Source organism: Aeromonas sp. 602658 (assembly GCF_049173005.1).
GTDB lineage: Bacteria > Pseudomonadota > Gammaproteobacteria > Enterobacterales > Aeromonadaceae > Aeromonas > Aeromonas veronii_A.
In genome coordinates, this window is the sequence record NZ_JAAKRF010000023.1 from 1 (window position 1) to 56,223 (window position 56,223).

Here is a 56,223-nt window from a genome sequence, read left to right on the forward strand (position 1 = left end):
CCCGATGCGGTACATAGGGGGTTCTGAGTAGAGAAATGCTAGTTGAAAATGTGTAAACCTATTTCAGGACTAGACAAACCCCCCAGGATGGCAAAAGGGTGGCTGGTGAAAAATTGAGGGGCATTTCTGTCGTCTGCTTGCCCGCAGACTCGCCGCTGCGGTTGCTCTGCTCCGGTGAGCTTGTTAGCCTGTGCGGCTCTGACAGAGGAGTGAACGATGAGCAAGGTACTTGATGAGCTGCTGGCGTTGCTGGCGCTGGAAAAAATCGAGGAGGGCCTGTTTCGGGGCCAGAGCCAGGATCTCGGTCTGCGGGCCGTGTTTGGCGGACAGGTAATGGGGCAGGCCTTGTCAGCCGCCAAGCAGACGGTCGAGACCGGCCGTCAGGTTCACAGTTTTCACTCCTACTTCCTGCGTCCGGGGGATGTGACCCGTCCTATCGTCTATGACGTGGAGAATATCCGTGACGGCCAGACCGTCTCCACCCGCCGGGTCAAGGCGATTCAGGGCGGCAAGCCCATCTTCTATCTCAATGCCTCGTTTCAGGTGCCCGCCGATGGTTTCGAGCATCAGGCGCAGATGCCGACCGGCATCACCCCGCCGGAGGAGCTCAAGAGCGAGCTGGAGCTGGTGCGCCCCTACGAGAACCTGATCCCGGCCTCCCTGCGGGACAAGATCCTCTGCGAGCAGCCCATCGAGATGCGCCCTGTGACCCTGGTCGACCCTATTCGCCCGACGGTGCAGGATCCGGTGCGCCACGTCTGGTTCAAGGCCAACGGCCAGATGCCGGACGATCTGCGGGTGCACAAATACCTGCTGGCCTACGCCTCCGACTTCAACTTCCTGCTCACCTCGCTGCAGCCCCACGGGGTGTCGTACTGGGAGCCGGATATGCAGGTGGCGACCATCGATCACTCCATGTGGTTCCACCGGGATTTCCGCTTCGACGACTGGTTGCTCTACGTGGTAGACAGCCCGAGCGCCAGCAGCGGTCGTGGTCTGGTGCGTGGTCAGTTCTTTACCCGTGACGGCATGCTGGTGGCGAGTACCATGCAGGAAGGAGTGATCCGCCGTCGCGGCAGTTAAGGCGCAAAGCGGATAGCAAAACGGGGTGGCTTTGGCCACCCCGTTTTCGTTGCTGCGATGTGCGCGGGCGCTGCGGGATCAGCCGCCGCGCTGGTACTTGAAGCGTTTCTTGCGCCGGTAGGGATAGACATCCTCGAACACCCCCACCTTGATGTTGCTCTGCAGCATCTTCCAGTAGTTGGCGTCGAACATCTCCTTGTGCAGCTGCAGCATGATCTCCCGCACCTGCGGCTTTTGCAGCAGGAAGGTGGCGAACTCCTCGGGGAAGATGTCGTTGGGGGCTACCGAATACCAGGGTTCGGCGCTCCACTCATCCTCGGGGTAGCGAGGCGGCGGGATCTGGCGGAAGTTGCACTCCGTCATGTAGCAGATCTCGTCGTAGTCGTAGAAGACCACCCGGCCGTGGCGGGTGACGCCAAAGTTCTTGAACAGCATGTCCCCCGGGAAGATGTTGGCCGCCGCCAGCTGCTTGATGGCGTTGCCGTACTCCTCCAGCGCGAGCCGGGTCTGCTGCTCGTCCGCCTTATCCAGATAGAGGTTGAGGGGGATCATCTTGCGCTCGGTATAGAGGTGCTTGATCACCAGCTTGTCGTCGCTGATGGTGAGGGCCGAGGGGGCCACCGTTTTGAGCTCGGCAAGCAGTTCCGGCGAGATGCGATCCAGCGGAAACTCGAAGTTGGTGAACTCCTGGGTATCGGCCATGCGGCCAACCCGATCGTGCTGTTTAACCAGCCGATACTTCGCCTTCACCTGCTCGTGGCTCACATCCTTCGGGGGAGTGAACTCGTCTTTTATCACCTTGAACACCACATCGTAGGAGGGGAGGGTAAACACGCTCATCACCATCCCTTTGATGCCCGGCGCGATGATGAACTGATCCCGACTCTGGGCCAGATGGTGGCGGTAGTGGCGATAGAGCTCGGTCTTGCCATGCTTCTGGCAGCCAATGGCGTTGTAGATCTCGTAATCGGGCTTGTGGGGCATGATCTGGCGCAGGAAGGCGACAAACAGCGCCGGTTCGCGGGCATAGACCATAAAGTAGGCGCGGGCAAAGCCAAAGACGATGGAGGCGAGATCCGGCTCGAAGATGACGGTATCCACATAGATGCTATGGCCTGTGCTGAGCAGGGGCAGGATAAAGGGGAACACCTGATCCCGGGCCCGGATCAGTCCCACCAGATAGGCCCCCTTGTTGCGGTAGAACACCTCTTTGAGCAGCTCGATGGCAAACGGCTCATCATGGAGGATTTGCGGGCCGTTCTCCGCAAGATGGCGGTGGATGTCGACAATATCCCGCTGCTTGTCTTCGTAGGGGAGGGTGAAGCTGTAATCGCCGAGTAGCTGGCTCAAGGTCTGCGGCAAGTGGGCGAGATCGGTGCGATAGATCCGCAGCAGGGCGCTCAGGTCCGGTTTTTCGCCACGGCTGACAAAGGGGTGGATATAGAGGTTCTCGTCGCGGATGTTGCGATGGCGAAAGATCCGCCGATAGACGGAGTTGAAGAAGGACTCCGCCACCTCGAAGTTGTCACAACGGGGCAGCAGATCGCTGAAGGCACTTTTGACCCGTTTGAGCAGCTCCTGAGTGGCGTGGTGCTCCCCCATCATCTGGCGGATGGAGCTGGCGGTGGCCCCCACATGGTGGTCATAGAGGCGAATACGCTCGCGCCCGGCGAGCTGCACCCCCAGCCAGTCACTGTTCTCGAAGCGGCTCTTGCTGCCCTGGGTTATCTCGAGAAACCGGCTGTAAAACGACTCGAAGCGTTGCAAGATAGTCTCGGCGACGGCCTGTTCCAATGGCTGCTGCATCTCTCTCTCTTCCTTGTGATCTGTCGGGCCGATAGCGCGAAGGATTGGGTGTAATTTGTTCACACGTCTGGCCACTATCGCAACATTCAAACGTCTGTTCAAGTGGCAATTTTCGGGGATAAACGGTAGATTGCGCCCCTGTTTTGGTGATGGTTTAGCGACTGTTTGCTGTCTGTTTGAGAGGCCGTCCGGCCTGTGAGGAAACCCGATGAAGCTCTATTTTGTCCTGGTGGCACCTGCCCGACCTGCGAATGTGGGGGCGGCTGCCCGCGCCATGAAAACCATGGGATTCGATGCCATGCGACTGGTGGCGAGCCGGGTACACGAAGAGGAGGAGGCGAGCTGGGTGGCTCACGGCGCCCAGGAGATCCTGACTCAGGCCGAAGCGTTCGATACACTGACCGAGGCGCTGGCGGACATGGATCTGGTGATCGCCACCACCGCCCGTGAGCGCGGTCGCTACCAGCACTACCTCACCCCGGGGGAGATCCGCGAGCAGATCCGCAGCAAGCCTTCACTCAACAAGGTCGCCATCGTTTTTGGCTGCGAGGAGTCGGGGCTCTCCAACGAGCAGCTGGCCGAGGTCGATCTCATCAGCTATCTGCCCCTCAAGGTGAGCTACCCGTCCCTCAATCTGGGGCAGGCGATCATGCTCTACGCCTACGAGATGAGTCAGCTGATGGATGAGCTGAACGCCGACGGCGCCGCTGCGGTAGCAGAAAATTTTGATAATGCCGGGCAGGTTCGGGTGCTGAAAAGCAAAACAGCAGAATTGCTTGGTGAACTCGGAGTTTCGCAGGATGAAAAACTGCATCAATGGGTGATGGACCGGGTACCCATGCTGCCGCAGCGGGATTTGAACATGCTCCACCTGCTCTGCAAAGACCTTGCGCGCCGATTTGGGCGTGAGTAGCGAAGAGGTTTAAGTTGACAGCCCATCGCCCGCCGCGGTATTGCTAAAAGCCAGCTTCGTCAACGAGTGTTCGTCATGCAGTTATTCACCAACGTCATCACCACCACCATTATTACCGGTACCACCACAGGTGGCACTGGGGCCGGTTGATGCGCTGACGAACAAGCACAGAAATCAAAAAAGGCCCGTACCCACCCAGTACGGGCCTTTTTGTTGGATTGGTTTTTAGATTGAATTTCATAGATTTACAGGGAGAGAAAGCGATGAGAGTGTTGAAATTTGGCGGGTCTTCACTGGCCGATGCAGAACGTTTTTTACGGGTGGCCGATATCGCGGTCAACACCCACGGCCAATCTCAGGTAGCCCTGGTGCTGTCTGCACCTGCCAAGGTGACCAATCATCTGGTGGCGCTGGTGGAACAGACCAGTCGCGGCATGGATGCCAGTTCCACCCTGTTTGAAGTCAACGGCATCTTCTCCCGCCTGCTGGCCGGGTTGAAGGCGGCCTATCCGGCGCTCGATGACAAGGCGCTGCTGGCCCGTCTCACCGCCGAGCTGGATCAGGTGGAGCGGCTGATGCAGGGCATCCGTCTGCTGGGCCTCTGCCCGGACAACGTGCAGGCGCGCATTCTGAGCCGTGGCGAGAACCTCTCCATCGCCTTTATGCACGAGCTGCTGCGGGTGCGCGGTCTGGATCTGGAGCTGATCGTACCGGAAGAGCTGCTGGTCACCGACGGCGGCTATCTGGAAGCCCATGTCGACATCGAAGCCTCCCGCCTGCGCTTTGCCGCCAAGGGGCTGCGTAGCGACTGTCTTTACCTGATGCCGGGCTTTACCGGTGGCAGCGACAAGGGTGAGACCGTGCTGCTGGGCCGCAACGGCTCCGACTACTCCGCCGCCGTATTGGCCGCCTGTGTCGATGCCGAGTGCTGCGAGATCTGGACTGACGTCGAGGGCTGCTACAGCTGCGACCCCCGTCTGGTGCCGGATGCCTACCTGCTGAAAACCCTCTCCTACAAGGAGGCGATGGAGCTCTCCTACTTCGGCGCCAAGGTGCTGCACCCGAAAACCATTGCGCCGGTGGCCCAGTTCCACATTCCCTGCCTCATCAAGAACAGCTTCAACCCGCAAGGGCCGGGCACCCTGATCGGCCCCGAGAGCGGCGACGATGACCTGAAAGTGAAGGCCATCTCCGACTTGTCCGGCATGTGCATGTTCAACGTCTCCGGCCCCGGCATGAAGGGGATGGTCGGCATGGCCGGTCGCATCTTCTCCGCCGTCTCCCGCGCCGGGGTCAGTATCGTGCTGATCACCCAGTCATCTTCCGAGTACAGCGTCAGCTTCTGTATCCACAGCTACGACAGCGACAAGACCCGCAAGGTGCTGGAGCGCGAGTTCGAGCTGGAATTCAAAAACCAGCTGCTGGAGCCGCTGGATATCATCAGCGATCTGGCGATCATCTCCCTGATCGGTGACGGCATGCGCACCAGCAAAGGGATGGCGGCCCGCTTCTTCACCTCGCTGGCGCAAGCCTCCATCAATATCGTCGCCATTGCGCAGGGGTCGAGCGAGCGCTCCATCTCGGCGGTGGTGCGGGATCGCAAGGTGGCGGAAGCCATCAAGGCGTGCCACCAGAACTTCTTTGGCAGCCAGCAGTTTATCGATCTCTTTGTGGTCGGGGTCGGCGGCGTCGGTGCCGCGCTGGTGGATCAGATTGCCCGCCAGCAACCGGTACTGGCCGAGCAGGGCACCGGCCTGCGGGTAGTGGGCATCGCCAACAGCCGTCAGATGGCGGTCAACAAGGATGGCCTGAACCTCGCCAACTGGCGCGAACAGCTGGCGGAAGCCCGCGACAGCTTCTCGCTGGAAGGGGTGAAAAAGCTGGTGGAAGATAGCCACATCATCAACCCGGTGATCGTTGACTGCACCTCCTCCGAGGCAGTTGCCGTCCAGTATGCCGACTTCCTCGCCGCCGGTTTCCACGTGGTGACTCCGAACAAGAAGGCCAACACCGGCTCGCTCGATTACTACAAGGCGCTGCGTCGCACTGCCCGCCAGACTCGCCGCAAGTTCCTGTACGAGACCAACGTGGGCGCCGGTCTGCCGGTTATCGAGAACCTGCAGAACCTTATCAAGGCCGGTGACAAGCTGCGTGCCTTCGACGGCATCCTCTCCGGTTCACTCTCCTTTATCTTCGGCAAGCTGGATGAGGGGATGGCCTTCTCTGAAGCCACCAAGATCGCTCGCAGCAACGGCTTTACCGAGCCGGATCCCCGCGACGATCTCAACGGCATGGATGTGGCGCGCAAGCTGCTCATTCTGGCCCGCGAGGCGGGCATGGCGCTGGAGCTCTCCGATGTGGAAGTAGAGCAGGCACTGCCGCCCGGATTTGATGTGAGCGGCGACGTGGAAGCCTTTATGGCCCGCCTGCCGGAGGCTGACGGCTGGTTCCGCGACCAGTTCGCTGCCGCCCAGCGTGAAGGCAAGGTGCTGCGCTATGTGGGCTCCATCGAGGGTGGCAAGTGCAAGGTCGCCATCAAGGCGGTCGGTGGCGATGAGCCGCTGTTCAAGGTCAAAGACGGGGAGAACGCGCTCGCCTTCTTCTCTACCTACTACCAGCCAATCCCGCTGGTGCTGCGTGGCTATGGCGCCGGTACCGAAGTGACTGCGGCGGGCGTCTTTGCCGACGTGCTGCGCACCCAGAACTGGAAGCAGGAGCTATAAGCATGAGTTCAGACATGTACCCCTCTTATATGACGGAAGGCGGCAGTGTCGTTGCCTACGCCCCCGCCTCCAGCGCCAACCTGAGCGTGGGATTCGATGTACTGGGGGCGGCGCTCGCCCCCGTGGATGGCTCTCTGCTCGGCGATCGGGTGCAGGTGAAAGCCGCTAACGTGCCTTTTGTGCTGTCCTCTGTGGGCCGCTACGCCCACAAGCTGCCGGACGACCCGAAAAAGAATATCCTCTACGACTGCTGGGTGGCCTATGGCGAGGCGCTGGAGAAGCGCGGCCTTGGTCTCAAGCCGCTCGAGATGGTGCTGGAGAAGAACCTGCCGGTCGGCTCGGGTCTGGGTTCCAGCGCCTGCAGCGTGGTGGCGGCGCTGGAGGGGCTCAACGCCTTTCACGGCGAGCCGCTCGACGAGCACGCCCTGCTGCTGCTGATGGGTGAGATGGAGGGGCGCATCTCCGGCTCCGTCCACTACGACAACGTGGCCCCCTGCTATCTGGGTGGCATGCAGTTGGTGGTGGAGGAGGCGGGCGTTATCAGCCAAGGCATTCCGGTGTTTGACGAGTGGTACTGGGTGGTCTGCTACCCGGGCACTGTGGTCTCCACCGCCGCCGCCCGCGCCATTTTGCCGGCCCAATATCGCCGTCAGGATTGCCTCACCTATGGTCGCCGCCTGGCTGCCTTTGTCCACGCCAGCTACACCGGGCAGGAGCCGCTGGCTGCGAGCGTATTGAAAGACGTGATTGCCGAGCCCTACCGCGCGGCGCTGATCGAAGGCTTTGCCGAGGTGCGGGCGCAGGCGGCCCAGAACGGGGCGCTCGCCACCGGCATCTCCGGCTCCGGCCCCACCGTGTTTGTGGTGATGAAGGAGCTGGCGCAGGCCGAGCGGATGAAGGATTGGATGGAAGCACATTTCGTGCAGAACGAAGATGGATTTGCCCGGGTCTGCAAACTGGACATGGCCGGGGCACGGGTAACAGGAAGCGAGCTATGAATCTCTACAACATCAAGGACAACAGCGAACAGGTGAGCTTCGCGCAGGCGGTACGTCAGGGCTTGGGTCGCGAACAGGGGCTCTTCTTCCCCGAACAACTCGAACCGCTCGCCGATGTGGATGCCCTGCTCGATCTGCCACTGGCCGAACGCTCTGCCCGCATCCTGAGCCACCTGCTGGGGGACGAAGTGCCCGCCGCCAAGGTCAGCGAGCTGATCAATGCCGCCTTCACCTTCCCGGCGCCGCTGGTGAAACTCAAAGATGGCACTTATGCCCTTGAGCTGTTCCACGGCCCGACCCTGGCGTTCAAGGATTTCGGCGGCCGCTTTATGGCCCAGTGCCTCGCGGCGTTTCGCACCAACGACAAAATTACTATCCTCACCGCCACCTCCGGCGACACCGGCGCCGCCGTGGCCCACGCCTTCTACGGGCTGGAGGGGATCGAGGTGGTGATCCTCTATCCCAAGGGCAAGATCAGCCCCTTGCAGGAGAAGCTCTTCTGCACCCTCGGCGGCAATATCCGCACCATCGCCATCGACGGCGACTTCGATGCCTGTCAGGCGCTGGTGAAACAGGCCTTTGACGACGAGGCGCTGAAAAAGGCCATTGGCCTCAACTCCGCCAACTCCATCAATATCAGCCGTCTGCTGGCGCAGGTTTGCTACTACTTTGAAGCCGTGGCCCAGTTGCCCAAAGCCGATCGCGCCAAGGCGGTCATCAGCGTGCCGTCCGGCAACTTTGGCAACCTCACCGCAGGGCTTATCGCCAAGGCGCTGGGGCTGCCGGTGAAGCGCTTTATCGCCGCCACCAACGCCAACGATACCGTGCCGCGCTACCTGAAAACCGGTCAGTGGGAGCCGTACCAGACAGTGGCAACCCTGTCGAATGCCATGGATGTGAGCCGTCCCAACAACTGGCCGCGAGTCGAAGAGCTCTGCCGCCGCAAGGGCTGGGCGCTGGAGACCCTGGGTTCTGGCATGCGTGACGATGCCCAGACCCGCGATGCCCTGAAACGGCTGCACCAGCTGGATTACCTCTGCGAACCCCACGGCGCCATTGCCTGGGATCTGCTGGGCGAACAGCTGGCCGAGGACGAGGTAGGGGTGTTCCTTTGCACCGCTCATCCGGCCAAGTTCAAGGAGTCGGTGGACGAGATCCTGAGTCTGGATGTACCGCTGCCCGGCCCGCTGGCCAAGCATGCCGAGCTGCCGCTGCTCTCTGTTAATTTGCCTGCGGAGTTTGCCCGGTTAAGGGCGTTTTTGGTGGGCTAACTGCTGTGTCGAGATAACCGATAGAAATAAAAATCCCCCGGTAACGGGGGATTTTTTATGGGATTATATTTTCGCTAGCTCACGCATTACTTTGTCTCGCATCTTCATAAAGCGACCTAGCGTTTGGTCAAATCCACGATCACCATAGAAAGCATAACTGTCAACGCCATATTCAGCTGTAAGCTTTAATTTCTTCCTTAGCTTAGATATATACTGTTTGTCATAATCTTCCTTTCCTTTGCTTCCTTTCTGCAGAATTGTTGTTACCACACGACCATTTTTTATTACATCATGAGTTCTTCCCATGCAGTCAGAAACTTCAAAATCAAATCCAAGCAATATTTCTTTTAGGTCTGAAAACTTGAGTTGGATTTCACCATTTTTACGGCGTCTTGAGTTACACATAAGCCAGTGTGAGATTATGCCCAACTCATGGGCTCGATCTTCTGATAGTTCATGTGCAGCAGCTTGTCTAGTAAACTCAAATAAATCATCATCAGAGGCGGAGTTAAGTAAGTAACCATTTTCACTTAGATATACAAGAGTAGACAGTAGAGCTACACGCTTGTTTCCATTGTGAAAACAATGATTGTTTATTAGTGAATGAAATAATGCAGCAGCTTTGTCAAATATACTATCGTAAGCGTCCACCCCTCCCGCGCTCATAAATGGTCTATTTACTGCAGAGTCCAATAAAGTTTCATTCTTTATTCCAGGTGGTGAGACTGGATCATCACTATCGCAGAAATACTTTGTTAGGTAATCGTGAATAAAAATAACTTGCTTTGTATTCATAATGTCCTCATTTATCTGTCTAGTTATCTAGTAGGTTGGCGCTGAGCGAAGTGAAGCCCAACGTTTACCGAGAAAGCTAAATTCGGTTTTTGATTTTATATGGTCAAAATTCATCTTGTTTGGAAAGTCATATATCCCGTTTGTTGGGCTTCGCTGCGCTCAGCGCCAACCTACAACATATCCCTGCCGATTATTCCCGACCCGAGTCACAATCAATGGCCCAATCTGGCCCTATCCATCCTGCGGCGATATGGTGATGAATGGAGGAGTAAGGCCAATCGACAGGTTTGACACAATAACCATGTTTGACCGGATTGAAGTGGATGTAATCGACATGGGCTTGCAGATCCTTGTCATCCCGGATCAGATGTTCCCAATAACGGCGTTGCCAGATACCGCGTTCCCGTTTTCTGAGTCGGCTCTCCCGTATCCGCTCTGTTTTGGCGAGATTTCGTGAAAAGCCAGCCTTGATCAGAGACCAGCGCATGGGATAGTCACTGTCATCTGGTGGTAGTTGCCAGATGGCATGGAGATGATCCGGCATCACCACCATGGCGATGATCTCGAAGGGGTGTTGCTGTTTGACGTGGCGGAGCACTTCGCGCAGCAGGTCGATATGACGTACCAGCAGACCCTGTTTTCGGTCAGCCAGGTTGACGGTGAAGAACCAACATGCCCCACTGGTTGTTGCTCGGCGATAGCGCATGGTTCTCCTTTCCGGTATCGGGGTGAAATATTCGGTCTGTTCGGTTACACGAAATGGGAACCAACTAACCGGAGGCATACGTGTTGGGCTTCGCTACGCTCAGCGCCAACCTACGCAATGCATCAATCACTGTGCAAAACCCACGCTACCGCCCGTGGATTACAGCTTCCAATATGCTCCATTAACCAGCGAGGGTAGCAACCCATCACTGATGAATAGGCACCGGATGGCTATGTTAAGCCAATCGAATCTGGCCACACCAGTCAAAAAATGACGTAAGTATCAGTAATGACTGATTTTTTGCGCTGGCTCAATAAAAGGGTGTGGGCGGAGGCAGGATTCCCATGGCCCTTGATTTTATTGGGGTTGGTAGGCGTGGTGGGGAAGAGGGTGGTTGGCTTGCCGCTGAGGAGGGGGTTGTTGGGGGCAATCCCGCTCTGCCAATCGGCGCTATAGTGCGGGCGCTGGTTGCCCTCTGCTCCGCTCCCAAGCTGGCGAGGCGGGGGATCTGCGGCAACAATCAGCTGTTGCAATCACAGCCATTTGCAACACATCGTCATGCAAATATGACCATGCAAACACATCACCAGATAGAGAGGAGATCACCCATGAAGCGTACCATCCTGTTCGGCCTGCTCTGCGGCAGCGTGCTGTTGGCCAACCCGGTCTTTGCCAACGACGCAGCCCAGTTACAGTGCGAGGCGCAGGCCGCGGCCAAAAAGCTTAACGGCGCCGCCAAGACCAGCTTTGTCGGCAAGTGCGTGAAAGATGCCGCTGGCGCCGCAACCGGCGAGTGCGAGAAGGCGGCAGCCGACAAGAAACTGGCCGGTGCAGCCAAGAACAGCTTTATCCAGAAGTGCGTGAAGACGGGCGCGGCGGTGGATCCGGCGGCCAAGTGCGAGAAGGCGGCGGCCGACAAGAAGCTGGCTGGCGCGGCCAAGAACAGCTTTGTCCAGAAGTGCGTGAAGGATAGCGCCGCCAAGTAAGGCATTTTCTCATCCGGTGTGTTTGCGGGGGCCATCAGGCCCCCGTGCTTTTTATGCGTAGTGAACGCCGTGAAGCCCAAGCGTTGTCGGGAACATTAAATTCGGTTGCTGATCTTCTATGACCGGGCTCCCTATCTGGTTTTGGACATATTATCTCCCGCTTGCTGGGCTTTGCCTTGTTCAGCGTCAACCCATGAATGGTATCCATCACGGTTCACCGCCCACGCGATCGCCGATGGATTACCACTTCCGATTTGAGCCATTAACCCGCGAGGGGGCCACCCATCACTGATAAATAGGCATCGGATGGCTGGCGATAAGCCCCTCTTCAGCGGGAAGAGGGGCCGCAATAGTGCTCCCTGGCGGGCCGAGTTAGCCGAGGCTGGCCCAGGCCAACCGCAGTTTCAGTCCCGGGCCCGAGCTCCAGCCAGTGGTGGAGCTCACCACTTTACCCTGCTTGATGATGAGGAAGCTGGGGGTGACGCTCACCTGCCAGCGGGCGGCAAGGTCGCCATGCTCATCATTGTGGGTCGGGAAGGTCAGCCCCTTCCTGGCCATCCCCTGCTGCAACCTGGCTTGGTCGCCGGAGCGCAGCGCCACTGTCAGCACGTTTTCGCCGTCTCGCCATAGCTGCTCCACTGTCGGTGTGGTAACACGGCAGACTGCGCACCAGCTGGCCCAGTAATAGATCAGCAGTGGTCTGTCCCGACTCATTGTCTGCAGGTCGGCCAGAGTGCCATCTTGCAGCAGCAGTTGAGGCAGCGGGCTTTCCTCTGGCAGCGCCGGACTGCGCCAGAGGTCCAGCGCTGTCGAGATAATCACCGCCAACAGCAGCAGCCAGAGGGCCTCCTTGCTCCAGCGGCGCAGACGGAGGATCCGGGATGATGTTGCTGTCATGACTCCCCCTTGATGACCAGTGCGTTTTTGACGTTGCCCCCGAGCGCTATATGAGGGAGATCAGCCGATTGCCGATAATTTCCCCCTTGCGCTGCGGGTATGCCCCGCTCTCCCGGCAGGGTCTGTATGAGCAGGATATATCTCATCTTGTTTCTCCTTGAACAGGGGCGTTCGCAGCGTGCTCCAGAGTGGTCAGCAGAGTTGCACGATCCAGCAGGGGAGAGAGGATCTCGCCACCCGGTAGCCCGGGGCCATAGATTTGGTTGAAAGGAATGGCCACACTGCCGCGTTGGCGCAAGAAGCCGGCGATGCTGTCTGAGGGGCGGCTCCAATCCCCGCGCAAGGCCACCACATCGGGGGCACTCAGGGCTCGTTGCACATCATCGCGCAGCAGCACGTTGAATTTGTTGGCTTTGCAGGTGATGCACCAGTCGGCGGTCACATCGACGAAGACCCGCTTGTGTTGTGCCAGGGCGTCCTGGATGGCCTGCTCCGAGAGTGGCTGCCAGTGGACGGTATCCTGTTGTGGTTTGTCCTCCATGGTGAAGGCGCCGCCGAGCAGCAGGGCGGCGACCAGCAAGCAGCCCAGCGCCAGCCCCAGGGTTACACCGCGAATACCGTGGCGCCATACGACCGCCAGCAGCAGGGCTGCCAGTATCAGTGCCATCAGGATCACCACCCCGTTATGGCCGATATGGTTGCCAAGCAGGCTGAGCAGCCAGAGGCTGGAGCCCAGCATCATCAGGCCGAGCAGGATGCGCAGGCGCCCCATCCAGCGTCCCGGTTTTGGCAGCCAAAGCGCGAGACGGGGCAGGGCGGCGATGAGCAGCCATGGCAGGCTCATGCCAATCCCCAGTGCGGTAAAGACAAGCCAGAGTTGACCGGATGGTGCCCCGAGCGCAAAGGCGACTGCGGTGCCAAGGAAAGGGGCGGAGCAGGGTGTTGCCAGCAGAGTGGCAAAGCAGCCCTGCAGAAAGTGACCGGCCATGCCGTTGCCACCCGCGGTTGCCAGGCGGGTGTTGACATTGCTCGATAACCTGATCTCGAACAGCCCCAGCAGGTTGGCACAGAACAGCAAGGTCACCACGACCATGAAGCCGATAAACCAGACGCTCTGGAACTGGATACCCCAGCCGACGGCCCCCTGGGTGGCGCGCAGCAGGGTGCTCATCAGTGCCAGCGCCCAAAAGGAGACCAGGATACCAGCGCTTGCCGCCAGGAACTGCAAGCGAACCGGGCGACGCTCACGGGTCTCCAGCTGCAGTACTGATCCCAGCTTGAGGGCCAGCACCGGCAACACACAGGGCATCAGGTTGAGAATAAGCCCCCCAAGCAGTGCAGCCCCCAAGGTCCAGCGCAGCGAGTGGCCACCAGCGGGTAGTGGCAGGGGATCACCTATGGTGACCTGGCTCTGCCAAGCTTCGTCACCGTTGACCAGTACCACGCCCAGTTGCTGATGACGGATATCCGGTGCATCCCCTTGCCAGCCATCGCTGACCGGAATGCGGGCAATCAGGGTATTGCCCTGCACCTCCAGGCTGGGCTCGCCAAACTCGACCCCCTCCAGCTGCTGGAGGAAAATCTGCGGAGCCCGCCACCCCTCTTGCTGCTTAGCGCTCAGCTGTAGCCGGTTTTGCTGGTAGCCGGCCTGGAGGTTGACGCTCTTGGGCATGGCTTGAGGCAGCTTGCTCATCGCCTGTGCATAGGCAAGGTCGAATCCGTCCGGTGCCGTACCATCCAGAGCAAGGGCAAAAGGGTAGTCGGTCAGGATGCAGACGTTACTGCAGGTTGAAAGGCGTAACGTGCCGGTCAGCGCCTTGCGGTTGCCATGGCCAAGGCTTATGGGAAAGGTTACGGCCTGCTGATACCCCTGGGTCGACATGCCGCTGACCGCGAATCGCTCTGGCACTGGCCAGTGCCATTGTTGAGTGAGTTTGGGGTCATCCCAGAGAATTTCAGGGGCAATTCCCCCTTCACCCGGGTTTTGCCAATAGGTTTTCCAGCCGGACTCGAGTGTCAGACTGAGCAGCACCCGGGGCTGTGCCGGATCCCGGCTATCTGCTTGCAGCCGGATTTGTGCGTGATCGTTGCGGGGGCTGGTGAGCCAGCCGGTATCGCTGGCCAATCCGATGGATTGCCACAGCAGGCTGCCCAGCAAGAGGGCAGTCTTGAAGATGTTTGACATGGTGTTGTCTCTTGAAAATGAAAGTCAGGGTGGTTTAAGCCGCGACTGACTCATTCTCGCCAGACACAAAGGGTGAGATGAAGCCGCCGTTCTGGCGGAGAGATATTTCTGGGTGGGGGGAGGGGGGGCGAGCAACGGGACAGTGGTGCCAGCAGGGCGATCAGGAATGCGATGGCAAAGAAGAGCTGTTCGGCGCATTGCACGCTGGCGGCACTGAGCCACTTGCCGTTGAGCTGGCAACTGCCGGGTTGCGGCGTTGCGGCGCGGCCATCCTCATCGACATCGATGGCGGAGGATGGGGCGGTCAGCATATGGCAGCCAGCGGCTATCTCCAGCTGAGCCAGCCTGGTCAGCGGCTGGAGTGCACAATTGAGCAGCAGAATGCAGACCAGCAGCAGGAGTCTTGTCGCCACGCGTTGTCGCAAAATCATGTTGCTCCTGCCCTCTTGGAATGGGGCACATCCTATCGATCAATGACAGCCCGGGCAAGCCGGTCGGATGGAACCCTGTTTCTTGCAACCGGTGAGTTGCCACGCAGCCCTCGTAACTTGCCGAGAACCGAGCGTGCTGGCCAGATCAGTCTGCCAATGCTCCGGACAAGGGCAATCGCTCAGCTACCAACAGTCAGTGATGTTCCGCGCATGCAGTCAGTGTAAAGAGAACCCGTCGAGTACTGAATGGACATTGGGATATGGGGATCCATGCCGAGACGAGAGAAAGGCCAGGCTGAAGATGGTTCATTTGGCGCAAAATCATCTCTTTTGGTCGTCAAATATTGAAAGCGTTTTCAGAAATCCTTTTCAATTGTGATCCGCTTCAAAGCTTTTTAATACGTCAACCTCTAGCATTGGCTCCACGAATTAGGGGCTAGCGCTCCCGATTTTCCCGCTGTGGGAGGTAACCGGATGATCCGGCTATTTCCTTCGTTACTTTCGACGGTCATCACGGATGGCCGTTTTTTTTTGAGTTATTTCACGGTAAAGGGTCGAGTGGGCGGCGCTTTACCGTTAAAATTCCGCTTTTGCATCTGCCCGTGAGTTTTGATGTCTGCCTCCACCCTCTCTTCGGATAGTTATCTCCTGCTCAGTGCCTTGCAACTGCAGCGTGTCGCCAGTACCCGTCTGTTACAAGATACGCTGGGGGCGGGCCATGAGCTCGCCAGCCACCTGACCCGGCTCCATGACGCCGGCCTTGTCAGATTGCGCGGGGAGCAGCAGTGGAGCCTGACTGCAGAGGGGACGCTGGCGCTGATCCTGGGGGTGCGGGCTGGGCTTTGTGCTGCCCCTGACTGGAGCCGGGTCTCCTCGGTGACCGGCCAGGATCTGGTGCACGGGCTGGTGCGCGAGCTTTGCAGGGGCAAGGCGGGCGAGATCCCGGCTTTCTTCTCTCCCGGTGATCTGCTCACACTGCTCGATACCGCAGATGCCCATCTGCTGCTGGCGGGTTCCAGCCCCGCCTGGCAGCAAATGTTGCTGGAGCACTTCTCGCTGCAACTCTTGCTCGATGCCCCCTATGAAGAGCGCTGGCCGCTGGCCAATGCGCTGGTGCGCTGTGCCCCCGAGGTGCAGGCACGGGCCAAAGCGTTCGAGGCGGAGTGGCGTTGGCTCTGCGGGGATGGCGAGAGCACATCGCCAACCGGCGAGGACAAGGATGCCGCCCCCGGCTGGCCAGCCCTGCAGGCGCTGGCCCAACAGAGCCAGAGCGGCCCGCTTGGCGAGCGACTGCTCACCGCGCTGGGCCAGTGGCAGGCAACCGATGAGGGTGAGGCGGGCCAGTGGCCCCGTTCATTCAGCGCTCTGCTCTGGCTTGGCTGGTTGCAACAGGCCGATCCCGTCATCGCCAGCGAACAGCGCAAGAAGTGGCAGCGCAGCCTGACTGGCCAGTTCCCCCTGCTTGCCGACCTGCTCAGCCAGTGGGCGGGCGATCGCCACGGTCAGGCGGTCGGCCTGTTCGATACCCTGCAACTGCCGGTGGAGGAGCTCCACTGGGGCTATCTCTGGCTCGATCTCTGCGCGCTGGCCCGTCACGGTGCCCAAAGCCCGCAGGTGGCCATGTTGCACAAGTGGGATCTCTCCCATCTGCTCGATGCCGAGCCCCATCATCGCCTGATGGCCTTTTGTCAGGATCTGCTGCGTATCTTGTTGGGCGAGGCGGCCAAAGGGGCGCCCTTGTGCCAACTGCGCGGCAGTGAGGAGAGTGCGCAAGAGGGCAGTGACGAGCAGGATGATGACGGGGACGAGGATAAAACCGCGGCCTCTGCCAGCTGGCTCAACTGGTTGCAGGGGCTGGGACGCTCCAGTGGCGTGCGCAAGCCGCAGGAGCGGCTGGTGTGGCTGCTCCATGCCGAGGGCCCCGAGCTGGAGTGCAAGATCCAGAAGCTGAGTACCAAGGGGGAGTGGACCGCCGGTCGCCGGGTCGATCCGGCCCTGCTCTCTACCCAGTATGCCGCCATGCTCGATGAGCACGACTGGGCACTGGTTCGCACCCTGCCACGGGTGATGGGACGGCTGCCGCGGGATGTCTGGGCGCCGCTGGCCGATCACCCCCGCTTGTTCAACGCCAAGGGGCAGAAGCTGCAACTGGCCATCAGCGCCCCCCTGCTGCAGGTGGTGGCCACCGAACAGGGGATGAGCGCGCAGCTCTGCCCCGATGCGGCCGCCCGCGGGGCCCATATCATGCCGCTGGCGCAGGATCTGTGGCAGCTGATCCTCACCCCGCAGCCGCTGCTCGACCGCTTGCCAGCGCTCGAATCCATCCCGCTGCTGCCTGCCGAGGGGCTGGCTGAGCTGCAACGCACGCTCGATGCCATTCCCGAGTTGCCTTGGCACAGTCAGGTTGCGGGGCTTAGCGGCAACGCCGAATTGGCTCCCTGGCCGGGCATTCCTTCGGTGCAACTGGATTGGCAGGATGGTCAGCTGTCGGTCAAGCTGGTGACCCGTTTTGAGGATCTGCCGCCCCAGCCCCTTGGCAAGGGGGAGGCGATCGTGCGGCAGGGGATCAAGGCGTACCACTACTGGCAGCGGGATCTCGGGGCCGAGAAGCTGCAGGCCCAGTTGCTGCGCAATCAATTGCCCATCGGCCTGCCCGGCAGCGAGTGGCTACTGCAGGGGGAGCAGGCGCTGGCGCTGGTCAATGCCCTGCCCGAGCTGGTGGATGCCGGTGTGGTCATTCACTGGCATCAGGACAGCGCCCGTCTCAAGAGCCTTGATGAAGCGGCTCTGAGCCTGCGCATCGAGCGGCGGCAGGACTGGTTCCAGGTCGAAGGGGCACTGGCCCTCGATGAGCACCAGATCCTCGACCTGCGCCTTATTCTGCGCCAGATGACCCCGGGGCAGCGCACCGTTCAGCTCGACGAGAAGACCAGCCTGATGCTGAGCGACAAGCTGGTGGAGCGGCTCACCATGCTGGGGGCCATGCTCGATGAAGAGCAGCGGATCAACAACAAGCTGGCCTATCCGCTCACTCGTCTGCTCTCGGTCATTACCACCGAAGGGGATGCGGCGTGGCAATCCCTGCAGCAGGAGTGGCAGCAGGAGGTCGAGTGCCCGGACGAGCTGCTTACCTCCCTGCGGGACTATCAGAAAGAGGGGGTGCGCTGGATGGCGACCCTGGCCCATCACGGTTTTGGTGCCTGTCTGGCCGATGACATGGGTCTGGGCAAGACGCTGCAGGCGCTTATCGTGCTGCGGATGCGCCAGCACCTTGGCCCTGCGCTGGTAGTGGTGCCCAAGTCAGTGGTCACCAACTGGCAGGAGGAGGTGACTCGTTTTGCCCCCGAGCTGGATGTGGTGGTGTTCGAGAACCCGGCCGAGCGGGAGGGGATGATTCGCGAGGCCAAGGCCGGTCAGGTGATCCTCATCAACTACGGCATGCTCGGCAGCCTGGCGGAGGCGCTCAAGTCCCGCCGATGGTCCAGTATGGTGCTCGATGAGGCGCAGCAGATCAAAAACGCCGGTACCCAGCGCGCCAAGCTGCTGTTCCAGCTCGACGGCGATTTTCGCCTCGCCCTCTCCGGCACCCCCATCGAGAACCACCTAGGGGAGCTGTGGAGCCTCTTTACCTTTATCAACCCGGGGCTGCTCGGCAGCCTTGGCGAGTTCAAGCGTCGCTTTGGCAAGGCGGTCAAGGATCCCCAGCACATGGCGCTGCTGCGGGCGGTGATCAGCCCCTTTATCCTGCGTCGTCTCAAGCAGCAGGTGCTGACCGAGCTGCCGGACAAGACCGAGATCATCCACCACATCAGCCTCTCCCCCGAGGAGCGCCAGCTCTACGAGGCGACCCGGCGGGAAGTGGTGCAGCAGGTGCAGAGCGCCGATGGGCGCGCCCTGATGCATGTGCTGAGTGGCCTGACCCGGCTGCGCCGTCTCTGCTGCTCACCGGAGCTGGTGATGCCCGAGTGGTCACAAACCAGCAGCAAGCTGGACGAGGCGATGGCCCTGCTGGAAGAGGCGATCGACGGCGGTCATCGGGTGCTGGTGTTCAGCCAGTTCGTCGATCTGCTGAGTCTGTTGCGGGCCCGCATCGAGCAGAAGTCCTGGGACTACTGCTATCTGGATGGGGGCTGCTCCGCCAAGTCCCGTCAGGACTCCATCCTGCGTTTTCGCCACGAGGAGGTGCCGCTGTTCCTCATCAGCCTCAAGGCAGGGGGGACCGGCCTCAACCTCACCCAGGCCGATACCGTGCTGCACCTCGATCCCTGGTGGAACCCGGCGGTGGAAGATCAGGCGAGCGATCGGGCGCACCGGATGGGTCAGACCCAGCCGGTGACCGTGTACCGGCTGGTGTGCGAGCAGACGGTGGAGGAGAAGATTGTCGCCCTGCACGACGAGAAGCGGGCGCTGGCCGATGGCCTGCTGAGCGGCCAGTCCGAGGTGCGCGGGCTGGATGTGGAGAGTCTGCGGGCCCTGCTGATGGGCTGATTGGCGACGCCGCCTTTCATATCGGCTATCGATACAGAAAAGGGGAGAACATCCAGAGATGTTCTCCCCTTTCTTATTTGGGATGCAGATGCGGAATTCGTTGTTTATCGCGGCAAGGCGGCCCGGTTATCCCTTATCCAGCTATCCCTGATAGAGATAGAGGTGCAGCCGCTCGATGATGGGCTCGCCGCCAATCTTGCGATCTCGCCGCGCCTGCCGGCTCTTGGGGGGATAGTTGCCCAGATGGGTGACTGCAGGCGGGGTATCCGAACAGAGCAAAAGTGGCAGGCTCGCCTTGATCTGCTGCTTGCGCGGGGTGCGCTCCAGCCAGAGCAGGTTGATCATCGGGTGGGTCTTGACCGGGCGGCGGATCCGCAGCTCGGCATCGGCGGGCAGACGGCGAATGTCGTAGACCTCCTGATCCACCATCTTGCTCCACTCCTCGTTGTTGGAGAGGGCCGGTATATAGCGGCGGCTGCGCTCCAGCATCTCAAGCACCTGCTCGCGACTGAGGCGATTGATGGTCTGCTTGTCGGCCCAGGTAAAGCCGAGGGATTGCAGCTCTCCCGCCAGCAGGGTCAGTTTGCGGTAGACCTGCAAGGTGATCACCCCTGGCAGAGCGGTATGTACCAGCTCGAACTTCTCGTCCCGTCCCCCCGCCTGCTGCACCAGCGCCTTGAAATCGAGCTTCTGCTGGTTGGTTTGGTCGATCAGCGGTTGCAGCAAGGAGGCTGCGGCGGCAGGAAAGCGCAACCAGCCGGGCAGCCGGTGAGTCGCCTTGGTGGAGCAGCCGGGGCGGGCGCAGTGATCCCGATAGGCGGCGAGGGTGGCCGCCAACGCGGTTTCACCGTTGAGATAGCCCACCTCAATTTGCTCGATCGGGTCGTGCTCTTCCCCCTGTGCAACCGGGGGGAGTGGATATACATGGGCCTCCTGCAGCTCGAGCTGGCCGAGCAGGGTGGCCAGCTGATCCAGAGAGGCTTCAATGGCGGCCATCTGTTGACGCAGGGCGGCGGTCGGGGTAAAGGTATCCATCGATGATCCTGTGGTCTGACCCGCTGTTGACGACATCAGGTATGACATTGCTGCGGGTAGCAAAACTACTGTATAAATAAACATACCAGCATGCGGTTGGAGTGCCAAGAGGCACTTTGAGGAGGGGGCAATGTGCGCCTCTGAATGGGGATGTGGTAATGGTTTTATTTATGTTTCAGGGTGTTAAATAAAGATCACTGTAAGATCATTAAATTAACAATCACGTGTAGCTCCGCTGTTGCCAGCTGTTCACACCTTGTCCATCCCTGCATATGTAAAGCAGTAAAATGCATATATAGATGGGTGCCATGCAGCACAATATGCTGTGCGACTCTGCTGGCCAACTGTTAAAATAATTATTTGTTTAAAATCAAAGCGTTAAAATTAAATCCTGCCGTTTTTAGACATTAGATTTACTAATGTAACGTATCAAAATTCGTCAATTGAGTCGGCCCTGCTCCCTGACTAAGCTTTGCGCATCAAATAAAGCCCAGTGCGTAAACAAATATTCAGAGGAGCCACATCATGGCCAACATGGCTTATACCGAAACCGGTTACCAGCATTCCAGCCAATTGAATCTGGTTGCTCGCGTTAAAATGACCGTTCTGACCTGGCTGGAACGCAGCCGCAGCCGTCGCCAGCTCTCCGAGCTGCCCGAGTACCTGCTCAAAGACATCGGCCTGAACGAAGCTGACCGTTATCAAGAGACCACCAAGCCGTTCTGGCGTGGTTGATCTACCGGGCATGGATGCCTTGTTTTTCTGCTGAGTCGTTTGCTGTTCTTCCCCTGTGGGGACCAACTGCCAGGTCTGTTATTGTCTGTTTTATCTCCCCCCGTTTTCCCCCTGTTATTTGTTGATCCTTTTTCCTCTCCTCTTTATTCCACATCGCTACTGTCATTGCTGTCATCGTTCGATTGTTATCACACTTGTATCGTTAATGTTTGAATTTGTTTAAAAATGATTTTAAGCCACGATGCCTTGCGTATAATCCGGCCATAGTATTACAGAGCGAGAGGGTGAGACGGATGATTCCCCAGCACGATTTTTTGGCCTTGACCCGCAGCCATGAGTGGCAGCTTGAGCCCTTTGAATTTGCCCTGCCCGATGGTGCGCGGGTCTGCGTCTGGGATACGGGCGTGCTTTGTCTGGAGCCTGCCCGTGGCGCGGGCGATCAGCCGGGAGGACGCAAGGATATCGTCCTCTCCTGCGGTATCCACGGCAACGAGACTGCCCCCATCGAGATCTGCAACCAGCTGCTGAGCCGTCTGCTCTCAGGCGAGCTGAGCGCCCGCCATCGGGTGCTGTTCCTGTTTGGCAATCCGGCGGCGATGAATCTGGGGCTGCGAGAAGTGGAGGAGAACATGAACCGGCTCTTCTCTGGCGCCCACAGCAAGGGGGAGGGGCTCTGCAATCGGGAGCGGATCCGCGCCATGCGCCTCGAGCAGTATGTTAGCCGCTTCTTTGCCGATCCGGCTCGTCCCCGTTACCACTACGATCTGCACACCGCCATTCGCGGTTCGCGCCACGAGAAGTTCGCCGTCTACCCCTTTCCCCACGAGCGGCCCCACTGCCGCGAGCAGGTGCAGTTCCTCGGCGCCTGCGGGGTGCGCACCATTCTGCTCTCCGCCAGCCCGACCACGACCTTCAGCTACTACAGCTCCCGCCAGCATGGGGCCCATGCCTTTACGGTGGAGCTGGGCAAGGTACGGCCATTTGGTGAGAACGATATGACCCGCTTTATCGAAACCCGGCAGGCACTGCAGGAGCTGGTCACTCAGGATGAAGTGGCACTGGAGCCGTGGCGGGCGGACGATTTCACCCTGTTTGCCATCGATCGGGTGATCACCAAAAAATCGGAGCAGTTTCGCTTTCTATTCGCCAGCGATGTGGACAACTTCACCGAATTTCCGCAAGGGTTCGTGTTGGCCGAGGATGGTGAGCTGCGCTACACGGTCGAGAAGCCGCGTGAGGCGGTGGTCTTCCCCAATGCCAACGTGGCGATCGGTCAACGCACCGTGCTGATGGTGGTGCCGACAAGGCTCTGGGAATAGCGGTGATAGCTTAGCCTGCAGAGCGGTGAGACATCCGCAGGTGGCGCCAAGCCATTGTTTTAGTCGGCGGCTCAGACACAGCGGTTAGCCGCAGTAATAAAAAACGGGGCCAGTCAGATGACTAGCCCCGTTTTTTATCGGGTTCAAGCGGTGAGGCTTAGGTGTTGTTCTTCACAAACAGAGTCAGCTCCTGACCGGGCTTGAGGTAATCCCCTTTATCCAGCTGGTTCCAGCGCATCACATCGTTGATGGCCACCTGGAAGCGAGCCGCGATGGAGGAGATGGAGTCGCCACGACGAACCTGATACACCATCGATTTGTCGCTCTTCTTCCCTTGCTTGGGATAGACCACCAGCTTCATGCCTGGCTTGAGCGCCGACTTGGCATTCAGACCATTCCACTTGGCGAGCTCTTCGTGGGAGACACCGTGCGCCTGGCTGATGCTCCACAGGTTGTCACCCGAGCGCACCTTGTAACTGACCTTGGCCTTCTGGCTGCTGCCACGGCTTGCCAGCTGCTGCGGTTTGCTGGCGGAGCTGGCCTTGCTGCTGACCTGACCATGGGTCGGGATCACCAGTTGTTGACCGCGACGCAGGTTGTTGCTGCGCAGATTGTTGGCCAGTTTCAGCTCGCTCACGCTGACGCCGTGATTCTGGGCGATGCGCGACAGAGTATCGCCACTGGTGACCTGATAGGAGCGGGTACGAATACGCTCGCTCTTGGGCAGATCAGCTAGTGCCAGCTCCAGGGTATCGGCATACTCCACCGGTACCAGCAGGCGGTAAGGGCCACGGGGCGACATCACGCCACGGCTCAGGGCTGGATTGACCTCCTTGAGCTGTGACGTGCGCAGACCTGCCAGTTGGGCGGCCACGTTCAGATCAATCTGACTGCCAGTCTCAACCACACGCAGCTTAGGCTCGTTGGCGAGCACCGGCAACTGGATATTGTACTTGTCCGCATTGCTGATCATGTCAGCCATGGCGAGGATCTTAGGCACATACATCCGGGTTTCGCGCGGCAGATCGAGCGACCAGTAGTCGGTCGGCTTGCCTGCGCGCTGATTACGCTGGATGGCGTTGCGCACCCGGCCTTCACCGGCATTGTAGGCGGCCAGCGTTTGCAGCCAGTCACCGTCAAAGAAGCGGTTCAGGTATTCCAGATAGTCGAGCGCCGCATTGGTGGAGGCCAGCACATCGCGCCGTCCATCATACCAGTTGTCGTGGCGCAGACCGAAGTTTCTGCCTGTCGCTGGCACAAACTGCCAGAGTCCGACGGCATTGCTGCGGGATCGGGCATGAGGATCAAACATGCTCTCGATCATCGGGACAGTAATAAGCTCCATTGGCAGCTCACGCCGTTCAATCTCCTCTACCATCAGATAGAGGTAGGGTTCAGCCCGGCTGGCAATGGTCGCCAGATGCTTATCATTGCGCAACAGCCACTCACGTTGCTGGCGGATGCGCGGGTTGTCCGGAGTTTCCAGTTGCATATCATCGCTGATACGCACCCACAGATTGTCCGTCTCTTCCATTTCATCCAGTTGTTCATCGCCAAACAGGAAATGGGAAGAGTGTTTTTTATGCGCTTTTTTCTTGACCTGGGGGGACTTGATCGGCTCGATTGCCGTTAGCGCCCGGTCATCCTGATGGCTCAGGTTTTGGCAGCCGCTGAGCAACAGCGCTGCCAATAAGGCCGTTCGTACCTTCATCTCGTTCCGGTCATTTTTGGGAAAAACAGCCCGCATCATAAGGGGCAATGGCCCCCTGATCAAGGTTTGTTCAAAAAACGTCCTTCCACTGACGCAAGATGGTGAAGGTATCTACCGGATTTTCCACGCATTTTAGCCCCTTCTTTTCAGCAGAAAATTTTACCGAATCGAGCTCGCATCGCAGAAAAACATTAAACTTGCGTTCATCCTCCAGCCGGGTGGGCAGGCTTGGCAGCCCTTGTTGCCGCAGTTTGCTGATCAGTCCGATCTGATCACGGATCGCCGGATTGTCCGGTTCAACTGCATAGGCAAAGCGCAGGTTGGAGAGTGTGTACTCATGGGCGCAGTAGATCAGGGTCTCGTCGGGCAGGGCGGCAAGGCGCTGTAACGAGTGGTACATCTGTTCCGGCGTCCCTTCAAACAGGCGGCCACAACCGGCCGAGAAGAGGGTATCGCCACAAAAGAGCATGCCGTTACCATAATAAGCGATATGGCCACGGGTGTGCCCGGGCACATGGATTACCTCGAGGGCGAGGCCGTGCCAGTTGATCTGATCACCATCTTCGAGCCACTGGCCATGATGATCCGGCATGGGGTCAAGTTTGGGGCCATACAGTCTCGCGTGGGGGAAGTGCTCGAGCAATGTGCTGACGCCTCCCACATGGTCATGATGGTGGTGGGTGAGCAAGATGGCATCAAGCACGAGATCCAGTGCCGAGAGCCGCTCCAGCACGGGGGCGGCATCGCCCGGATCGACAACCAGACAGTGATTTTCGTGTCTAATCAACCAGATGTAATTGTCATTAAAGGCTGGAACTGTGATCACTGGATACATGAGTCTGCTTCTCTTTAGGGAGGGTATCTTATATAACAGGATGGCGTTCGAAACCGCGAGTTGAACCCTATTATGCAGGTGGCACGTACCGAACAACAAATCGAGATCCCGACTAGCTGGTCAGCGCTGCCTATGGGTGACTGGGTGGCGGCCGAGATCCAGGAGCGGCTCGACAGCTGGTGCCCCAACTTGTTCGGGTATCACTTGCTCAAGGTCGGAGCCCTGAGCGCCGAGCTCTCCTGCAAATGTTCATCCATTCGTCATCAGGTGGGCGTCGCGCCTGAGGGACGACTGCTGGACATCTATGGCGATCCCCTCGAGCTGCCAGTGCGAACCGGCAGCGTCGATGCCTGTCTGCTGGCTCACTGCCTCGATTTCTCCGCCGATCCCCATCAGGTATTGCGTGAAGCCGAAAGGGTGCTGACCGATGATGGCTGGCTCATCATCAGTGGTTACAATCCGGTGAGTCTGGTGGGAGTTGGCCACTGTATCCCTTTTTTACGGCGCAAGTTGCCCTGGTCTGCTCGGATGTTTACCCCTGGGCGGGTGACGGACTGGCTGCATCTATTGGGGTGTGAAGTGATGTTTGACGAGCGTTTCGGTTACTCGTTTATGGGTAAACAGAGCTGGCACAGCTGGTGGCGGGAGAGTATCGGGCGGGATTATTGCAAGGCGTTTGCGTCGGTATACGTGATTGCTGCCCGTAAACGGCGTTTTCCACTGATCCCGGTGCGGCGGCGCTGGCAACTGCCAAAGTCCCTCGCTACACCGGGCATGGCTCGTCAGGGCTGGTAACCGGTATCCTCGGCCAGATCCTTGCCGCAGGCGGCATCTCTGGCCAACTCGTCGCACCGTTCGTTCTCCGGATGGCCGGAGTGGCCCTTTACCCAGAGCCACTCAATCTGGTGGCGACCCACTTCTGCATCCAACTCCTTCCAGAGATCGACGTTCTTGACCGGTTGACGATTGGCGGTCATCCACCCCTTCTTTTTCCAGCCGATGATCCACTGGGTGATCCCCTGGCGCACATATTGGCTATCGGTGGTGAGGCGCACCTTGCAGGGCTCGTTGAGGGTTCGAAGCCCCATGATGGCTGCCATCAGCTCCATCCTGTTATTGGTGGTCAGCTTGAAGCCGGCTGAAATTTCCTTGCGGTGTTTGCCATAAACCATGACTGCGCCATAGCCACCCGGGCCCGGGTTGCCTAGGCAGGAGCCATCTGTGAATAAATCAATCTGTTTTAACATGAGCAATCAATCTGTTTTAGCCAGAGGCTTGGGGTAAACTAGCGAGTAAAGCCGAAGTTTGACATAGATTGGATCATGAACACACCCCAACTGAATCGCCAGATCATTCTGGATACCGAAACCACAGGTATGAATACCGGTGGTGGCCCCGTTTACCTTGGCCATCGCATCATCGAAATCGGCTGTGTGGAGGTGATCAACCGCAAGCTGACCGGTAACCACTATCACGTCTATATCAAACCTGATCGTCCGGTCGACCCGGAAGCGGTACAGGTACATGGTATTACCGACGAGTTTCTGCGTGACAAGCCGTCGTTTAGCCAGATTGCCGACGAGTTCCTCGAGTTTATCCGGGGCGCCGAGCTGATCGCCCACAACGCGCCGTTTGACGTGAGCTTCATGGACTATGAGTTCAGCAAGCTCGGACTCAACTTCAAGACGACGGATATCTGTACCATCACAGATACCCTGGCGATGGCGCGGGATCTCTTCCCCGGCAAGCGCAACAACCTGGATGTGCTGTGCGATCGTTACGGTATCGACAACTCCCACCGTACCCTGCACGGGGCTCTGCTCGATGCGGAGATCCTGGCGGACGTCTACCTGCTGATGACCGGCGGCCAGACCAAACTCAATCTGGCTACCGAGAGCAACGAAAACGAAAGCAATCAGGACACCAGCATTCGCCGGTTGGAGAGCAACCGACCCGCCCTCAAGGTGGTGCGTGCCAGTGCCGAGGTTCAGGCCCTGCACGAAGCGAGACTGGATCTGGTACAGAAGAAGGGAGGGAGTTGTTTGTGGCGGCAATGAGCAAGTGGTGTGCCGGTCTGCTGTTGTTGCTCTCGCTGGGGGCGACGGCGACCGAGGTATTTGCCCCTTCCGATATTCCGCTGCTGGATAACCGCTTTCGCATCGATTACGGGGTGAAGGAGATCACCTTCATTATCAAGCGCAAGCCGGGCACTCCGTCCGTGATCCTGGTTCGCCCCGATGGCAGCAAGCTTTACGTGGGCAAGGCCAAACCTGCCGATGTGGGTTGGCTGGCATTGCCGGAGCATGATCTTATTACTCTGCGCAATCCGATGCCGGGCCCCTGGCAGGCGATCGGCGAGGTAGATCCCGACAATCGGGTTCGTATCCTCTCCGATATCCGGCTTGATATTGCCGCCTTGCCGATGCAGCTCTATCAGGGAGAGGTGGTCAAGCTCAAGGCGTGGTTGCTGATCAATGGCCAGCCGCCGCAAGATAAATACTACCTCTCTGATCTGGGGATGACGGTCAAGCTGCAATCTTTTAGTGACGCAGATAAGAAAGAAGTCGTCCTGGATCAGGTGCTTGGCCACTATCGCGATGATGGCAAGGGGCTGGACGAAGTGCCGGGTGACGGCATCATGACGGCGGAAGTGACACTACAGGATATTCCCGCCGGCAAATACCGCGCCATGTTCAGCACAGGTAATCAGGTGTTTGTCCGAGCCCGCTATCAGGATGTGCTGCTCTATCCTTATCCGTTCAGCTATAACCTGACACCCCCTTCGGAAGAGCTGGGCGCCAAATTGTCGCTGCTGATCGATCGTGATGAACTGGATCCGGCCTCTGTCGCGATCAAGGGGAGTGTGACTAGCAATGTGGGTGGCCTCTACGAGTTTAGCGAGACGGCCAGTGAGCCCAAGCTTGATATCGATCTCTCAGCCATCAAGGAGGTCGGTCAGCATGAGGTGAAGGCGACCCTTTATGGCACCACTCGCCTGGGGCGCGAGCTGAAGATCGAGTTGCCGGTGAAAACCTTCAATATCTTTCCGCCCCCTCCGTCCCCTCAGCCTCCCGCAGAGGTGGCATCGGCAGCCGCTCCGGCCTCCAGCGCCGAGTCTACCGAAGAGCTGCCTGAAGAGGGAATGGGGTGGCTACTTTGGGTTCTGGTTGGGGGTGGGGTACTACTGGTGTTGCTGGGAGGCGCAGGTTTTGTGGTGATGCAAAAACGGCGTGCTTTTAAACGTGCGCTGGCAGCAGCTCAGGCTGAAAATCAACAAAACGGCCAACCGGCAGCCAAGCTGGATCTCAACTTGCCAGAGCAGTAGCCCAGACTCGGGAAAAACGATACACCAGAGAGAAGAAACCGCCCTCGATAAGCAGGGCGGTTTTTTAGCTCGAACCCTTAGGATAAGGGATTGGCAGCAATCAGTGATCGCCAATATAGACATCCTTGTTCTGCTCGCGGATTTCGAGGAACTTGTCCAGATTGGCCATCATCAGCTCGACCAGCTGGGGGTCGAAATGCTGCCCCTTCTCCTCTTCAATCAGGGCCAGCACCTTGTCCAGCGGCCACGCTTTCTTGTAGCAGCGATCCGAACCCAGGGCATCGAACACATCGGCCAGTGCCACGATCCGTCCTTCCAGTGGGATATCGGCCCCCTTCAAACCGCGGGGATAACCGCTGCCATTCCACTTCTCATGGTGATTGCCTGCTATGGTGGCGCCAATCTGGAACAACGCCAGATCGCTGCCGGAGAGCATATCCTGACCGAGTTGGGCATGAGTTTTCATGATCTCCCACTCTTCCGGGGTCAGCTTGCCCGGTTTGTGCAAAATGGCATCGGGAATACCCACCTTGCCAATGTCATGCAGTGGTGAGGCCCGTTTAACCAGCTCGCTCTGCTCTTCGCTCATCCCCAGCAGATGGCAGAAAAGCTCGGTGTAGAGCGCGACCCGTTTGACGTGTAACCCTGACTCCTTGGAGCGGGTTTCGACCAGTTCGCCGATGCGATAGATGATCTCCCGCTGGTTGTCGGCGATCACCTCGTTGAGCCGGATATTTTCCAGTGCCACTATGATGTTTTCGGTAAACAAGGTCAGCAGGCTGGTATCGATCTGACTGAGCTGGCGAGTGGTCTCGATATGAAACAACAGGTGGTGGCGCGGGTTTTGGCAGTAGAGCACCATCTGGTTGGTGTTGTAGATATTGCAGCCCCGGGTCATGGCCTGACGCAGTATCTCGGGTGCCTCTGTCAACCGCACCGGGGGATGACCTGGCAGCAGGGGCTCCAGCAGTTGATCCTTCACTTCGTAGGCATATTGTTTTACATCGTAAATCTGGGTCTCTCCCAGATGGAGCAGGGCGCTCAGCTGCTCTTGGGCGCCTTCGACAAACTGACGCAGCGCCCGTTTCTCAAAGATCCCCTTGGAGGCTTCGATGACTTTTTCCAGCCCTTGCCGGTTGCTTTCCAGGGTGCGGATATCCCGATAGGAGCGCAGGCTGGCACGCAGCAGGGTGCGCAGCTTCTGGGAGGTGAGCTCGGTTTTATCCTTGTAGTCGTTGATGTCGTAGTTGGTCACCACGTCATCTTCCGGCGCTTGGCCGGGTTGGCCGGTACGCAGCACGATGCGTACCATCTTGTTTTGCAGCTCTTCACGGACATATTTGACAACATCAAGACCGGCGTGATCGACCTCCATCACCACGTCCAGCAGCAGCAGTGCAACATCCGGGGTGGTGGCCAGCAATTTTTTTGCCTCTGCAGCCGAATAGGCATGCAGAAACTCGATGGGACGATTGTCAAACTCGAATTTGTTTAAAGTGATCTTGGTGATGCGATGCACTTCCGGTTCATCGTCAACAATCATCACCCTCCAGCCTGCTTGCTGCGCGTCGGGGAGGGAGAGCTCGTCATCATCAATAATCAGGATCTGGTCATCCATCATACAATCCTGTTTGGCATCCTGTGCTTACATTAACTGCTTCACTAAGGATAGGAAACTTATTGAGAAATAAAATTTGATCTCGAAAAACTATGGTCGAAATAGGCAAATGGAACCCTGCGTGACAGTGTTGTTGTCCGGCTGCTTTCTTCGTTCAATCATGGGACTAGCGTGCATAAGCCCGTTTCTCTGTTCGGGGGCTGATGGTAGTGATTAGTGATGTTTGAGCCGGATAGACGAGAAATAATCGCATTTGATAGTGATTCCCATTTGTGTGTAGCATAGGCAACACACTCAACGAGGAGCCTCATTGTGTCCCCATCTCTGCCTCCCAATCGTCCCCGTCTGCTGACTGTCAAAGCCATTACCCAGATCACCCCCCATTTGCGTCGTATCACCTTTGGTGGCAGCGAACTGGCTGACTATCCCTTCACCTGCGGTGGTGCCCATATCAAGGTGATGCTGGCCCAGCCCCATCAGGTAGAGCCGGTGCTGCCTGCAATGACCCCGAGCGGCCCGCGCTGGAGTGACCCGGCTGACAAGCCGGTGATCCGCACCTACACCATCCGCGCGTTTCGCCGTGATGAGCAGGAAATTGATATCGACTTCGTGCTGCACGGTGACGGCGGGCCCGCCAGCGCCTTTGCTACCCATGCCAAGCCGGGAGAGAAGGTAATCCTCTCCGGGCCGGGTGGTCCCAACCCTATGCTGCAACCGGCCGATCACTACTGTCTGGTAGGGGATCTCACCGCCTTGCCCGCCATCATGGCGATGTGCGAGGTGATGCCTGCCGATGCCAGAGGGGAAATTGCGATTCTGGTGCCGGATCAGGCCGATGCTCAGCCGTTGACGCTGCCGGTCGGGGTGCGCTGTCACTGGTTTGTCGGCGAGCCCGAGTCCAGTGGCCTGCTGGAGCATGTGATTGCTCTGCCGCTGGTGCGCGATGGTGGCTTCTTCTGGCTGGGTGGGGAAGAGGCGCTGGTGCTGCCGCTGCGCCGCCATTTTCGCTCTGTGCTCGAGGTGGATCGCCAGTCGCTCTACGCCGTGCCGTACTGGCGCCGGGGCAAGAGTGAAGAGGCCTATCACCAGACCCGTCATGATGTGATGGATAATTAAGCGGATGCGAAAGAATACCTGATTCACCCTTGCAAATAAAAATGATTTGCATTTAGTATTGCGCCGTCCCGATGTCAGTCGGTACGGCGCTTTTGTTTTTGATGGCTGTGAGTGGCAAAGCACAAAGCAGGGCCTGCCGTAATGCACTGATGTTCGGGGTGATGGGGCATGGACGACTATTCATGCCAATGAACTCCATCACTTTGCACCGGGTCTGGCGAGGTCAGACAGGGATGTCGGTGGGGTTGGCCCTGGTTGTTTTATGTGGAGTATTGATGATGCGTACATCATCCCGACGATTTGCAGTGCATCCGCTGGTGTTGTCCCTTTTTACCCTGCCAGTTCTGGCCCAAGGGACTGCGCCTGTTACCGCTCATGAAACCATGGTGGTGACGGCGACCAAAACCCGGCACAGTGAGCTGACCGCCCCGGCCAGCGTCTCTGTGGTCACTCGGGCCGAGCTCGACAAGCTCAATGTCAATGACCTCACCGGCGCTCTGAAACAGTTGCCGGGGGTCAATATCAGCCCTGCTACCAGCTACGGCCGCAGCGAGATCAAGTTGCGCGGGCTGGAGGGGGATTACACCCTGTTGCTGGTCAATGGGCGGCGTATCAGCTCCCGCGATGCTCTTACCTCCGGTTATGGCAATGATTTCGATCTCTCCGCCATCCCCATGGCGGCCATCGAGCGTATCGAAGTGATCCGTGGCCCCATCTCCTCCCTCTACGGTGCCGATGCGCTGGGTGGGGTGGTCAATGTCATCTTGCGCCAACCCGGGGAGAAGACCGAAGCGGCGGCCACCTATACCTTCAGCGACCCCACCGATGGTCACGGCGGGGATATCAACAAGGCGAGTGCCTATGTGGGCGGGGCACTGATCGACAACAAACTGCTGGCCAACCTGGTGGTGGAAGGGAACCACAGAGATGCCTGGCAGAGCGAGCAGAGCATCAACCCCAAGGCCGATGCCATCGAGCAGCGTGAAAAGCTGGGGATCCTCTCCAACGTCAAATGGCTGATCGACGATCGTCAGGATCTGGATGTGGGGATGAACTATGCCAAAGACGATCGCGAGGCCCACTGGAACAACTACGGCCAGACGCCGCGCAATATCCAGCAGATGGAGCGACTGGGGCTCAATGCCACTCACGTCGGCCGTTGGGATCAGTTCGACAGCCGGGTCGGCTATGCGTACGAGCAGGTTGACCTGTTTGACGACTCCGAGCTGATGACGGCGCTGAGCAAGAGCAGCGGCGATGTGAGCCAGACCAACCACACCTTCGATGGCCAGCTGAGCGGCAACCTGGGTAGTCACTTGCTGACCAGCGGTGCTGAGTACCGCATCACCGAACTCAAGCATAACGTCAACCTCAAGGGGGGGGATGTCAGCGTCAACCAGAGCGCGCTCTATCTGCAGGATGAGTTTGGCTTTGGCGATCTGGCGTTGACCCTGAGTGGCCGGGTCGATCACCACGAGACCTATGGCACCGAGTTCAGCCCCCGCGGTTATGCCCTCTACAGCCTGACGGACAACTGGGTGGTCAAGGGCGGCATTGGCAAGGCGTTCAAGGCGCCGACCATTGCCCAGTCCAACCCGGATTATGCGGTAGCCGCCTGTCGCGGTCGCTGCGCCGTAGTGGGCAACCCGGATCTGAAACCGGAAACCGCCGTCAGCTACGAGCTGGGCACCGCCTATGATGGTTCGTTCTGGGGCGCCGGGGTTACGGCCTTCCACAATGATATCAAGGACAAGATCCAGAGCGAGGCATGGACCTCCACCTGGCGTCCGGCGGTGATGACCTATCAGAACGTCAGCAAGGCCCGCATCAAGGGGGTGGAGCTGAGCGGCTGGTTTGATCTCACCGATACCCTGACCCTCTCCAGCAACGTCACCCTGATCGACGGGGAAGACAAGACCAGCGGCAAGGATCTCTATCGGACGCCGGAGCATACCGCCAACGCCAAGCTGGAGTGGCAGGTCATCGAGAGCCTGAGTACCCAGCTCGGCTGGAACTACACCGGCAGCCAGATCCTGCCGGTTCCGCGCATGAGCGGCACCACCTATGAGACCACCGCCGGATTCCACACCCTGGATATCGGGGCAGTCTGGAACGCCACCCGGGCACTGGATCTGAAGTTCGGGCTCAACAACCTGACCAATACCAAGCGTGACTGGGTTGCCACCGAGGCCGATCAGATCCTCGACGGGCGCACTATCTATGCCGGTGTGGCCTACAAGCTGTAATGGCTGAGCGGAGCCCGCACTGGCGGGCTTCCGTTGTTGTCAGGGGATCACCTCGGGTGACGACTTTTATTAAAACCACATGTATTTCAACAAGATGGCATTGCAATCATAAGGAGTTAAAGGGTGTTTAGAGACCAGACCTCGCTGTTCTGGCTGGGATTGTTCCTCCTGTTCGTACTGCTTTCTCTTTCGCTCGCCACCGGTGCGGGTGTCTATGGTGCTCGCGAGGTGCTCGGCTACCTGATGGGGGATGCCCGCTGGGCTGGCGACGAGAAGCTCGCCATGGTGCTCAATACCTTGCGACTGCCGCGCACCCTCTGCGCCATGGTGGTCGGCGCCTCTTTATCTCTGGCGGCCTCCTTGTTGCAGAGCGCGACCCGCAATCCGCTGGCGGAGCCCGGTCTGCTCGGGGTCAACGCCGGGGCCGTCTTTGCGCTGGTGGTGGGGCTCACCTGGTTCGGGGTGGAGTCCGCCTACGGCTATCTGCTCTGGGCCGGACTCGGTGCGCTGCTCGGCAACGTGATTGTGCTGGGGCTCGGCATGATGATTGGCCGCTCCAACCCCCTCAAGCTTATTCTGGTCGGGGTGGCGCTTTCCGCCACCTTCGGCGGTCTCTCCAGCTTTCTGCTGCTCTCCAACAAGATGGTGCTGGAGCAGTACCGCTTCTGGAACCTCGGCTCCCTGTCGGCGGCCAATCTCGATGCCATCATCGCCGTGCTGCCCTTCGTGCTGGCGGCGTTTGTCATCACCCTGCTGCTCTGTCGCCAGCTGACCCTGATGCAGATGGGGGACAGTCAGGCCCAGGCGCTGGGGATCCGCCCCAACCGGGTGCGAATTGGCGTGCTGCTGGCCGCCACCCTGTTTACCGCCAGTGCCATCGCCATCGCCGGTCCCATCGGCTTTGTCGGCTTTCTGGCCGCCTACTGTGGCCGATTGGTGGAGCCGGTGAAGCTGTCGGTGCAGGTCTGTTTCTCCGCTCTGTTCGGCATGCTGTTTCTGCTGTTGGCCGACATTCTGGCGCGCTGGCTGATCCAGCCGTTCGAGCTGCCAAACGGGGTCATTCTGGCCCTGATCGGTGCACCTGTGCTGATCGCCATCGTCAACCGCGGGGGCTTTCGTACCCTGCTGACCGTCAAGTGAGGGGCTGATGCGCACACCTACCGATATGCTCTGCCTGCGGGCCGGCAACCGCTCTTTGCTGCTCCATCTGCCCAGCTGGCGCTGGCTGGTACTGCTTGCCGTGGCGCTGCTGGCGCTTGCTCTGCTGGCCTTGAGTGTTGGCGGCGGCAAACTCGGCTTTGCCGGAGTGGTCAACACCCTGCTGGGGGAGGGGACCCGCCTTGAGCAGCTCACCCTGTTCAAGATCCGGCTGCCGCGCATCCTTGGGGTCGTGGTGGCGGGGGCGGCCATGGGGCTCTCGGGCTGTCTGGTGCAAACATTGGTTCGCAACCGGCTGGCCACACCCGACATGGTGGGGGTCAACAACGGCGCCTCTCTGGCCATCATCGTCTTCTCCCTCTACTTGACGGTAGGCAGCTGGCCCTGGTGGGCCGCGCCCATCGGCGCCATCTTCGCGGCGCTGGTGCTCTATACCCTCTGCCGCAAACCGGGTGAACAGGGCTATCTGTTCGTGGTGATCGGTATCGGCCTCTCCGAGCTGTTCGAGGCGCTCGGCCAGTTTGTGATGTCCACCCAGGCCCTGCTGCACCTGAGTTCCCTCTATCTGTGGAACATGGGCAGCTTTATTGCCGTGGGTTACAGCACCATCACCCCGATTGCCATCCTGTTGCTGCTGCTCTGCCCGTGGATTGTCTATCTCTCCCGCTCGCTGGCGGTGCTGCGCTTTGGCCCCGAGATGGCCAGAGGGCTTGGCGTCAACGGCGATCGGGTGCAACTGGGTATTCTGGCCCAGGCCATTCTGGTGGCGGCGCTCGGCACCGCCATCGGCGGCCCCGTGGTCTTTATCGCCATGGCGGCCCCCATTCTAGCCTCCTGGCTGGTGAAAGACCGGGTGGTGCCGCTCTGGCTGGCGGCACTCAGCGGCGCCCTGCTGCTGCTTGCCAGCGATACCTTGGTCCGGGTGCTGGCCAGCCCCCACGAGGTGGCGACCGGTATCATGACCCGCATTCTCGGCGGCCTGTTGCTGCTTTTTCTTCTTGTTAACGATCGCCAGAGGGCTGACTGATGACGCTCACCGTAAATCGCCTCCACTTCGCCTATCAGCAGACCCCCATTTTGCGGGACATCTCTTTCAGCGTGCCGAGGGGCAAGCTGGTGGGGATCGTCGGCCCCAACGGCTGCGGCAAATCGACCCTGCTCAAGCTGCTATCCGGCCAGATGAAAGCCCAACGCGGCGAGATCCTGCTCAAAGGCAAGCCGCTTGCCAGCTACCCCATGAAGGGGCTGGCGCGGGAGCTCGCCTATCTGCCCCAGCGGCCGACCCTGCCTGCCGGCATTCTGGTGGAGCAGCTGGTGCAGTATGGCCGCCACCCTCATCAGGGCTGGTTCAATCAGTGGGGTGAGGAGGATGCCCGCATGGTGCGTATTGCCTGCGAGCGAATGCAGCTTGAGGGGATCTGGCAGCAGAGCGCCGCGTCCCTCTCCGGCGGGCAGGCACAGCGGGCGTGGCTGGCGATGATCCTGGCGCAGGACAGCGACATGGTGCTGCTCGACGAGCCCACCAGTGCCCTCGATATCGGTCACCAGACCGAGGTGATGGAGGCGATCCATCGCATCACCGCCGAGGGCAAAACCGTGCTGCTGGTGATCCACGATCTGGCGATGGCGGCCCGTTACTGTGACGAGTTGATCGCCATCGGCGAGGGGACCATTGCCGCCATGGGCCCGGCCCGGGAGGTGGTGACCAAGGATCTAATCGACCGGCTCTACCAGACCAGTGTCGACATTCTGCATGCCCCCGGCGACGGGGCGCCCATTATCGTGCCCCGTCGCCACGAACATGGCTGCGCCCTGCGTTCGGCGAGTTGAGCCATATGGGCCTGCTCTGTGGGCCCACCGAGTGTATTCACGCGGCCGATTATCCGGGCCGTGCAACGAGAAGGAGTGAGATGATGAAGCGTTTTGCCGCCCTGGCAGCAGCCATCCTGATGCTGGCCGCGCCGCTGGTTCAGGCGCAGGAGATGCGTGAAGTGACCGATGCGTTTGGCCAGAAGGTGCAGGTGCCAGTCCAGCCAACGCGGGTGGTGGTGCTGAGCGAGCTCGAACTCGACAGCACCCTGACCCTGGGGCTGACCCCCATCGGCGCCGTCAATGGCCGTGGTCAACCCACCTTGCCTCGCTATTTGCTGAACAAGGCGGGCATGGGGATCCAGGTGATCGGCGATCTCGACAGCCCCAATCTGGAGTCGCTGATTGCGCTGGAGCCCGATCTTATCCTGACAGGACAGACCCGTCCCGAGCTGCTGACTTTGCTGGGGGAGATCGCGCCGACCGTGGTGACTAGCAAGTGGGGGGAGCCGTGGCAGGATAGCTTCCGCCGCACCGCTCACACCCTCAACCGCGACCAGCAAGGAGATACTTTCTTGCTGCAGTATGCCGAGCGGTTGACTCAGGCTCGCAGCAAGCTGGCCAAACATCAGGGGGAGAGCATCAGCATAGTGCGCTGGAACCCCAAGGGGCCGAGCTTTATGTATCAGGGCACCTTTGCCAGCAGCGTAGTGGAGTCGATGGGGCTGGTACGCCCAAGCAAGCAGCAGGGGACTGGCGCACCCCACTCACCGGCGCTGAGTCTGGAGTCCCTCAACCTGCTGGATGCTGACTGGCTGGTGGTCGGTACCCTGAGCGCCAGCGGTGATGCGGTGGATGCCATGCGTCAGGCGGAGCAGACTCCAGCGTTCCAGCAGTTGCCGGTGATCAAGGCCAAGCGCTTTGGCGCCGTGGACGGGTCGCTCTGGACTTCGAGCGGCGGCCCACAGGCGGCTCTCAAGGTGATCGAGGATGTGGAGCGGTTGCTGGCAACCCGCAGCTGAACGAGCGCGTTATCTGAGGGATGAAATCTGTGCGAATGAACCACAGATAGAGTATCTATCTATCAGTGGTTCATTAATGTGGATGTTAATTTCTTTTATTGGCTCATTCGCAAAAGAGTGCTTTCGTTTATTGATTAATGTGTGAATTGCTGCACGTTCTGGGTACGAGCCTCGCGGTATGGCTTTTGTCGCCCCCGTTTTTCCGTATGGTATGAGCGTTTATTGGGTCAAGGGTTAATTGCTGCTTGTTCCCGTTAAGTGCTTGCTACCAAAGAGGAATCTAAATGAACGAGAGTCGACGTAGAGTCACCCTGGGGCTGTTGAGTACCCCCCTGGTCGCCACCCTCACCGGCTGCAACAGCAGCAATGACAGCCAGGGGAGTGCGGCGGATTTTCGCACCACCCTGACCGACCGGCTGAGCGCCGAGCTGCACGACGAGCAGACGGCCCGCCAGCTGGCCCCCTTCATCGAGGAGGCCTGCTTCAACATGACCCCGTCCCGGGTCGCCATCGACCAGGCCCACTGCGTCATCGCCTTTGCCTTCGGCAACCGCCCCAACGCCTCGGGCAACCCGGATGAACTGGCCGAGCCCGGCCCCATGAACGAGGCTCTGGCTGCCTGCTGTGCGGCCCTCTATCGGCAAAAGCCGGTGCCCATGTACGTGCAATGGGAGATTGCCCGCTTCCTCGACTCGGCCCGCTATCCGGACATTCCAGCCCGGGATGTCATCTCCATCGAGCCTTACTGGGATAATGAAGGCAAGCTGGTCTACCTCAGCACGGACGGCGTGGTGGAGGCCATTGTCAGGGATTATGCCGGCGGAGATGCCGCCGCCCTTGGCACGGCGGCCGTTATCGGTCACCGCGACCACGTCAAGCGCTGCATCATCACCTGCCGTGCCCGCAAGGTGGCGAGCCATGCCCCGGAGGGGATCGAACTGCCCGTCTGGTACGACGAGCAATCCGATCAACCCTGGACCCGTCGCCGCGACCTCTATGTGCTGCAGGATATCTCGGTTCAGTTGATGGGGGTGGCGCAGGCCAACATAGCCCAAGCCTATCCGAACGGCTGAGGAGACCGCTCGGCGGATGGTGCAATAACAGAAAACGGCGGGTTGATCCCGCCGTTTTTTTTGAAATGACTCTGATTACTGTTTCTGGATAGTGGTTACGGTTAGCTTGCCGTCCGGGTTCTCGGCGTGAAAACGCACCGCATCCCCCACCTTCAGATCCTGGAGCTGGGCCGGGTTAGCTACTCGAAAGACCATGGTCATGGGGGGCATCTTGAGGTTCTCGATCGCCTCGTGCTTGATGCCGACTTTGCCGCGCCCCTCATCGAGGCGGGTAATGACCCCCTTGGTCATCACCATTGCGGCCTGTTTGCTCATCTCACCCGTCTGACTCATATCGTGCCCTTCATGGTGCATCATCTCTTCGGCTTGCAGGTTGGTGTGGGTGGCAAGGCCAAGCAGCAGGGTCAGGGTCAGCGTCTTGTAGTTCATGATGGTTTCCTTATCGTTCAGTCAATATGGATCGTGAAATCGGGTTATTCGGATTGCGGGTACGCGCTCTTGCCAAGGCTGCGGCTGCGCCACAGGTAGTAGGCGGCGGGCAGCACCAAGAGGGTCAGCACCAGCGCGCTCACCATGCCGCCGATCATGGGGGCGGCGATGCGCTGCATCACCTCGGATCCGGTGCCGTGGCTCCACATGATGGGCAAGAGGCCAGCGATGATGGTGACCACCGTCATCATCTTGGGGCGCAGGCGCAGGGCGGCGCCGTGGATCACCGCCCGGTGCAGACCCGCCTTGTCCGGCTTGCCACTGGCCACCAGGTCATCCCAGGCATGGTTGAGGTAGACCAGCATCAAGACGCCGGTCTCTACCGCCACCCCCGCCAGAGCGATAAAGCCCACCCCGACCGCCACCGAGAGGTTGAAATCGAGCAGCCAGAGGGTCCAGATCCCGCCCACCACCGCCAGCGGCAAGGTGGTGAGAATGAGCAGTACCTCCTGAACGCGGCGAAACGCCAGATAGAGCAGCAGCACGATAATGGCTACCGTGAGCGGCACCACGTAGGCGAGGCGCGCCTTGGCCCGCTCCATGTACTCGTATTGGCCAGACCAGGTGAGGGCGTAGCCCGCCGGCAGCACCAGCTGCTTGCCCACCTTTGCCTTGGCCTCAGCTACAAAAGAGCCGATATCGCGGCTGCGAATATCGACGTAGACCCAGCCGTTGAGGCGCGCATTTTCACTGCGCAGCATCGGGGCCTCGTCGCTGATATAGACCCGGGCCACATCCGCCAGCGCGATACGCGCACCGCTCGGAGTCACCACCGGCAGCAGCTCGAGGCTGGCCACTGAATCGCGATAGCTCTGGGGGTAGCGCAGGTTGATAGGGTAGCGTTCACGTCCCTCGATGGTCTGGCCCACCTCCATGCCGCCCACCGCGGTGGCGAGCACCGCCTGCACGTCGGCGATGTTGAGGCCGTAGCGGGCCGCTTTCAGCCGGTCGATGTCCACCTTGACGTAGCGGCCACCGGCGACCCGCTCGGCGTAGACCGATGAGGCGCCCTCCACCTTGCCGACGATCTGTTCCAGCTGCTGGCCGAGCTGCTGGATCACCTTGAGATCGGGCCCCGCAATCTTGATGCCGACCGGGGTCTTGATGCCGGTGGCCAGCATGTCGATGCGGGTCTTGATGGGGGGCACCCAGGCGTTGGTGAGGCCGGGGAAGCGGATGAGGGAGTCGAGCTCTTCTTTGAGCTTCTCCGGGGTCATGCCGGGGCGCCACTGATCGCGGGGTTTGAGCTGGATGCTGGTCTCCATCATCACCAGATCCGCAGGGTCGGTGGCTGATTCGGCGCGGCCCGCCTTGCCGAACACGTTCTGCACCTCGGGCACGGTACGAATGAGCTTGTCGGTCTGCTGCAAAATCTCCCGCGCCTTGCCCACCGAGATATTGGCTGCGGTGGTGGGCATATACATGATGTCCCCCTCGTCCAGCGGCGGAATGAACTCGGAGCCCAGGTACTTGAGCGGCCAGAAGCCCGCCACCGTCACCACGGCGGCGATGGCCAGGGTGGTTTTCGGACGAGCCAAGACGGCTTTGAGCAGTGGCACATAGCCCAGGCTCAGCCAGCGGTTGAGCGGGTTGGCCTGCTCCGCCAGCACCTTGCCACGGATAAAGTAGCCCATGATCACCGGCACGAGCGTGATGGCGAGCCCGGCCGCCGCCGCCATGGCATAGGTCTTGGTGTAGGCGAGCGGGTGGAACATCCGCCCCTCCTGCGCCTCCAGCGCGAACACCGGCAGGAAGCTGATGGTGATGATGAGCAGGGAGAAGAAGATGGCGGGCCCCACCTCTATGCTTGCCTCGGTGATGATGCGCCAGCGGTTCTTATCGGTGAGCGCCTCCCGCTCCATGTGTTTGTGGACGTTCTCGATCATCACGATGGCGCCATCCACCATGGCGCCGATGGCGATGGCGATGCCCCCCAACGACATGATGTTGGCGTTGATCCCCTGCAGGTGCATCACGATAAAGGCGGTCAGGATGGCGATGGGCAAGGAGATGACCACCACCAGCGACGAGCGCAGGTGGAACAGGAAGGCGAGGCAGACCAGCACCACCACCGCGAACTCCTCTACCAGCTTGCCGGAGAGGTTGTCGATGGCGCGCTGGATAAGGTCGGAGCGATCGTAGACGGTGACGATCTCTACTCCTTCCGGCAGGCTGCTTTTGAGCTGGGCGAGCCGCGCCTTGACCCCGTCGATGGTGTGCTGGGCATTCTCGCCATAGCGCATGACGATAATGCCGCCCACCACTTCCCCTTCGCCATTGAGCTCGGCCAGGCCGCGCCGGCTCTGGGGCCCGGTGACCACATCAGCCACATCGCCCAGCAGCAGCGGGGCGCCGCGCACATTGGTACCGAGCGGGATCTGCTTCAGATCCTCCACGCTTTTCAGATAGCCGTTGGATCGCACCATGTACTCCGCTTCTGCCATCTCGATGACGGAGGCGCCGGTCTCCTGATTGCCCTGCTTGATGGCTGTCTCGATAAGGGAGAGCGGGATGCCGTAGGCGCGCAGCTTGTCCGGATCGACCCGCACCTGATACTGGCGCACCATGCCGCCGACGGTGGCGACCTCGGAGACCCCGTCCACCGTCTGCAACTCGTACTTGAGGAACCAGTTCTGCAGCGAGGTGAGCTGGCTGAGGTCATGCTTGCCGGTTCTGTCCACCAGTGCGTACTGATAGACCCAGCCCACCCCGGTGGCATCTGGGCCGAGCTGGGGTCGAGCGGAGGCGGGCAGGTTGGGGGCGACCTGACTCAAATACTCCAGCACCCGGGCACGGGCCCAGTAGAGGTCGGTGTTGTCGTCAAACAGCACATAGACGAAGGAGTCGCCGAAGAAGGAGTAGCCGCGCACCGTGGTGGCCCCCGGCACCGCCAGCATGGCGGTGGTGAGCGGGTAGGTCACCTGATCCTCCACCACTTGAGGCGCCTGGCCCGGATAGGAGGTCTTGATGATCACCTGCACGTCGGAGAGATCCGGCAGGGCGTCCACCGGGGTCTGTTTGACCGACCAGAGCCCCCAGGCGGTGAGCATGAGGGTCAATAGCAGCACCAGAAAGCGGTTGCCGATGGACCAGCGAATAATCGACGGGATCATGATTGAACTCCTTTCTCACCAAGTACAGAGAGCGGAGAGCGGTTGCCTGCTAGGCAGCGAATGATGGCAGGGATCATGATTTCTTCTCCACCTCGGGCATCGCCATCTGATGTTGGCTATGGTCCATCCCTTCCATCTCATCTTTTGCCTGCTCCGGAGCGTGGCCGCTGGCCGGGGCCTTCTCCTGATGGATGTTGGTGATGCGGTACTCATCCCCCTCCTGCATTACCTGCAGGTGCAGGGTCTGCCCCTCGACCAGCTTGCTGATATCGACCCCATCGGCGACGGTGAACTCCATCTCCATGGCGGGCCACTGCCACTCGGGGATGGGCTGGTGGGAGACCATCAGGGTACGTTTGGCCAGATCGATGCTTTCAACCTCGCCCTGAGTCCACACCTGGGCAGGGCGCACCGCCGTCATGCGCTGGAAGTCCGAATCGATGGCCGACTCGGAGTCGAGCAGGAACTGGGCAGAGCTGACGATGTTATCCCCCGCCTCTACCCCAGCCTTGATGGCCACCTTGTCGCCAAACTGGGGGCCCAGAGTGACGGCCACCGACTTGAAGCTGCCATCCCCCAGCGCCAGCACCAGCCGGTCCTGACTGCCGGTGCGGATCACCGCTTCGCTCGGCACCACCAATTGCGGCTCTCCCTTGCCCGCCTGAATGGTCACCTTGGCGAACATATTGGGTTTCAAAAACTCGTCCGGGTTGGCGAAGCGCAGCCGTACCTTGAGGGTACGGGTGGTGGCATCCAGAGTCGGGTAGAGGTAATCCACCTTACCTTGCCAACTGCGGCCGGGGGCATAGTCGAGGGTCATGGTGACCGGATCCCCCACCTTCAGCTGGGCGGCCTGGCGCTCGAACACCTCTGCACTCACCCACACCTGCTTGAGGGTGCTGATGTTAAAGAGCGCCGCGGCAGGCTCCACATACTGGCCTTCTCGCACCTTCAGCTCGGAGACATAACCGCTGCTGGGGGCATAGAAACGCACCGTCTCCTGCACCTGACGGGTGCGCTTGAGGGCCGCTATCTGATCTGCCGGTACCTGCAGGGACTTGAGCTTGCCTTCGGCGGCGCGCAGCAGCAGCGGGTTGGCAGTGTTGAGGGCCAGCAGGTATTCGTGCTGGGCGTTGACCAGATCCGGGGCGTAGAGCTCGTAAATAAGGCTCCCCTTGCTCACCTGCTGCCCTTCGCTCTTGATGGCGAGGGTGCGGATCCAGCCCGCCATGCGGGCGTTGACCGCCTCCAGCTTGTCCTCGTCATAGCCGACGTAGCCCACCGTCTCGATCTGCTGGTGGATAGGGAGCTTCTCCACCTTGGCAAGCCGCACCCCCAGGTTCTGCTGGATCTCGGGGCTGATGGTGACAGTGCCCGGTGAGCCGCCCTGTTTTTCCTCATAGACGGGGATAAAGTCCATCCCCATGTTGTCCTTGGCCGGGGCATTGCGCTTGTCGCGCGGATCCATGGGGTTGACCCAGTAGAGCGGCGTCTTCTCCTTGGCCACGGTGCTAGCAGTGGTCTGTTTGGCAGCCCAGTAACCGCCACCGGCGCCGAGGGCCAGCAGCAGGGCTGATACCAGCAGTTTCTGGCTCATCGCACACCCCCACTTAGTGGCAGGGTGGCAAAGTTCTTGGCGGCGATAAGGCCGGTAACAGGGACAAGTGACATCATATCTCTTCTCTTGTGCAGGCCGCCGGATCGGAGATGGACAAGGCATCACCTAAGGGATTGGCGGCAAACGGGGCGCAGCTGTATCAGCGCGCACGGCTCCCAGTGAGCGGGCCGGTTTGGCCGGGGCACAGGGTCAGGCAAGGCGGCAGGAGACGGGCAAGCCGAGGCTTGCCGCTGCCGCAAGAGAAGATCTTTCTAGTGTCGCAGCACCGACAACATCAGGTGTCGGCGCGGCCAGGAGGGGGGATGGGTACCGCGTGATCGCAGGAAGGGATCCCGCAACCAGTTATCAAGCAGTGCAGTTGCGAAGTTACTGCCAAGTAGCAGGGGGAAGATCAGCAGGGCGACCAATACACCCAGCAGAGCTATCGCGCCGAAGGAGAGGGCATTGACGCCGGTCTGCATCTGGCACTCATCGCCCATGGCCGACCCCTCGTCTCCCTGATGGCAGGAGAGGGCCATGGTATCGCTCGGGTGAGACATTGCGGGCATCGCATGAGAGCTCTCGCCATCCGCCATCGCCATGGATGAATCCAACATCACCATTGGCAGGGGGCTGCTTTGGGTCGTCTCGGAGGAGAGGGGAGAAGCATGCCAGCTGATGCAGAGGGTCAGATTGCACACGAGCAGCAGCGCCAGCAATAGCCGGGCTAGCAGGGCAGAGGGCAATCTTGTCGCAAGCTGGGTGAGTGACAATCCGGTCATCCTTCAGGATCTGGTATCCAGACTCTAAACCTTGCTTCTGGGAGAAGGTCAAGGTGAGGGCTGGCGCTGTTGTTGCAGATAGATGTCGCTGTATTTCTCCAGCAGCTGATCTATCCACTGCCTCATGCCCGGCGCTTGCAGCATGGGTTCCAGCTGTTCGAGGGTGCCAAGATGGGGAGATTGTAGTGAAACAGAAATATAGAGCTCACCGCGCTGCAGTGGCCACTGCAGATCAGTCATTCCGCTGCTCGGGTAATTTTCGCTCAAAAACAGGCGGCCGGAAGAGCGGCCATAGGGAACGAAGTCGACCCGGTCACTGGCCAGCAGGCCAAATACCTGCTTGAGGGAGTTGACCCTGTAGATGCGGGTATTTGCTTGCAAAAAATCATCCATTTCGCTGCCAAGGCTGACGCCTATCATCATGGCTCCCCGCAGTCCGGTCAGATCCTCCCGTCGCTGCAGCAAGCGGCTGCCGGGTTGGCGCACGAACACCGCCATGTCATTGATGGCCATGGGCGTTCGGGTAAAGCGGGAGTAGTGTGCTCTCTCTTCGTTGCGCAGCGCACAGATATTGATGTCGACCTCTCCTTTCGCCACTTTCTGCTGACAGCGGGCCCAGGGGCCCACATAGGAGAGATCCACATTGAAACCCAACCGTTGATAGAGGGTACTGACTACTTCGGCACAAACGCCGATGATCTTGCCATCGCTCAGCCAGTTCCAGGGGGGATAATCGTGATGACCACAGGCGGAGAGGGTAGTGGTCGTCAAGGTCGTCGCGAGCCAGAGCTGAGCCAGCATATCCGGATCCTGTGCAAAAAAGTCTCGATGTGTGTCATTGAAGCACACCGCAGACAAAAAAATACCCCCGCACGGGCGGGGGTAGTTTGTTATCGGTGGCACGCCCGTGGAGAGCGTTACGGCTTGGCGCGTTTTTCCGACCCTTTCATGATGAGGCGGAAGAAGAGCGGGATAAAGAAGATGGCGATAAAGGTGGCCGCCAGCATGCCGCCGATGACCGGCCAGCCGAGAGCGTGACGGCTTGCGGCACCGGCGCCGCTGGAGGTGACCAGCGGCACACAGCCGAGGATGAAGGCCAGCGAGGTCATCACGATGGGGCGAAAACGCAGGCGCGCCGCCTCCAGTGCCGACTCGATGAGGCTCATCCCCTCCTCGTGCTTCATCACCGCGAATTCCACAATCAGTATGGCGTTCTTGGCGGCAAGGCCCACCAGGGTCACCAGCCCGATCTGGAAGTAGACGTTGTTGGTGAGTCCTACCAGCCAGGTGGCCAGCAGGGCGCCGAACAGGGCGAACGGTACGGCTGTGATCACCGCAAACGGCAGGCTCCAGCGTTCGTACTGGGCTGCCAGGATGAGGAAGATCATCACAATACCGAAGCCGAACGCCATGCCTGCGCTACCGGCAGAGGCCTTCTCCTGATAGGCGGAACCGGTCCACTCCAGCTTGGCATCGTTGCCAAGGGTGCTGTTGGCCACCTCTTCCAGTGCGGCGATCGCCTGACCCGAACTGTAGCCGGGTGCCGGCTGTGCCATGATCTTGGCTGCCTGGAAGATGTTGAAACGCTCTACCAGCTCGGGACCACTGGCATCACGGACCGTCACCAGGCTGCTGAGCGGGATCATCTCGCCGGTGTTGGAGCGCACGTAGACGTTGCGGATATCGCTCTTCTTAGCGCGGTAGTCCGCTTCGGACTGCAACTGTACCCGGTAGGTTCGGCCAAACTGGTTGAAGTCGTTGACATAGACCTGACCGAAGGTGGCCTGCATGGTGTCGAATACCGCATTGATCGGCAGCCCCAGCGCCTTGGCTTTCTCGCGATCCAGGTCGAGATAGACCTGCGGCACATTGGCACGGAATGTGGATGTGACACTTGCAAACTCGGGGCGCTCCTTGGCGGCGGCGAGGAAGCGCTGTACTTCGCCAGAAAACTCCTGGGCACTGCCGGAACCCCGGTTTTGCAGGTAGCCTTCCAGTCCGCCGGTGGTGGACATCCCCTGGATGGGGGGCGGGTTGAAGGAGGCAACAAAGCCGTCAGCCAGCCCCATCAGGCTCATCCCCTGCAGGGTTTTGGCCAGCTCGAAGGAGTCCTGGCCTGTCCCCTTGCGCTCGCTCCAGTCCTTCAGGGTAATGAAGGTGAGGCCACTGTTGCTGATGATGGCATTGGAGAGGATGTCGAAGCCCGAGAAGGTGATGACATCCTTCACATGGGGATTGGCCATGGCTATCTTGTCGAACTGATCCGCCACCGCCTGCGTCCGGCTCATGGCGGCGGCATCCGGCAGCATGACAGCGGAGATGAGGTAGCCCTGATCTTCGTTTGGTACCAGCTCGCCCGGCACTTTCAGGAAGAGACCGTAGATGGAGAGGATCAGCACGGCGATGATGGCAAAGGCGACCCCCACCCGGCGGTTCAGGAAGGCAACACCCCGTACATAGCCGCGAGTCAGCTGGTCAAATTTTTCGTTGAACCAGACGAAGAAACGGGCCGGTTTGTGGTGTCCTTCTTTCAGCAACACGGCGCACAGGGCCGGCGACAGGGTCAGTGCCACCAGACCCGAGATAGCTACCGAGACCGCAACCGTGATGGCGAACTGCTTGTACATCACACCCGTCATACCACCCATAAAGGCGACCGGCAGAAACACGGCGCAGAGCACCAGCACGATGGCGACCACCGGGCCGGAGACCTCCTGCATGGCGAGGATGGCCGCTTCCTTGGCGGAGCACTTCTTCTCGCTCATGATCCGCTCGACGTTCTCGAGCACCACGATGGCGTCATCCACCACAATACCGATGGCGAGCACCATGCCGAACAGGGTCAGCAGGTTGATGGAGAAGCCGAGCACCAGCATGCCGGCGAAGGTGCCGATCAGCGATACCGGCACCGCGATACAGGGGATCAGGGTGGCGCGGAAGTTTTGCAGGAACAGGTAGACCACGATAAACACCAGTACGATCGCCTCGAACAGGGTGTGTACCACCTCCTCGATGGAGATCTTCACAAACTCGGTGGTGTCGTAAGGGATCTGGTACTCGATATCCTGCGGAAAGCGCTCCTTGAGTTGTTCCATGGTGGTGTGCACCGCGTCGGCGACTGCGACGGCGTTAGCTCCGGGCTGCAGATAGGTAGCGATACCGATGGCCGGTTTGCCGTTGGCGCGGGCGACCAGATCATAATCCTTGCCCCCCAGTTCGACCCGGGCGACATCGCGCACCCGGATCTTGGAGCCATCGGGCATGGAGCGAACGATGATGTTCTGGAACTCCTTCACATCTTCAAGGCGACCCTTGGTCTGCACCGTGTAGGTGAAGTCGATGGGGGTCGAGGTGGGCTGGGCACCGATCTTGCCCGCCGCAAACTGGGTGTTCTGCTCGCGGATGGCGCTAATCACATCGCTCGGGGTGAGTTCGAGCTGGGCCAGCCGATCCGGCCGGAGCCAGATACGCATGGCATAGTCGGTACCGCCAAACAAGGTGGTATCACCGATGCCGGGAATCCGCTTGAGCTCGTCGATGATGTTGAGCAGGGCGTAGTTCGAGAGATAGGTGGTATCAAACGAGCCGTTCGGCGACTGGAGGGTGACCACCTGCAGGATGGAGGTCGATTTCTTCTTGACTGTGACCCCCTGCTTTTTCACCTCTTCCGGCAACTGGGCCATGGCGGCCGAGACCCGGTTGTTGACGTTGATGGTGGCCTGATCCGGATCGGTGCCGATCTCGAAGTAGACGTTGAGGTTCATCTGGCCGTTGGAGGCCGATCCCGATTGCATATAGATCATCCGCTCAACGCCGTTGATCTGCTGCTCCAGCGGCGCGGCGACAGTCTGGGAGATCACCTCGGGGGTGGCGCCCGGATAGAAGGCTGTCACCGAGACCACCGGCGGGGTGATCTGGGGGTACTGCTCAATGGGGAGCGATCGCATTGCCGCCAATCCACCCAGCACGATAATGATGGAAATCACGCTGGCGAAGATGGGACGCTCGATAAAAAACCTGGAAAACATACGAGCTCCTTACTTGGCCGCTGAGTGGCTGACCATCTTGGCGGTGATGGCTTTCATCTCGTCGGCAGAGACAGGTTTCACCACGGCACCGGGGCGAGCCTTCATCAAGCCTTCGACGATGTAACGGTCACCGGCATTGAGGCCACTGTCGATCAGTACCCCCTCGGCGACCACCGGGCCCAGCTTGACCGGGCGGGGCATCACCTTGTTCTCTGCATCCACCACCATCACCATGCGGTCAGCCTGAGACTGGACGATAGCGCGGGGCGGTACCACGATGGCGTTTTTGCGCAGGCCAAGATCGATGGTCATGCGGACAAACTGGCCGGGCAGCAGCACGCCATCCTTGTTGTCGAAGATGGCACGGGCCCGGATGGTGCCGGTCTGGGGATCGACCCGGTTGTCGGAGAAGTTGAGCTTGCCCGCTTCAGGGTAGACAGAGCCATCGGCCAGACGAATATGGGTGCGCCAGGTGGTGGCATCCTTCGCCTCAATCACCCCTTTCTTTACCGAGTTTTCGAAGTTGAGGCGATCCTGCTCCGAGTAGGAGAAGTTGACATAGAGCGGATCAAACTGGGTGATGGTAGTGAGCAGGCCGTTGTCGCCGCTGGTGGAGATAAGGCTCCCCTCGGACTGGGAGCTCTTGCTCGCCATGCCGTTTATGGGGGCGGTGACTTTGGTATAGCTGAGGTTGAGCTCGGCCTCCTTCACCTTGGCCTGGGCGGCCTGATGGCTGGCGATGGCCGCTTCATAGTTGGCGATGGTGTCGTCATAGTCCTTGCGGCTTACCACCTGGCGCTTGAAGAGGGGAATGATGCGATCCCGATCGGCGCGGGCCTTGTTGAGGCGAGCCTGCTCCTGAGCCAGGGTCCCTTTGGCCTGCTCCAGCGCCACCTTGTAGGGCTCGGGATCGATCAGAAACAGCTCCTGGCCGGCGGTAACCGGCTGACCTTCGATGTAGGTGCGCTTGAGCAGGATGCCACTGACTCGTGATCGCACATCGATCTCGCGAAAACCGGCGGTTTCACCCACCATCTCGGTGGTGAGCGGCACATCGGTCAGGGTCGCCTCGTTGACTACCACGGGCACGGCCGGCATGGTTTGCACCGTCTGGTTTGTTTCCCCGCCACAGCCGGCCAGTGCACCGGCCAGCGTCAGAGCGAGCATCCCCTGTTTGAATAATCCTGCTCTGGTGTTTGGCTCCATCATCATTTCACTCCTGTTGGCCCGATTGCGGCCATCATGCACACCTTTTTTTTCGGCTGACGTGATTAACTTCATGATTACAAATTAACTCATTGGATTATTGAAGTTTTTCAATCATAGAGCATGAACATTGAACCCAAGCTGCTTGATCGAAAAAGTTCTCTCTGTTCTTCACAACAGAAGCCGTTCTGCTGCTGGAAAATGGAGTAAAGAGTACCATATGAGAACTAGATTGCCGACAGGATAGTGCGTGCGATGACAATAGTCAGGAGGAAAAAGGGGGATAATTGTAGCGGGCGAGAGGAGCCCTCGCCCGCACTCAATCAGGCGAAGCAGGCCCAGATGGGAGCGTGGTCGGAGGGTTTCTCTATGCCGCGCAGTTCATAGTCGATACCTGTCTCGGTCACGCTGTCCTTGAGGGCGTCGGAGGCCATGATGAGGTCGATGCGCAGGCCGCGATTCTCGTCAAAGCCCTTGGATCGGTAGTCAAACCAGGAGAAACGCTCGCACTCGGTAGGGTTGGCGGCGCGGAAGGTGTCGGTGAGACCGAACCCTTTCAGCCGCTCCATCCATTCGCGCTCGATGGGCAGGAAGGAGCACTTGCCATCCCGCAGCCAGCGCTTGCGGTTCGCTTCGCCGATGCCGATGTCGAGATCGGTGGGGGAGATATTCATATCCCCGATCAGCACCAGCTGGTCGTCCGGCGTGTGATGAGTTTCGAGATAGTGCTGCAGATCCTCGTAGAACTTCTGCTTGGCCGGGAACTTGGTCTCGTGATCCTGGCTTTCACCCTGCGGGAAGTAGCCGTTCATCACCTTGATGAGAGAGCCATCTTCGCGTTCGAAGGTAGCCATGATCATCCGGCGCTGGGTCTCTTCGTCGTCGGTGGGGAAGCCTTTCTCCACCTTGACCGGCTTCTGTTTACTCATGATGGCGACCCCGTAGTGGGCCTTCTGGCCGTGAAACTCCACGTGATAGCCCATGGCCTCCACATCGGCCAGCGGGAAAGCCTCGTCGTGTACCTTGATCTCCTGCAGGCCGATCACATCGGGTTGGTGCTTGTCGATGATGGCTTGCAGCTGGTGCAAACGGGCGCGCAGGCCGTTGATATTGAAAGAGATGATCTTCATGTCCGGGATGCTCATGTCATTTTTATAAGTGGCTATTGGACTAGGAATCGGCGGTAGATGCAAGTTCGGGGCGCGGGTCAGCACCAGTGGCCGACCCGCTTGGCAGGGAGAGGCGTCAGCGGGTCATCTTTTTGACGAATACCACCACAAACAGCGCCAGCGTGAAGCTGCCGGTAAAGGCTTCGAAGGCGGCAAAGATCCTGGAGAGCCCGACCGGAGTGAAGTCGCCGTACCCCAACGTGGTGAAGGTGACCACGCTGTAGTAGAGGCATTCGAGCAGGAAGATGGCGTTCTCTTCAAGGGGCGCCTCTGGTCGATAGATAAGGTAGTTACCCGCGAAGTTGAGGCCGCAGAAGAAGTAAAAAATGCTGCAGATAAAGATGAGCAGCAGAGAGAAGAGCACCACCCGCATCGGGGCCTCGCCATAGCCGCAGAAGAGATCGACCACCCAGGAGGTAAAACGCTGGGTCGACCAGAACGGCAGTTGCAGGCGGCGCATGGTGAGCTCCTGCTGGATATAGTTGCCGGACATGGTGAAGATCCCCTGTGCCTCGGAGGCTTTGCGTAGATCCCGGTAGGTCTCTTCCGCCTCCTTGAACCAGATGCGCGCCTGTTTGGGATCCCGTTCGCGGCGCCCCTTGCGATCCTGCATCACCCGTTTGCCGGTCTGCATGTTGTCGAGCCGGGTGTTGTGCCAGCGGATGCCGAGCAGGTTGACGTCATCGAGGGTGGCGCACTGGAGGTTGGCATCACTGAGATCGGCTTTCATCAGGCTGCCGCCCTTCATGCGCAGGCCGTAGAGGTGACCACCGCGCAGGTTGGCGCGATAGAGGTTGCACTGCTCCAGCAAAAATCCCTGATCGGACTCCTTGTTGACCAGATTGAGGCCCGCCAGATTGGCCCGTGACAGCTGCAGGCCGTGGCAGAGTCCGCCAGCGCGAACGTACTGTTCAAGCGCCTCGGCGGTGTGGGCTTCCTGATGGGTATGGTGGGGATCATGCCAGTGGCAGAGATCGTGCTCGCCAGCCTCTTCACTGCAGTGGCGGCCATCGGCCACCAGATAACGACACATCGCCATCTTCGTTTCCCTCGCATTGCCGAACTGGTTTCAGCATAGGCGGGGAAAAGGGGGCACGGCGGCGTCTTAGCTGAACTGGTTGAACTCCTGGCGCAGCTTGCGAAAACGCTCCTGCTGGGCCGGGTTGAGGGGGATGCCGTCGAGCACCTCCAGGGTCTCCTTGCATTCGGCACCAAACTCCGGGCTCTTGCGGTTTTTCTGCATCAGTTGCAGCAACACCTGGATCTTGTTGAGGGCGGCACCGGTATTGGCGGGCGCGCGGCGCAGGGCCTCGCGGAAGTGACCGAGTGCCTGTTCAAGCTCCCCGGCCTGATAGGCCTTGATCCCCAGATCGTTGAGCTGCTGGTAGCGCTGACGCCGCTCCAGTACCGTCTTGTCATCCCGGGTTGCCTGAATGCAGGTGGTGAGCAGCCGGTCTTCGTCCTCCGCCAGCAGGCTCTGCAGGCTCTCGGCGTATTCAAACTCGCCGAGCTGATAGAGAGCGAGGATGGTTTCGCCAAGCAGGGCGGGGGGCATGGTGACCGGTTCGTCGAGCCAGTTCTGGTTGGCTCGATAGAGCATCTTCTTGCCCTTGAGCAGCTCGCCCAGCGCGATCTGTACCCGAGCCTGACAGATCTGCTCGAACACCGGGTAGTTGAACTCCGACATCATCAATGAATCGCGGATGCGCGACAGGGCCGAGTTGACCTGCTTTTGCAGGTTGGCGATGTGGTAGCTGTCGTTGCTGTTGAGGGCGTAGAGGGTCAGGGTCTGGATGTAGGCCCCCAGATAGTGGGGGGTGCGGTGAATGGAGTTGCGGGACAGGTCGATCAGCGACAGCAACACATCCTTGGCCTGGGCATAGTCGTGGCGCAGCAGGCACACCTCCGCCAGTCGGCGGGAGAGTTGCACCGACTGGGGGGAGATATCCACCGCCCGCCTGAGCTCTTGCTGTGCCAGTTCATCGTTGCCGAGGGCGAGTTGGGATTCCGCCAGCCAGAGGTGAGCCTCCACCATCAGCGGGGTATTTTTGAGGGTCGCCTGCAGATGGCTGACCGCCTCTTCATGGAGCCCCAGAGTGTTGCACGCCTTGCCCAGCGTCAGGCGGGCCCAGCTGTTCTCCTGCCCGGCCAGCAGCTGGCGCATCAGGGCGCGCGCCTCCTGTGCTTCACCCAACTTGAGGTGGGTATCGGCCTGCAAGCAGCGGCAGTAGTTGGCAAAACGGGGCACCGCATCGGCTCGCTCGGCACAGGCGGTAATGAGAGCCTGGAAGTTGTTGTCGGCCAGGGCGGTGAATACCGGTGCCAGGGCATGACGCCGGGCGAGGGCGCGTCTGAGGCGAAACGAGAACTGCTCCTGGGAGAAGGGCTTCATCAGGTACTCGTCGGGCTCGGCCTCCAGCGCACTCAGCACCATGGCGCGGGAGCTGTCGCTGCTCACCATTATCACCACGCTCTGGGGCGGGATCAGGCTCTGGTCACGCAGACTCTCCAGCAACTGGCGGCCATTTTCGCCGACCCCCAGATCGTAATCGATGAGATAGATGTCGAAGCTGCCCTTCTGGCAGCGACGCCGTGCATCCTCGGCGGTATTGGAGTAGGTGATGTTGCTGATACCCAGATTGATCAGCATCGCCTTCATCATCACCTGAAACGAGCGCTGCTCATTGACCATCAGAATGCGTTGGGGCTTGGCAGGGCTCTTCTTTTCTGACGCGTTTTCCGGTGTCTGCATTGTTCTGGGTCGAGGCGCTACGGGTTGATGGGAGAAAGTGTGCCACCAAAGCGTGTCAAGTGGCAATCAATGTGCTTTTGTCACGCAACTTTCAGTTTCCATGTCACGCTCTGCGCCTGGTGGCCAGGGCGATGTGGTTGATCCATATCAAATAAAGCTCAGATGGGGTGGCAGCACGCGGCACACTTTTTAGACTGATAGAGGGGGCAAAGACAAGCCTCGGTCACATATAGGCCCCATCAGGCAGGTATCAGGGCCTGCCTCTGTTAGTCCATGAATCACGGAGGGATCAGAGATGAGTTTGCTACCAAGCCGTACCAGTCTGTTCGATGACCTGTTTCGCGATATGGCGTCCGGCTTCTATATTCGCCCCTTGCACGGGGACCCCTTGCCGAGCCAGATCAGGCTGGATTTGAAGGAGAGTGATGGCAACTATGTGCTGCAAGCCGAGTTGCCGGGGGTTGCCAAAGAGGACATCCATGTGGATATCCATGGTAAACAGGTGACGCTGAAAGCGGAGATCCGCCAGTTTGACAGCCAGAACAAGGATGAGCGAACACTGCGCAGTGAACGCTATTTTGGCAGTGTTTCACGCACTCTGGAGTTGCCGGTCGAGGTGGCGCTGGACAAGGTCAGCGCCAGGTTCGAGAACGGTATCCTCACGTTGCAACTGCCCAAGCAGGTGGAAACGCCAGCCCCTCACCGGGTGACCATCGAATAGCCCGTGACAAGTTCATCATCAACCGTAATGAGAAGGCCCCGTTATCGGGGCCTTCTGTTTATCAGTGCTTTTCTGTCGGTTGCTTCGCCAGATAGTGGGCGAATTGGGGCGTGTACTTGGCCTTGAACCCCTGTTCGGTCTTGATGATGAGATAGACCGCCAGCTTGTGCTGTTTGGCAAATGCCATACCCGCTTCGGGCCCCATCACCATCAGCGCGGTATCGAGGGCGTCAGCCTCAAGCGCGGTCGGGGTGATCACGCTGGCGGAGACCAGCTTGTGGGTGACCGGCTGGCCGGTGGCAGGATCGATGATATGGGAGTAACGCTGGCCATCCAGCTCGTAGTAGTTGCGATAGCTGCCTGCGGTGCTGAGCGCCATACCGTTGGGGATGACGATATCGGAAAACGCTCCCGGCTGATCGGAAGGTTCGACGATGGCCACTCTCCACGGTGAACCCTTGCTGTTGTGGCCCTTGCTGCGCACTGCACCGGCCACTTCGATCAGGTAGTTGTGTACCCCCTTGCTCTCGAGCAGGGCGGCGATTTCATCCGATGCCGCCCCTTCGCCCAGAGTGGATAGGTCGAGATAGAGATCCGGGATCGTTTTTTCGAGCAGGAAGTGATCCCCTTGCGGGGTCAGGGTCAGCTTGTCGATGCCCACCTTGTGGCGGGCGGCGGCGATGGCCGCCTCATCGGGTCGCTTGACCGGCCGTTTGTCCGGGCCAAAGCCCCACAGATTGACCAGAGGCCCCACGGTCACATCCAGCTTGCCGTTGGTCAGTTTACCGGCATCCATCCCCTGTTGGACTATGATGGCCATGGCGGGCGGGATGGCGAACGGGATATTGGCGGGCCCCTGATTGAAACGGGAGATGAGCGAGTCGGGATCGTAGGTGGAGATCTCCTTGTTCATCCGGGCCAGCAGGCTCTCAACATCGCTTTTGAGGGCGGGCTCCCCACCGGGGTAGCTATCGCTCAGGGTCACCACATAGTAGGTGCCCATGGTCTTGCCCTGAATACGGGTCTGGGCAGGCGGGGTGGGCTGGCAGCCGGCCAGCGCCAGCAGCAGGGTCAGCAGCAGGCCGCGCAGGGCCGCCACGGGGGTTATCGCAATCATCCGGCGCTCTCATCTGGAGAAGGTTCATATCGGGGCGCTAGCTTAGCCAAGGGGCGCCCGCCGGGCGAGCCCTGATGGGGGCAATCGGAGGGAAAAGGGCAGAAAAAATTAAACATTTTTGAACCTGTGGCTGGAGCGGGTCGTATCGTCCATCCGTGAGGGAGATAGTGGCAAGTAGAGCACCGTCTGGTGACCTAGCCCGCAGCTTTGGCCAAAACCCATCGCCGATTGAAAACAATTGAGTAAAATGAAGGTCGATTTAGACGGCATCTTTGCGAAGCGTTCACCGCATCCGCCAAGTCGTTGCCATCCATTGCCAATCAAAGGAGAAGATGATGAAAAAGGCGATTACCCTGCTGTTTCTGAGTACTCTGGCTGCCCCGGTTCTGGCGGATGAGTGTGCACTGGTCATCGAAGGCAATGATGCCATGCAGTACAACCTCAAAGAGATGAGCGTTCCGGCCACCTGCAAAGAGGTGACGGTCACTCTGAACCATACCGGCAAGCTGCCTGTGACCGCCATGGGCCATAACTGGGTGCTGTCCAGCACCGCAGACTATCAGACTGTGGCGACGGCGGGGATGAGCGCCGGGGCCGAGAACGGCTATCTGCCCAAGGATGATCCCCGCGTGCTGGCGCATACCAAGCTGATCGGCGGTGGCGAGAGCAGCAGCGTCACCTTCAAGACCGACGGTCTGGCGGGCAAGGATCTCACCTTCTTCTGCTCCTTCCCCGGCCACTTCGCCATGATGAAGGGCTCCTTCAAGGTCAACTAAGGTGCTGAGCGGCATCGAGCCGGTTGCCTCAATAGAAAAAGCCGGGATTTCCCGGCTTTTTCATATCTGTCTGTCCCGTCCTGAATATGGTTTACACCTTTCCCCCCAATACATGGAGAACCCGATGGGACAAGGTGTGAAACGGACACAGCGCGATTACTCGCTGACTTTTAAACTGGCACTGGTCGA

45 protein-coding genes are annotated in these 56,223 nt (G+C 59.6%); 22 read left to right on the forward strand and 23 right to left on the reverse strand.

Going from position 1 to position 56,223, the window contains the following annotated elements:
* Positions 1-216: 216 nt before the first annotated feature.
* The gene (gene tesB / locus G5253_RS14855; protein WP_019445657.1) at positions 217-1,083 is read left to right on the forward strand and encodes an acyl-CoA thioesterase II; all 867 of its coding nucleotides are present in this window, start codon (positions 217-219) and stop codon (positions 1,081-1,083) included.
* A gap of 78 nt (positions 1,084-1,161) precedes the next feature.
* Here tesB and aceK read toward each other — a convergent pair whose 3' ends face one another.
* The gene (aceK, locus tag G5253_RS14860) at positions 1,162-2,889 is read right to left on the reverse strand and encodes a bifunctional isocitrate dehydrogenase kinase/phosphatase (RefSeq protein ID WP_058059117.1); all 1,728 of its coding nucleotides are present in this window, start codon (positions 2,887-2,889) and stop codon (positions 1,162-1,164) included.
* Positions 2,890-3,097: 208 nt separating this feature from the next.
* On the opposite strand from aceK, the gene G5253_RS14865 reads away from it, so the two are divergent.
* The 4 genes from G5253_RS14865 to thrC all read left to right on the forward strand — a co-directional run bounded on the left by G5253_RS14865 (position 3,098) and on the right by thrC (position 8,794).
* Positions 3,098-3,802, forward strand: coding sequence for a tRNA/rRNA methyltransferase (locus tag G5253_RS14865; protein ID WP_266135562.1), 705 nt, complete (start codon positions 3,098-3,100; stop codon positions 3,800-3,802).
* 263 nt (positions 3,803-4,065) lie between these two features.
* Positions 4,066-6,525: a bifunctional aspartate kinase/homoserine dehydrogenase I gene (gene thrA / locus G5253_RS14870; protein WP_266135561.1), complete on the forward strand. Its 2,460-nt coding sequence runs from the start codon at positions 4,066-4,068 to the stop codon at positions 6,523-6,525.
* A 2-nt stretch (positions 6,526-6,527) separates the two neighbouring features.
* Complete coding sequence (gene thrB / locus G5253_RS14875) at positions 6,528-7,523, forward strand: homoserine kinase (protein WP_266135560.1); 996 nt, start codon at positions 6,528-6,530, stop codon at positions 7,521-7,523.
* Positions 7,520-8,794, forward strand: coding sequence for a threonine synthase (thrC, locus tag G5253_RS14880; protein ID WP_266135559.1), 1,275 nt, complete (start codon positions 7,520-7,522; stop codon positions 8,792-8,794). The genes thrB and thrC overlap by 4 nt, the downstream gene beginning before the upstream one ends.
* A gap of 63 nt (positions 8,795-8,857) precedes the next feature.
* Here the strand turns inward: thrC and G5253_RS14885 are convergent, their stop codons facing one another.
* The 3 genes from G5253_RS14885 to G5253_RS14895 all read right to left on the reverse strand — a co-directional run bounded on the left by G5253_RS14885 (position 8,858) and on the right by G5253_RS14895 (position 10,828).
* Entirely contained in the window at positions 8,858-9,589 is a 732-nt protein-coding gene (locus G5253_RS14885; protein WP_266135558.1) for a type II toxin-antitoxin system death-on-curing family toxin, read from the reverse strand.
* A gap of 190 nt (positions 9,590-9,779) precedes the next feature.
* Positions 9,780-10,295 carry an REP-associated tyrosine transposase gene (locus tag G5253_RS14890; protein ID WP_266135557.1) on the reverse strand — a complete coding sequence of 172 codons (516 nt, stop codon included), beginning with the start codon at positions 10,293-10,295 and terminating at the stop codon, positions 9,780-9,782.
* A gap of 263 nt (positions 10,296-10,558) precedes the next feature.
* On the reverse strand, positions 10,559-10,828 hold the full coding sequence (locus G5253_RS14895; protein WP_266135556.1) for a hypothetical protein: 270 nt from the start codon (positions 10,826-10,828) through the stop codon (positions 10,559-10,561).
* A 75-nt stretch (positions 10,829-10,903) separates the two neighbouring features.
* Here G5253_RS14895 and G5253_RS14900 point away from each other — a divergent pair, with 75 nt between their 5' ends.
* The gene (locus G5253_RS14900; RefSeq protein ID WP_005338113.1) at positions 10,904-11,281 is read left to right on the forward strand and encodes a hypothetical protein; all 378 of its coding nucleotides are present in this window, start codon (positions 10,904-10,906) and stop codon (positions 11,279-11,281) included.
* A 372-nt stretch (positions 11,282-11,653) separates the two neighbouring features.
* Here G5253_RS14900 and G5253_RS14905 read toward each other — a convergent pair whose 3' ends face one another.
* From G5253_RS14905 to G5253_RS14915, 3 genes are all read right to left on the reverse strand, one after another.
* A complete protein-coding gene (locus G5253_RS14905) occupies positions 11,654-12,178 on the reverse strand; it encodes a protein disulfide oxidoreductase (RefSeq protein WP_216978388.1) in 525 nt (174 codons plus the stop codon).
* Between the two features lie 142 nt (positions 12,179-12,320).
* Positions 12,321-14,363 (reverse strand): protein-disulfide reductase DsbD family protein, encoded by a 2,043-nt coding sequence (locus tag G5253_RS14910; RefSeq protein WP_266135555.1) that lies wholly within the window; start codon positions 14,361-14,363, stop codon positions 12,321-12,323.
* A gap of 50 nt (positions 14,364-14,413) precedes the next feature.
* Positions 14,414-14,794 (reverse strand): hypothetical protein, encoded by a 381-nt coding sequence (locus G5253_RS14915; protein WP_266135554.1) that lies wholly within the window; start codon positions 14,792-14,794, stop codon positions 14,414-14,416.
* Positions 14,795-15,406: 612 nt separating this feature from the next.
* Between G5253_RS14915 and G5253_RS14920 the strand changes: the two genes are divergently transcribed.
* Positions 15,407-19,282, forward strand: a complete 3,876-nt coding sequence (locus tag G5253_RS14920) for a DEAD/DEAH box helicase (RefSeq protein ID WP_266135553.1) — start codon at positions 15,407-15,409, stop codon at positions 19,280-19,282.
* Positions 19,283-19,423: 141 nt separating this feature from the next.
* Here the strand turns inward: G5253_RS14920 and G5253_RS14925 are convergent, their stop codons facing one another.
* Complete coding sequence (locus tag G5253_RS14925) at positions 19,424-20,317, reverse strand: DNA replication terminus site-binding protein (RefSeq protein ID WP_266135552.1); 894 nt, start codon at positions 20,315-20,317, stop codon at positions 19,424-19,426.
* A 525-nt stretch (positions 20,318-20,842) separates the two neighbouring features.
* Between G5253_RS14925 and G5253_RS14930 the strand changes: the two genes are divergently transcribed.
* Complete coding sequence (locus G5253_RS14930; protein WP_158112369.1) at positions 20,843-21,052, forward strand: DUF1127 domain-containing protein; 210 nt, start codon at positions 20,843-20,845, stop codon at positions 21,050-21,052.
* Between the two features lie 293 nt (positions 21,053-21,345).
* On the forward strand, positions 21,346-22,371 hold the full coding sequence (astE, locus tag G5253_RS14935; protein ID WP_266135551.1) for a succinylglutamate desuccinylase: 1,026 nt from the start codon (positions 21,346-21,348) through the stop codon (positions 22,369-22,371).
* Between the two features lie 157 nt (positions 22,372-22,528).
* On the opposite strand, the gene G5253_RS14940 is transcribed toward astE, so the two are convergent.
* A complete protein-coding gene (locus tag G5253_RS14940) occupies positions 22,529-24,082 on the reverse strand; it encodes a lytic transglycosylase (RefSeq protein ID WP_216953219.1) in 1,554 nt (517 codons plus the stop codon).
* A 70-nt stretch (positions 24,083-24,152) separates the two neighbouring features.
* Positions 24,153-24,917 carry a hydroxyacylglutathione hydrolase gene (gene gloB / locus G5253_RS14945; RefSeq protein ID WP_042055494.1) on the reverse strand — a complete coding sequence of 255 codons (765 nt, stop codon included), beginning with the start codon at positions 24,915-24,917 and terminating at the stop codon, positions 24,153-24,155.
* 72 nt (positions 24,918-24,989) lie between these two features.
* Between gloB and G5253_RS14950 the strand changes: the two genes are divergently transcribed.
* The gene (locus tag G5253_RS14950) at positions 24,990-25,712 is read left to right on the forward strand and encodes a methyltransferase domain-containing protein (protein WP_202003466.1); all 723 of its coding nucleotides are present in this window, start codon (positions 24,990-24,992) and stop codon (positions 25,710-25,712) included.
* Here the strand turns inward: G5253_RS14950 and rnhA are convergent.
* Complete coding sequence (gene rnhA, locus G5253_RS14955) at positions 25,700-26,164, reverse strand: ribonuclease HI (RefSeq protein WP_227342319.1); 465 nt, start codon at positions 26,162-26,164, stop codon at positions 25,700-25,702. The genes G5253_RS14950 and rnhA overlap by 13 nt on opposite strands.
* A 75-nt stretch (positions 26,165-26,239) precedes the next feature.
* Here rnhA and dnaQ point away from each other — a divergent pair, with 75 nt between their 5' ends.
* On the forward strand, positions 26,240-26,974 hold the full coding sequence (gene dnaQ / locus G5253_RS14960) for a DNA polymerase III subunit epsilon (RefSeq protein WP_266135550.1): 735 nt from the start codon (positions 26,240-26,242) through the stop codon (positions 26,972-26,974).
* Entirely contained in the window at positions 26,971-28,242 is a 1,272-nt protein-coding gene (locus G5253_RS14965; RefSeq protein WP_266135565.1) for a TIGR03503 family protein, read from the forward strand. The genes dnaQ and G5253_RS14965 overlap by 4 nt, the downstream gene beginning before the upstream one ends.
* Positions 28,243-28,342: 100 nt before the next feature.
* Here G5253_RS14965 and G5253_RS14970 read toward each other — a convergent pair whose 3' ends face one another.
* A complete protein-coding gene (locus tag G5253_RS14970; protein ID WP_216954328.1) occupies positions 28,343-29,860 on the reverse strand; it encodes an HD domain-containing phosphohydrolase in 1,518 nt (505 codons plus the stop codon).
* A 312-nt stretch (positions 29,861-30,172) separates the two neighbouring features.
* On the opposite strand from G5253_RS14970, the gene G5253_RS14975 reads away from it, so the two are divergent.
* From G5253_RS14975 to G5253_RS15005, 7 genes are all read left to right on the forward strand, one after another.
* Positions 30,173-30,976, forward strand: a complete 804-nt coding sequence (locus tag G5253_RS14975; protein WP_069526731.1) for a siderophore-interacting protein — start codon at positions 30,173-30,175, stop codon at positions 30,974-30,976.
* A gap of 278 nt (positions 30,977-31,254) precedes the next feature.
* Positions 31,255-33,222: a TonB-dependent receptor domain-containing protein gene (locus tag G5253_RS14980; RefSeq protein WP_266135564.1), complete on the forward strand. Its 1,968-nt coding sequence runs from the start codon at positions 31,255-31,257 to the stop codon at positions 33,220-33,222.
* Positions 33,223-33,345: 123 nt separating this feature from the next.
* Positions 33,346-34,362: a FecCD family ABC transporter permease gene (locus G5253_RS14985; protein ID WP_266135549.1), complete on the forward strand. Its 1,017-nt coding sequence runs from the start codon at positions 33,346-33,348 to the stop codon at positions 34,360-34,362.
* Between the two features lie 7 nt (positions 34,363-34,369).
* Positions 34,370-35,407: a FecCD family ABC transporter permease gene (locus G5253_RS14990; protein ID WP_266135548.1), complete on the forward strand. Its 1,038-nt coding sequence runs from the start codon at positions 34,370-34,372 to the stop codon at positions 35,405-35,407.
* Positions 35,407-36,210: an ABC transporter ATP-binding protein gene (locus G5253_RS14995; RefSeq protein WP_266135547.1), complete on the forward strand. Its 804-nt coding sequence runs from the start codon at positions 35,407-35,409 to the stop codon at positions 36,208-36,210. The genes G5253_RS14990 and G5253_RS14995 overlap by 1 nt, the downstream gene beginning before the upstream one ends.
* An 83-nt stretch (positions 36,211-36,293) precedes the next feature.
* Positions 36,294-37,211, forward strand: coding sequence for an iron-siderophore ABC transporter substrate-binding protein (locus G5253_RS15000; RefSeq protein ID WP_266135563.1), 918 nt, complete (start codon positions 36,294-36,296; stop codon positions 37,209-37,211).
* Between the two features lie 284 nt (positions 37,212-37,495).
* On the forward strand, positions 37,496-38,284 hold the full coding sequence (locus tag G5253_RS15005) for a hypothetical protein (protein ID WP_227342325.1): 789 nt from the start codon (positions 37,496-37,498) through the stop codon (positions 38,282-38,284).
* Between the two features lie 75 nt (positions 38,285-38,359).
* On the opposite strand, the gene G5253_RS15010 is transcribed toward G5253_RS15005, so the two are convergent.
* The 10 genes from G5253_RS15010 to G5253_RS15055 all read right to left on the reverse strand — a co-directional run bounded on the left by G5253_RS15010 (position 38,360) and on the right by G5253_RS15055 (position 53,420).
* A complete protein-coding gene (locus tag G5253_RS15010) occupies positions 38,360-38,713 on the reverse strand; it encodes a copper-binding protein (RefSeq protein WP_266135546.1) in 354 nt (117 codons plus the stop codon).
* A 44-nt stretch (positions 38,714-38,757) separates the two neighbouring features.
* Complete coding sequence (locus G5253_RS15015; RefSeq protein WP_257690444.1) at positions 38,758-41,886, reverse strand: efflux RND transporter permease subunit; 3,129 nt, start codon at positions 41,884-41,886, stop codon at positions 38,758-38,760.
* 73 nt (positions 41,887-41,959) lie between these two features.
* Positions 41,960-43,483, reverse strand: coding sequence for an efflux RND transporter periplasmic adaptor subunit (locus tag G5253_RS15020; RefSeq protein WP_216978399.1), 1,524 nt, complete (start codon positions 43,481-43,483; stop codon positions 41,960-41,962).
* 272 nt (positions 43,484-43,755) lie between these two features.
* On the reverse strand, positions 43,756-44,256 hold the full coding sequence (locus tag G5253_RS15025; protein WP_227342331.1) for a hypothetical protein: 501 nt from the start codon (positions 44,254-44,256) through the stop codon (positions 43,756-43,758).
* A 57-nt stretch (positions 44,257-44,313) separates the two neighbouring features.
* Positions 44,314-45,066 carry a substrate-binding periplasmic protein gene (locus G5253_RS15030; RefSeq protein WP_216978400.1) on the reverse strand — a complete coding sequence of 251 codons (753 nt, stop codon included), beginning with the start codon at positions 45,064-45,066 and terminating at the stop codon, positions 44,314-44,316.
* Positions 45,067-45,182: 116 nt separating this feature from the next.
* On the reverse strand, positions 45,183-48,293 hold the full coding sequence (locus tag G5253_RS15035; protein WP_266135545.1) for an efflux RND transporter permease subunit: 3,111 nt from the start codon (positions 48,291-48,293) through the stop codon (positions 45,183-45,185).
* A 9-nt stretch (positions 48,294-48,302) separates the two neighbouring features.
* Positions 48,303-49,460: an efflux RND transporter periplasmic adaptor subunit gene (locus G5253_RS15040; RefSeq protein WP_410170591.1), complete on the reverse strand. Its 1,158-nt coding sequence runs from the start codon at positions 49,458-49,460 to the stop codon at positions 48,303-48,305.
* A gap of 362 nt (positions 49,461-49,822) precedes the next feature.
* Positions 49,823-50,629: an exodeoxyribonuclease III gene (gene xthA / locus G5253_RS15045; protein ID WP_266135543.1), complete on the reverse strand. Its 807-nt coding sequence runs from the start codon at positions 50,627-50,629 to the stop codon at positions 49,823-49,825.
* Between the two features lie 115 nt (positions 50,630-50,744).
* Positions 50,745-51,707 (reverse strand): ion channel, encoded by a 963-nt coding sequence (locus tag G5253_RS15050; protein ID WP_201937181.1) that lies wholly within the window; start codon positions 51,705-51,707, stop codon positions 50,745-50,747.
* A 66-nt stretch (positions 51,708-51,773) separates the two neighbouring features.
* Positions 51,774-53,420 carry a tetratricopeptide repeat-containing response regulator gene (locus G5253_RS15055; protein ID WP_266135542.1) on the reverse strand — a complete coding sequence of 549 codons (1,647 nt, stop codon included), beginning with the start codon at positions 53,418-53,420 and terminating at the stop codon, positions 51,774-51,776.
* Between the two features lie 295 nt (positions 53,421-53,715).
* On the opposite strand from G5253_RS15055, the gene G5253_RS15060 reads away from it, so the two are divergent.
* Positions 53,716-54,141, forward strand: coding sequence for an Hsp20/alpha crystallin family protein (locus G5253_RS15060; protein ID WP_103250619.1), 426 nt, complete (start codon positions 53,716-53,718; stop codon positions 54,139-54,141).
* 61 nt (positions 54,142-54,202) lie between these two features.
* Here the strand turns inward: G5253_RS15060 and G5253_RS15065 are convergent, their stop codons facing one another.
* A complete protein-coding gene (locus G5253_RS15065; protein WP_266135541.1) occupies positions 54,203-55,258 on the reverse strand; it encodes an FAD:protein FMN transferase in 1,056 nt (351 codons plus the stop codon).
* 335 nt (positions 55,259-55,593) lie between these two features.
* Between G5253_RS15065 and azu the strand changes: the two genes are divergently transcribed.
* A complete protein-coding gene (azu, locus tag G5253_RS15070; protein WP_227343020.1) occupies positions 55,594-56,034 on the forward strand; it encodes an azurin in 441 nt (146 codons plus the stop codon).
* A gap of 1 nt (position 56,035) precedes the next feature.
* Positions 56,036-56,223: hypothetical protein (locus G5253_RS15075; protein WP_421203660.1), on the forward strand; the 188-nt coding region annotated here is incomplete at its 3' end.

Bases quoted from the DNA above. Each gene is read 5' to 3' on its own strand.
- G5253_RS15060 (WP_103250619.1), top strand. From the start codon at position 53,716: ATGAGTTTGCTACCAAGCCGTACCAGTCTGTTCGATGACCTGTTTCGC.
- G5253_RS15065 (WP_266135541.1), bottom strand. From the start codon at position 55,258: ATGATTGCGATAACCCCCGTGGCGGCCCTGCGCGGCCTGCTGCTGACC.
- G5253_RS15020 (WP_216978399.1), bottom strand. From the start codon at position 43,483: ATGAGCCAGAAACTGCTGGTATCAGCCCTGCTGCTGGCCCTCGGCGCC.
- G5253_RS14970 (WP_216954328.1), bottom strand. From the start codon at position 29,860: ATGGATGACCAGATCCTGATTATTGATGATGACGAGCTCTCCCTCCCC.
- G5253_RS15015 (WP_257690444.1), bottom strand. From the start codon at position 41,886: ATGATCCCGTCGATTATTCGCTGGTCCATCGGCAACCGCTTTCTGGTG.
- thrC (WP_266135559.1), top strand. From the start codon at position 7,520: ATGAATCTCTACAACATCAAGGACAACAGCGAACAGGTGAGCTTCGCG.
- G5253_RS14940 (WP_216953219.1), bottom strand. From the start codon at position 24,082: ATGAAGGTACGAACGGCCTTATTGGCAGCGCTGTTGCTCAGCGGCTGC.
- G5253_RS14905 (WP_216978388.1), bottom strand. From the start codon at position 12,178: ATGACAGCAACATCATCCCGGATCCTCCGTCTGCGCCGCTGGAGCAAG.
- G5253_RS15010 (WP_266135546.1), bottom strand. From the start codon at position 38,713: ATGAACTACAAGACGCTGACCCTGACCCTGCTGCTTGGCCTTGCCACC.
- G5253_RS14950 (WP_202003466.1), top strand. From the start codon at position 24,990: ATGCAGGTGGCACGTACCGAACAACAAATCGAGATCCCGACTAGCTGG.
- G5253_RS14965 (WP_266135565.1), top strand. From the start codon at position 26,971: ATGAGCAAGTGGTGTGCCGGTCTGCTGTTGTTGCTCTCGCTGGGGGCG.
- G5253_RS14890 (WP_266135557.1), bottom strand. From the start codon at position 10,295: ATGCGCTATCGCCGAGCAACAACCAGTGGGGCATGTTGGTTCTTCACC.
- tesB (WP_019445657.1), top strand. From the start codon at position 217: ATGAGCAAGGTACTTGATGAGCTGCTGGCGTTGCTGGCGCTGGAAAAA.
- G5253_RS14885 (WP_266135558.1), bottom strand. From the start codon at position 9,589: ATGAATACAAAGCAAGTTATTTTTATTCACGATTACCTAACAAAGTAT.
- G5253_RS15035 (WP_266135545.1), bottom strand. From the start codon at position 48,293: ATGTTTTCCAGGTTTTTTATCGAGCGTCCCATCTTCGCCAGCGTGATT.
- gloB (WP_042055494.1), bottom strand. From the start codon at position 24,917: ATGTATCCAGTGATCACAGTTCCAGCCTTTAATGACAATTACATCTGG.
- azu (WP_227343020.1), top strand. From the start codon at position 55,594: ATGAAAAAGGCGATTACCCTGCTGTTTCTGAGTACTCTGGCTGCCCCG.
- G5253_RS14915 (WP_266135554.1), bottom strand. From the start codon at position 14,794: ATGATTTTGCGACAACGCGTGGCGACAAGACTCCTGCTGCTGGTCTGC.
- G5253_RS14865 (WP_266135562.1), top strand. From the start codon at position 3,098: ATGAAGCTCTATTTTGTCCTGGTGGCACCTGCCCGACCTGCGAATGTG.
- G5253_RS15000 (WP_266135563.1), top strand. From the start codon at position 36,294: ATGAAGCGTTTTGCCGCCCTGGCAGCAGCCATCCTGATGCTGGCCGCG.
- G5253_RS14920 (WP_266135553.1), top strand. From the start codon at position 15,407: ATGTCTGCCTCCACCCTCTCTTCGGATAGTTATCTCCTGCTCAGTGCC.
- G5253_RS14900 (WP_005338113.1), top strand. From the start codon at position 10,904: ATGAAGCGTACCATCCTGTTCGGCCTGCTCTGCGGCAGCGTGCTGTTG.
- G5253_RS15055 (WP_266135542.1), bottom strand. From the start codon at position 53,420: ATGCAGACACCGGAAAACGCGTCAGAAAAGAAGAGCCCTGCCAAGCCC.
- G5253_RS15050 (WP_201937181.1), bottom strand. From the start codon at position 51,707: ATGGCGATGTGTCGTTATCTGGTGGCCGATGGCCGCCACTGCAGTGAA.
- G5253_RS14925 (WP_266135552.1), bottom strand. From the start codon at position 20,317: ATGGATACCTTTACCCCGACCGCCGCCCTGCGTCAACAGATGGCCGCC.
- thrB (WP_266135560.1), top strand. From the start codon at position 6,528: ATGAGTTCAGACATGTACCCCTCTTATATGACGGAAGGCGGCAGTGTC.
- G5253_RS15040 (WP_410170591.1), bottom strand. From the start codon at position 49,460: ATGCTCGCTCTGACGCTGGCCGGTGCACTGGCCGGCTGTGGCGGGGAA.
- G5253_RS14980 (WP_266135564.1), top strand. From the start codon at position 31,255: ATGCGTACATCATCCCGACGATTTGCAGTGCATCCGCTGGTGTTGTCC.
- dnaQ (WP_266135550.1), top strand. From the start codon at position 26,240: ATGAACACACCCCAACTGAATCGCCAGATCATTCTGGATACCGAAACC.
- thrA (WP_266135561.1), top strand. From the start codon at position 4,066: ATGAGAGTGTTGAAATTTGGCGGGTCTTCACTGGCCGATGCAGAACGT.
- G5253_RS14910 (WP_266135555.1), bottom strand. From the start codon at position 14,363: ATGTCAAACATCTTCAAGACTGCCCTCTTGCTGGGCAGCCTGCTGTGG.
- xthA (WP_266135543.1), bottom strand. From the start codon at position 50,629: ATGAAGATCATCTCTTTCAATATCAACGGCCTGCGCGCCCGTTTGCAC.
- G5253_RS14990 (WP_266135548.1), top strand. From the start codon at position 34,370: ATGCGCACACCTACCGATATGCTCTGCCTGCGGGCCGGCAACCGCTCT.
- aceK (WP_058059117.1), bottom strand. From the start codon at position 2,889: ATGCAGCAGCCATTGGAACAGGCCGTCGCCGAGACTATCTTGCAACGC.
- rnhA (WP_227342319.1), bottom strand. From the start codon at position 26,164: ATGTTAAAACAGATTGATTTATTCACAGATGGCTCCTGCCTAGGCAAC.
- G5253_RS14995 (WP_266135547.1), top strand. From the start codon at position 35,407: ATGACGCTCACCGTAAATCGCCTCCACTTCGCCTATCAGCAGACCCCC.
- G5253_RS15030 (WP_216978400.1), bottom strand. From the start codon at position 45,066: ATGCTGGCTCAGCTCTGGCTCGCGACGACCTTGACGACCACTACCCTC.
- astE (WP_266135551.1), top strand. From the start codon at position 21,346: ATGATTCCCCAGCACGATTTTTTGGCCTTGACCCGCAGCCATGAGTGG.
- G5253_RS15005 (WP_227342325.1), top strand. From the start codon at position 37,496: ATGAACGAGAGTCGACGTAGAGTCACCCTGGGGCTGTTGAGTACCCCC.
- G5253_RS14930 (WP_158112369.1), top strand. From the start codon at position 20,843: ATGGCCAACATGGCTTATACCGAAACCGGTTACCAGCATTCCAGCCAA.